The sequence below is a fragment of the Pseudomonas bijieensis genome (genome assembly GCF_013347965.1).
Classification (GTDB): domain Bacteria; phylum Pseudomonadota; class Gammaproteobacteria; order Pseudomonadales; family Pseudomonadaceae; genus Aquipseudomonas; species Aquipseudomonas bijieensis.
The window spans coordinates 6,622,488-6,678,773 of sequence record NZ_CP048810.1; the positions used below are offsets into that span (position 1 = coordinate 6,622,488).

Below are 56,286 nucleotides of genomic sequence, written 5' to 3' on the forward strand. Positions count from 1 at the left end.
ATCGCCTTGACGTCGGTAATCAGCTTCAGCCCCCACGGGCCGATGATGCACCCGGCCAGTAGATAACCCAGCACCGGGCCCAGGCCAAATCGAACGGCAATCGGGACGATCAGCGTCGCCGAGGCCAGGTAGATGAGCATTTCAATCAGGCTGTGAGTCTCCATTTCAATCTTCCTTCCAGGCGGCCAGGCGAGCGCCATAGTGTTCGATTTGTGCATGTTGGGCGTCAGGGTCGGCGGCATAGGCGCCATGCACGACCACCGGTTCCAACCAGCGCATGCCGCAGTAAATGGCCGTGGCGTGGAGGGGTTGGGCCAACGCGGTAAAACCTGGGTAGTCGCCGATCGCAAAATGCGCTTGATCGCCACCGGTGGTGACGGCCCACAGCAGGCGCTTGTCTTTGAGGGCGACGGCGCCTTTGCCGTAGGCCCAGCCGTGGGTGAAGACTTTATCGATCCACAGTTTCAGCAGGGGCGGGGTGCTGTACCAATACATCGGGTGCTGGAGCACCACAAGATCGGCTTGTTCCACCGCATGCTGTTCCGCCTCGACGTCGATATCGAAATTGGGATAGAGCTCGTAGAGCGAACGTATGACCACGTCCGGGTTGTTCGACACTCGCTTGAGCATCAACTGGTTGACCCGCGATTTGTCGGGGTAGGGGTGCGCATAAATGATAAGAATCATCGGTGAATTCCTTGGTTTGGCTCCGCCGATCCTTGTCTGTCGTGAACGCGAGCGATGGTATTGAGTCGAGCGATGTAAACAAAAGCGCCTTCCCGGGGCAGCGTCGAGGCCGGAAAGGCCGGACATCCTACCGAGGAAGGCGCTGATTGTTTAGAGCGGATCGATACATCGGGGGGCTTCAGTCAAGCGGTAGCGAGACCCTGGCCTCCAACCCGCCATCCCGACGGTTGCTCAAGGTCAGTGTCCCGCCATGCTCCAGCACCGTCGCCCGGGCCGCCGACAGGCCCAGCCCGACGCCGCCGGTGTGCTTGTTGCGAGAGCCTTCGATGCGAAAGAACGGCGCGAAGACCTGCTCAAGGTATTGGGCGTCGATGCCGGGCCCGTGGTCCAGGATGCGAATGTCCACACGGTGGGCGTCGGCTTCGAGGCGAACCGTCGGCTCGCCGCCATATTTGATCGCATTGTCGATCAGGTTGACCAATGCACGCTTGATGCCGATGGGCCGGCCGACATAAACCAGGCGCTGGGTGCCTTCGAACCCAACCTCGGTGCCGGCGTCCTTGAGGTCATCGACGATGGTGTGCAGCAGCTCGGCCAGGTCGAACGCGGTGGCATGTTCAAGCCGGGCATCGTCGCGGAAGAACTCCAGGGCTGAATTGATCATCGCCTGCATTTCATCGACGTCCCTGAACAGCCGGGATTGCTGCTCGGCATCCTCGATGAACTCGCCACGCAGGCGCATGCGGGTCAAGGGCGTGCGAAGGTCGTGGGAGATGGCGGCGAGCATCTGGGTGCGGTCCTCGATGAAGTGCTTTAGCTGGGCCTGCATGGCATTGAAGGCGAGGATCGCCTGGCGGATTTCATGTGGGCCGACGACGGGAATAGGCGGTGCCTTGTGATCCACGCCGAAGCGCCTGGCGCCTTCGGCAAAGCGTTGCAAGGGCGCTGCCAGGTGTCGCGTGGCGATCAGCGCGACGATAATCGTCGACACCAGGATCAGCGCCAGCATGATCAGGTTGCGCTTCCATTCCTCCAGCCCCCAACTGCGCGCAGGCAGGGAAAACATGACCCACGAGTGGTCGGTCAATTCGATCATCGCGGCGTAGCGTGCGCCGGGCTGGCCGGTGGGCCAGTCGCTCGGCTCATAGCCCTCGATCCTCGCGTCGGGCCGGCCCAACTGTTGGCGCAAGCGCAGTGCGCCATCGCTGTATTCGGGGTCGTCGATCACTGGCAGCTTGGCTTCTTCATGGCGTTGGAGCCATTGTGTGTTGAAGATCGGGTCACTGGCTGTCCTGGCAATCGTGGGCCGCTGCTCGGGCGTTGCCGAGTCGATGATGCGGGTGATGGCGGCGATCTTTTCAATCAGACCGGTTTCCATCAGGGGAGGGCGGGCCCAGGCATCAGTCAGTTGACTGAACAGCGCGTTCAGGGCCAGCAACGTGAGCATGGCAACCAGGGTGGTCAGGGCGATCCAGCGCGCCAGCGTATCCCATGGCCGTCGAGTGCATTTCATCGCTTCACCACATGGGGGCTGAACAGGTAGCCGCTGTTGCGCACGGTGCGGATCATCGACGCACCGGTGAGGTCGGTCTCCAACTTGCGTCGCAAGCGGCTGACCTGGACATCGATGCTGCGGTCGAACGCCTCGAAGGTTTCGCCGCGCGCCAGGTCCAGCAACTGCTGGCGGGTCAGCACCCGACGCGGGTGTTCGACAAAGACCAGCAGCAGTTCGAATTCTCCGGCGGACAGCGGGATCATGACCTTGTCCGGCGAGCGCAGTTCGCGCCGGGTGACGTCCAGCTGCCAGTTTTCGAACTCCAGGATGGGTCGGGATGAGTCGCTCAACGTCCCCCTGGCTTCTCCGGTGCGCCGGAGCACGGCACGTACCCGGGCCAACAGCTCTCGGGCGTCGAAGGGCTTGGTCAGGTAATCGTCCGCCCCCAGCTCCAGACCGACGACGCGGTCACTCAATTCGCCCATGGCGGTGAGCATGATGATGGCGACCGTGTGCTCGGTTCGCAGTCGTTGGCAGAGCACCAGACCGTTGTCGCCCGGCAGCATGACGTCGAGGATGATGAGGTCCGGCACCCGACGCTCCACCGCCTGCCACAAGGCGTTGCCGTCGGCGGCCACATCCACGCTATAGCCATGTTGTTCGAGGAACTTGCGCAAGAGGGCGAGGACTTCGAGGTCATCGTCCACCAGTAATAAATGGCTCACGGTGGGCACGCAGAGTAATGAATACAGGAGGGGATACTAGGGTCAATCCGGGGCCTGCGTCATATATTTCAATCCGGCAATAAAGTTGCCGGCGGGCAATGTTCTGGAAATCTGCGGGCAAAAAAACAGCGGCAGGATGGCCTTTGATGTCGGTCAGTTAAAAAGTAGTCGGTCCTATACAGAACCTGTGGCGAGGGGATTTATCCCCTCGCCACAAGAGCTGTGTCCGGCATCGGTTCTTTAGTTGACCGGTATCGCCTCCATTCCTCGCCGAGATAACCCTGTATGCCGATCACCAAACCCGCCCCATTGTTTGTTCGATCCACCGTTGTAGTTGTTTTGACGGCACTCGCCAGCGGTTGCTCCAGCACGCCGGCTGCAAAACCAGGCTCGTGTGAAAGCGCGAATTACACCGTTCACGATCCTGCGGAACCGGTCAACCGCGGCATCTTCGCGTTCAACCGAACCGTGGATGACTATGCGCTGGCCCCGGTTGCCCGTGGTTATCGCAAGCTGCCGGAGACGTTCCAGGCCGGCGTCCACAACTTCGTGGCGAACTTCGGCGAGCCCAAGGTGTTCATCAACGACCTGCTGCAAGGCAACGCCCAACGCTCGGTCAACACACTGGGCCGTTTCGTCATCAACACCACGGCGGGTATCGTCGGGTTGATCGACGTGTCGGGCAAGCTGGGCATCGAGCGCCACAAGGCCGATTTCGGCCAGACCTTCGGCGTCTGGAACGTCGCGCCCGGGCCGATCGTGGAGCTGCCGTTGCTGGGCAGCGCCAACCTGAGGGACGCCACGGGCGAAGTGCTGAGTTTCGCCGTCGACCCGTTCGGCGACAACAGCAGCACTGTCGAGACCCTGGGCACGATCAACACTGTCGGCGGCGTTGTCGATGGCCGCGCCGAGGCATTGCCTCTGACAGACCAGTTGCAGGCCGAACCGGATTACTACGTGGCGCTTCGCGATGCAACGGCGCAGCGGCGTGCCGATTTTGTCGCACAGGGCAAGTTGGGGGCGGTCGTGCAGGATAACCCGCAATGCGAGAATGGAGCTGCCGCTGATGAGTAGCCAGGTGTTGGTGCTGCATCGACGGATGCGCTCGCCCGATGCGGATCTACTGCATTGCCGTGAGGTTGAACTGCAGTTGGCCGAGGATGGCCGCCATGTGCTGCTCAATCGTTACGTCGAGTTGTATCGCCATGAACATGTCAGTTGGTGCGCGATCCAGCAGCATCGGGTGCCGTTGGCGAGGATGGTGCGCTGGATGGTTGATAACGGCGAGCCGGTGGGGGCTTAGTAGCAATTTGCTTCTTAATACAGTGGTATCTCGGGAGCGGATGCCATGAAACATTTCTACATAATTACAGATTAATAATGGTTGTACGACGTCGTATCTAATGTGTTCGACTGTGGCCGTTTCTCACAAAAACAATAAACGGAGATTCCATCCATGACGAGCATTCCTTCCGCTGAAGGCCAGGCTGCGGCGCCCGTGCAGGGCCGTTTCGTACGTCTGCTCAAGCTACTGGGCCCCGGTATCATTGCTGTTCTTTCCTGGCTGGGCGCTGGCGACCTGATCACATCTTCGGTGGCCGGGGCGAACTACGGCTACGCGATGATGTGGGTGCTGGCGGTCTCTCTTCTGCTGCGCTACCTGATCGTCAACATCATCGCGCGCTTCCAGCTCTGCAATAACCAGGGCATGACCATCCTGCAAGGTTATGCCCAGCTCAATCCGCTTTTCGCCTGGTTCCTGCTGGTGTATGCATTGCTCATGGGGCACTTGATGAATGCCTACATGATCAAGGGTGCTGGCGAAGCCTTGGCCATGTTGCTCAAGGTCGACTATCCACTGCTGTGTTCGGTGGCGGTGGTCTTGGCGGTATGGATGCTCGTGGGGCGCAATATCTACTCGATGATCGAAGGCGTGATGAAAGGCTTGCTGGCGATCATGACGCTGGCGTTCCTGGCCCTGGCGGTGATGTCCGGCCCGGATGTCGCCGGCATCGTCAAAGGCACCATCGGCTTCAGCATTCCGCCCGATGAAGGCGTGCACGGTGCGCTGCTGGTGGCTGTCTCGGTGATCGGTGCAGTGGCCGGCTCCATCGCCAACTTCGTCCATCCGTATGTCATGCGCCAGAAGGGCTGGGTAGGGCCTGAACACAAGCGTATCCAGCGTAACGACCTGCTGTTTGCGGTGTTTGTCGGGATCATCATCAACCTGGCGATCTGGATCGTCGGCGCGGAAATCCTGCGACCCAACGGCATCGAGGTCAAAACCCTGGGCGATCTGGGCAAGGCCCTGGAAATGTTCTTCGGCTCGATCGGTTGGTACGTGTTCTTTATCGGTGTGTTCGCCACGCTGTTCGCCAGCATCTCCGGCAAGACCACGGCGTTCCCGATGCTTATCACCGATGCCTTCCAACATGTGCGGCCCGGGCGCCGGGAGCGTTACGGCAAAGAGTTCCACCGTGACCCGATGCACAAATGGTTCATGTTGTTCATTCTCGTGACGCCACTGATCTGGTCGCTCCCAGGCATGCCGGACTTCGTCACGCTGACCATCGGTGTCAACGCGCTGAACATCGTCGGCTTGCCGGTGATTTCCCTGGGCCTGCTGATCATGTCCAACCAGAAATCCCTGCTGGGCAAGGAATACCGCAACAACCTGTTCGAGAACATCGCGCTGATGTTTGCCACCGGCCTGGCGTTGTGGGTTGCATTCCAGTTGGGTGTGGAGCTGTTCACCTGATGGCCAGTCATCTGTAACTTTCGGGGGGACTGCTAGACTTTATCGTCCAGTCCCTTTCGGAGAGCCGGAATGAACAATAAAAACAGGATCTGTCTCTGGTACGACGGCACCGCCCAGGAAGCGGCAGAATTCTACGCAAGAACCTTTCCCGACAGCGCGTTGAACGCCATCCATCATGCCCCGGGCGATTATCCGTCGGGCAAGCAGGGCGATGTGATCACGGTGGAGTTCACGGTGATGGGCATCCCTTGCGTCGGCCTCAATGGCGGGCCGGCATTCAAGCACAGCGAGGCTTTTTCATTCCAGATTGCAACCGAGGACCAGGCGGAAACGGACCGCTTGTGGAATGCGATCATCGACAACGGCGGCGAGGCGAGCGTTTGCGGCTGGTGCAAGGATAAGTGGGGGCTGTCGTGGCAGATCAGCCCCCGCGTGCTGCTCGAAGCCGTCGCCAGTGCCGATAAAGCCGCCGCCAAGCGTGCCTTCGAGGCCATGATGACGATGACCAAGATCGACATTGCCGCGATTGAAGCAGCGGTGAAAGGTTAGCCGGCGAAAACCACCATCCTTCCTTGTGGGAGCGGGCTTGCTTGCGAAGGCGGTGGGTCAGTCGACTTAAATGCTGGCTGATCAGGCGCTTTCGCGAGCAAGCCCGCTCCCACATTTGATGGAGGGGACTTCGATTTTTCGGCCTGTCCAAATCCCTGTGGGAGCGAGCCTGCTCGCGATGGCGGCGGCACAGCCAACATTGATGCAAGCTGACCTACAGGGTGTTTTCAGGCAACCTGGCAATCACCTTGATCTCGAACTGAAAACCATACAGCCACGTCACGCCCACCGCTGTCAGTGTCGGATGCGGTGCGTTGCCCCAGAACTCGGGCACGACGCTCCAGACCCGCTCGAAGGTCGACTGGGGATCGACCATGAAGACCGTGACGTCGACCACATCGTCAAAGCTGCAATCAGCGGCCGCCAGAATCGCCTTCAGGTTGGTGAACGCTTGCCGGACCTGAGCCTCCAGATCGGGCTCTGGCGAGCCATCTTCGTTGCTGCCGACTTGCCCCGAGACGAACAGAAAGCCATTGGACCGAATCGCCGGCGAGTAGCGATTGCGCTCATAAAGTGCCTGGCGTCCAGGCGGGAAAACCACATCGCGTTGTTTCATGAATACCTCCATCAAAGAGTGGGTTCCAAACGATGGATTCACTCTAGGGGCTTGTATCCACGCGATAAACGAGCAACCTTGGTGATCACTGTTTGTAGAATCCAAACAATCGGATCGACCCTGAGGCAGAAATGGATCGTTTTGATGCGATGCAAGCGTTCGTTCGAGTGGTGGAGGCGGGCAGCTTCACCAAGGCCGCTGACACCCTGCACATGAGCAAGACCACCGTGACCCAACTGGTGCAGCAGCTCGAGGCACGGTTGCGGGTCAAGTTGCTCAACCGCACCACGCGCAAGGTCAACGTCACCGCCGACGGCGCGGTTTATTACGAGCGGGTGATCCGGCTGTTGGCCGACATGGACGATGCCGAGACCAGCCTGTCCGGTGCGCAAGCGCTGCCCCGGGGCCGGCTGCGGGTGGATGTGCCGAGCCCGCTGGCCGCTCTGATCCTGATACCGGCCTTGCCGGCGTTCTATGAGCGATACCCGGACATCCAGATCGACATGGGCGTCAGTGATCGTATCGTCGACTTGATCGATGAAAACGTCGATTGCGTGGTACGCGGTGGTGAATTGAGGGATCAGTCGCTGGTCGCCCGACGCGTCGGCGATCTCGCCCTCGGCGTTTTCGCCGCCCCGAGTTACCTGGCACGGTTTGGCCTGCCCGCGCATCCGCGAGAGCTGGAAGATTCGCACCATCGCACCGTTGGTTTCCTGTGGGCACGCACCGGCAAATCCCTGCCCTACGCCATGCGCCGTGACGGTGAGCTGCTTCACGTCAAAGGGCGCTACGCGTTGGCCATCGATGACGGCAACGCCTATCTCGCGGCCGGTTTGGCGGGGCTGGGCGTGCTCTGGCTGCCCGAGTACATGTCCCGGCGTCACCAGGGGCAAGGTGAGTTGGTGCCGCTGTTCGAAGACTGGCAGCTCGAGCCAATGCCGCTTTATCTGGCCTATCCCCCGAACCGCCACGTCAGTGCCAAGCTACGGGTGTTCATCGATTGGGTTGTGGAACTGATGGCGCAGCACGCGCCTATCATTGATCGACATGTATGGTGAAACCCGACTGGCCGGTTTTAGAGGAGACACACCATGGACCGATTCACTGGCGGCTGCCTGTGCGGCAACGTGCGTATCGAGGCCTCGGGGCGCCCGTATCGCGTTGGTCTCTGTCACTGCCTCGACTGTCGCAAGCATCACGGCGCACTCTTCTACGCCGCAGCGGTGTTCCCCCAGGATGCGGTGACGATCGAGGGGGAAACACGGGATTACGCCGGGCGCTGTTTCTGCCCGCGCTGTGGCTCGTCGGTGTTCGCCCGTACCGGCGACGAAATTGAAGTGAACCTGGGCACGCTGGATGCCCCCGATCAACTGATGCCCAGCTACGAAAGCTGGACCGTGCGCCGCGAGTCATGGCTGCCGACGTTTCCGTTCAGCCGACACTACGCCCATGATCGCGAGGGCACGGGGCGGTTCGAGGAGTAGGGCGCTCACTCGAAGCCGACTATCGCCTTGATCTCCAGATATTCCTCGAACCCGTGGACCCCATACTCACGGCCATTGCCTGAGCGCTTGTAGCCGCCGAAGGGGGCCATCGGGTTCCACGCCGGGTAGTTCAGCAGCACTTGCCCTGCGCGGATACGCGACGCAACGGCACGTGCAAGATCAAGGTCCTGGCCCTGGACATGCCCCCCCAGCCCATAGACGGTGTCGTTGGCGATGGCGACGGCTTCATCCACGGTGTCATAGGGAATGATGCACAGCACCGGGCCGAAGATTTCTTCCTGGGCGATGCGCATGGCGCTGTCGACCTGCGAGAAAACCGTGGGGCGGGTGTAGAAGCCTTGTTCAAAACCCTCCGGGCGCCCTGGGCCACCGCAAACAAGCTTGGCACCCTCGTTCAAGCCCACTTCGATCATGACCTGCACGCGATTGAACTGGGCTTCGTTGGCGATGGGCCCGAGCACGGTTTCTTCCGATTGCGGATCGCCCACGATGATCGCGTTGGCGGTTGCGGCCGCCAACGCCTCGACTTCCGCCAAGCGGTTCCTGGGCACGATCATTCTGGTTGGCGCGCTGCATGATTGGCCGACGTTGCGAAACGCCGACATCACTCCTGGCGGCACGGCCTTGGCGAAGTTGGCGTCCGGCAACAGCACGTTTGGCGACTTGCCGCCCAACTCTTGCGTCACGCGTTTCACTGTCGGGGCGGCAGCCTGGGCCACCAGCGCTCCAGCGCGGTTCGAGCCGGTGATGGAGATCATGTCGATATCGGGATGCGCCGCCATGGCCGCGCCGACTTCGGCACCGCTGCCGTTGACCATGTTGAAGACACCCGCCGGAAGGCCAGCGTCATGCACCAGTTGGGCGAAGAGCAAGGCGCTCAGGGGCGACAATTCGCTGGGTTTCAACACCACTGTGCAGCCAGCGGCAATCGCCGGGGCGACTTTGGCGGTGATTTGATACAGCGGCCAGTTCCACGGCGTGATGAGGCCGCAGACGCCAATGGGTTCGCGTTGAATGGCGGTGCCATTCTCGACGTTCTGGAAGCGATAGGTGGACAACACATCACGGGCCACCCGAACGTGCTCGGCTGCCAGCGGCACTTGCATGGCCCGGGCGAAGCTGATGGCCGCGCCCATTTCCAGCGAGAGCGCCTGGGCCAATGCTTCTTTGCGCTCAAGGATCAGTTCATGGATCTTTCCAAGGATCGCCACACGGGCATCCACCGAAGTTGCCGACCAGCCGGGAAACGCTGCGCGAGCCGCCGCCACGGCCCGCTCAACGTCCTCGCTTGAGCCCTGGGCGACTTCAGTGATGACGGCCTCGGTAGCTGGATTGACCACCGCCAGGGTGGCCGGATGGGCCGGAGGCTGCCAACCGCCATTGATATAAAACTGCCGGGACGTAGGCGGATTGTTCGAGAATTGGGTGGTCATCCAACGGGCTCCCATAGAGCGGTGATAGCGCTGCCGGCAACAGATCGTGATGCCGTTTTTCTTCTCGATAAACTAACAAAGCGGCCCTGATGGGATATGCCGTTCTCAAGCCTGGCAAAGAAGAATCTGCTGTATCTGCCGGGCTAACTTCGCAAAAAACACAGCGGCGTCGGTTCAGGGCCAGAAAGTGTCCACGATGGCGTGGGTCAAACGAGCCTGCCGGTGCCGGGAAGGCTCGCCTGAGGCATCACCAGCCCTGTCGGTTCGGTAAACCTGCGGATATCGAAAGGGCTGATCAGGGTACTGATGCTACCGGTGCTGATCAGCTCGGCCATGACGTCGCCAACGCCCGGGCCGAGCTGGAAGCCATGCCCGCAGAAACCAAAGGCATAGAACAATCCCTTGATCTTGCCGCTGGGGCCGATGATGGGCAGCGAGTCTGGGGTATAGCTCTCGATGCCGCTCCACACCCGGATGATGTTGAGGTGCTCGGCCCCTGGGAGCAGGCGGCTCATCTGCCGCATCTGATTGAGCAGGCTTTCGGGCTTGAAGTAGGCGCGCCGGTTGAGCATGTCCGGTTTGCAGCGGTTGCCACCGCCGATGATGATGTTGCCCCGGGGTATCTGTCGGAAATAAATCACTTCTTCCTTTATCTTGGTGAACACGCCAATCACCGTCGGCAAGGCATAGGGCACCGGTTCCGTGACCGACATCTGCGGGCCATTGGCTTCCAACGGCACGGCTTCGTCGAATTGTTCTGACAGCTTCGCCCCCCAGGCCCCGGCGGTGATCAGCAGTTGCTCGGCAATGAACAGTCGGCCGTCGGTGGTGGTCACGTGGAATTCGTCATTGACCTTTTGTACCGCGGCGACTTCCGTTCGCTCGCGCACACTTGCCCCGGCCCGTGTCGCCGCGCGGGCAAATGCCGGGGCGGCCAGGCGCGGGTTGGCGTGGCCGTCGTGAGGTGCGTACGAGCCGCCCTTGACGTCCGGGCCGAGGAACGGGAAACGTGCATGCAGGGCCTTGCCGGTGATGATCTGCAAGTCCAGCTCCCGGGCCTCGGGGGCGGCGGCGTAGGCTTCAAGCTCGGCGATTTCGTCCTCGCGATAACAGACGCGCATATGGCCGCTGGGGATGAATTCCAGGTCATCGCCAATCAACTCGGGGAGCCGTTTCCACAAGCCGTACGAGCGATTGGACAGTTCCAGTTGGCCGAGGAATCGTCCTTGGCGCCGCACGTTGCCAAAATTCACGCCGCTGGCGTATTGGCCGATCAGGTCGCGCTCCAGCAACGTCACCGAGCGCCCGCGCTGGCGCAGGAAAAACGCCGAAGCCGACCCCATGATGCCGCCGCCGATAATCAGTACATCGCTTTTTTCCGGTTTCATGATGTGCTCTCACTGCCCGCCAGCGCTTCGATTTCAATCAAGTACCCATGGTGCAAGGCCGGGACGGGCACCACCGCGCGCGCAGGTCGGTGTTCGCCCAGATAACGGGCGTAGATCCGGTCGAAAGCCGGCCAGTGTTCGATGCCGACGACATAGACCGTTACTTTCAGCAGGTCGCTGGGACGACGGCCTGCCACGCGGAGAATCGCCATCAGGTTATCCAGGGCGATGGCGGCTTGTACCTCGAACGGTTGGTCGACACTGTGGCTGCCATCGGCGCGTACCGGCAGTTGTCCGGATACGTACAAAACGCCTTGGTGCGAGACCGCCTGGGTGTAATGTCCGCCCGCAGCGGCCGCCTGGGTGGTCTGGATCAACTCGATTTCACCAGCCATGCAGACGACTCCAGGTGTGCACCGCACCCGAGGCATCGCAGGCGCTGTATTCAGGGAACTGCGCACCCGTGGCGCAGGCGTGATTGGGCAGGATGCGCAGGCGACTGCCGATGGGGAAACGCTCGGTGATAGCGACCTCCCCGGGACTGGAAAGGGTGACGATGCCGTGTTCCTGGTTGGCGTTGGAGAGCAGGGCGCCCTCGATCCAGTCGCCGGCTTCGCTGCACACTTGTCCATAGCCGAAATCCCGTTGCTGGCGCTGTGTACCCCGGTCCCGGCTCATGGCCATCCAGCCGGCATCGATGATGATCCAGCCTTTGTCCGGCTGATGACCGATGACGGTGGTCAGCACGCTCAGCGCCAATTCATCCGCCCGGCAAACGCCGATGTTGTGCATCACCAGGTCGAAGAACACATAGACGCCAGCGCGCACTTCTGTGACGCCCTCCAGGCTCTGCGCCGAAAGTGCCGTGGGTGTGGAACCGATGCTGACCTGGGGGCAGGCCAGCCCGGCTGCGCGGATGCGTTGGGCGGCGCTGACGCAGATGTAGCGCTCTTGTTCGGCCAGGGCTTGTAGCGCTTGGGACGTGTTGAGTTCGTAGCTGGATCCGGCGTGGGTCATGACGCCACAAAGCTGCATGCCGCCTTCACGGAGTCGCCGGGCGATGTCGACAAGCGCATCGTCTTCGACGCGCACGCCGGAGCGATGGCCATCGCAATCGATCTCGATCCAGACCTCGAAACGTTCGTCGTGCTGCCTGCCGAAATCGACGATGGCCTGCGTCGCCGCCAGACTGTCGGTCAAGATGCTCAATCGACAGCCCTTGCGCCGGAGTGTCAGGGCCTGGGCCAGTTTGCCGGGTGCCATGGACACGGCATAAAAGATGTCGTGGATGCCTGCGGCGAAGCAATGCTCTGCCTCCTTGAGGGTGGACACGGTGATTGCGCTGGCGCCTGCCTCGATCTGCGCCTGGACCACCGGCAGGCATTTGCTGGTCTTGATGTGCGGGCGCAAACGCACCCCCAAGGCGTCCATGCGGTGTTGCATGCGCTGGATATTGCGCTGCATTCGCGGCACATCAATGAGCGCGACCGGGGTATCGAGGCAAGCGATTGAGGCTGGCATGAACAGGACTCGGTGGTTGGAGACAGGCTCGACTCTACTCAGTCATCGTAAAGTCGTGGTTCAATGTGGCGTCATCAATCATTAAGTTGAACTGAATGATCAGCCTCGAAGACCTGCGTATGGCCGTGACCCTGGCGCGTTCTGAATCCCTGAGCGCTGCCGCCAGGGCGCTCAATGTCTCGCCGCCCGCACTGTCCATGCGCTTGCGCAAACTGGAGACGCTGCTCGGCCTGACCCTGGCCAATCGCGATGCCCGGCGCCTGAGCCTGACCGCCGATGGTGAGCGCTTTTCCCGGCAGAGTGCGCTGTTGCTGGATCAATTGGAGGCGCTGCCCGAGTCGTTCAAACAGCAGGATGATCGGCTGGTCGGCACCCTCAGGCTGGCGGCGCCGTTTGGGTATGGACGACAACACATCGCGCCACTATTGGCTCGTTTTGCCAGGTTGCATCCGCAGCTGTGCCTGCATCTGGATCTGCGGGAAACGCCCTGGCCCGACCGTCATGACAGCGACGCGGTGATTCACATCGGCACCCTCAGCGACAGCCTCTGGGTTGCCCGGCCTCTTACGCAGAACGATCGGTGGTTGTGTGCGAGTCCTGCGTACTTGGAGCAGCACGGCACGCCTTTATCGCCTGAGCAACTCGCCGAACACCGCTGCATTTGCATTCGTGAGAACGATGAAGATGTCACGCTGTGGCACTTGCGCAACGAGCACGGGCGCAAGACCCTGCGGATCAAACCGGCTTTATTGAGCAACGACGGCAGCGTGGCCCGGCGCTGGGCGGAGCAAGGCCTGGGTTTGGTCCTGCGTTCGCAGTGGGACGTCAGTAAAGCCATCGCCGACGGTCGCCTGGTGCGGGTGCTCGCCGATTGGCAATTCGACAGCGCCCCGATCAACCTGCTGGTGCCCTCGCGCAAACTGCGCAGCGCGCGGGTACAGGCATTGGTGAGCTTTCTTGAGGCTGAGTTGAAAGCTTGAATAAAGGGCTCTTGTCTTAGACCCGCCGCTATCGCGAGCAGGCTCGCTCCCACAGGGGATTTGTGGTGGATACCAGTCTTGCGGACCAACCCAAGACTAATGTGGGAGCGGGCTTGCTCGCGAATACAGCAGCACATTCAACATCACTGCAAGCTGTCCCGTCGCCATCGCGAGCAGGCTCGCTCCCACAGGGGATTTGTGGTGGATACCGGTCTTGCGGACCAACCCAAGACTAATGTGGGAGCGGGCTTGCTCGCGAATACAGCGGCACATTCAACATCACTGCAAGCTGTCCCGCCGCTATCGCGAGCAGGCTCGCTCCCACAGGGGATTTGTGGTGGATACCGGTCTTGCGGACCAACCCAAGACTAATGTGGGAGCGGGCTTGCTCGCGAATACAGCAGCACATTCAACATCACTGCAAGCTGTCCCGCCGCTATCGCGAGCAGGCTCGCTCCCACAATGGATCTGTGGCGAACACCAATCATGCGACTGCCCAAGATCCCCTGTGGGAGCGAGCCTGCTCGCGATGGCGGCAGCCCATTCACCCGGGATGCTGAAGCTGCTGCGCCAAGCGTAGATTCTGCCGCAAACGACCCTTTGCAGACCCGTTTGGCGCACCATAACTGCCCGCAAGACCACGGAAACACGGGCGCAGCGCCCACGCCTGGAGCATCCCGCAAAGTCTGCTGAGCGAGCCCTGCAAAACGGTGGTTTGTACCAAGCGGCCGGTATTTTTAACGATTTATCCACGGTCTCATGGTGTTGTAATGAAAACGTGATGCAGCGTTGCAGCGAAGCTTCACGAACAGCATCAATGTTTGCCTCGGCATGTCTTCAACAACAATCCAGGACCGCACTCATGAGCTTTCTTCGACCCAAGTACATCACCTTCGACTGCTACGGCACGTTGACCAATTTCCAGATGGGCAGCATGACCCGCGAGCTGTTCGCCGACCGTGTCGATGCCGGGCAGATGGACCAGTTCGTCAAGGATTTCTCCGCTTATCGCCTGGACCAGGTGATGGGTGAATGGCGGCCCTATGATGAAATCATCAAGACCTCTCTGATGCGGGTCTGCAAGCGTTGGGGCGTCGAGTATCGTGGCGAAGGCCAGCTCTATTACGACGCCGTTCCAACCTGGGGCCCCCACGCCGATGTACCGGCGGGCCTGTCGAAAATCGCCGACAAGATCCCCCTGGTGATTTTTTCCAACGCGATGGACGAGCAGATCATGTCCAACGTCGACAAGCTCGGCGCGCCTTTCCATAAAGTCTTCACCGCCCAGCAGGCCCAGGTCTACAAGCCGCGCCTGGCCGCCTTTGAATTCATGCTCGATAACCTCGGCTGCGGGCCGGAGGATGTTCTGCATGTGTCGTCGAGCTTCCGCTACGACCTGATGTCGGCCCACGACATGAAGATCAAGCACAAAGCTTTTGTGGCCCGTGGTCACGAACAACCGGCCAATGCCGTGTATGGCTACCACCAGATCCCGGACATCGGCGGGTTGGCCGCGCTGGTCGGGCTCTGAGTCGAGCGCACTCTTCAAGGCGAAAGGGGTTAGACATGGGCAGTGAGTCCTATTGGCTCGACACCGCACCGGCGTTCACCGGTGCCCAGCTCGGCGGATTGCCCGGGCAGGTCGATGTCGCCATCGTCGGTGGCGGCTTCACCGGGTTGGCCGCGGCGCGGGCCCTGGCCTTGAAGGGGGCCAGCGTGGCGGTGCTGGAAGCGGGCAGGGTGATTGGCGAGGCGTCAGGGCGCAACGGCGGGCATTGCAGTACCGGCGTGGCCCAGGATTACGCGGCGCTCACCGCCAGCCTCGGCGCCGACAAGGCACGGGCGTATTACCAGGCCTATGAAAGTGCCGTGCAGAGCGTGGTCTCGCTGGTGGAGCAGGAGGGGATTGCCTGCGACCTCAAGCGTAACGGCAAGCTCAAGCTGGCCGCCAAGCCGATGCACTACGAAGGGTTGGCGCGCACCTGTGAATTGATCCGCAAGGAAGTCGATGCCGAGGTCGAGTTACTGTCGGCCCAGGAGACGCGGGCGGAAGTCAATTCGGCGCAGTTTCACGGTGGCCTGTTGCAGCGCAACGGTGTGCAGATGCACATCGGGCGTTTCGGTGTAGGCCTGGCCGAAGCCGCTGCCCGTCACGGTGCGTTGATTTTCCAAGGGGTGGCGGTGCAGGACTGGAAGGCCAGTGCCGGCGGTTATCGAGTCAACACCAGCAAGGGCACGTTGCAGGCCTCGCAGATCCTGTTGGCGACAGGCGCCTGTCAGCAGGGCGGCCTGGGTTGGTACCGGCGGCGGATCGTACCGGTGGGCAGTTTCGTGGTCGCCACCGAGGTGTTGCCTCAGGCGCTGATCGACAGCTTGCTGCCGGCGCGGCGCTCTTATGTCACCAGCCGGATGATCGGTAACTACTTTCGCCTGACCCCGGACAATCGCCTGCTGTTTGGCGGCCGCGCGCGGTTTGCCATGTCCGACAGCGTTTCCGACGCCAAGAGCGGCAAGGTGCTGCAAGCGGCGATGGTGCAGATGTTCCCGCAGTTGGCGAACACCCGGATCGACTATTGCTGGGGCGGTCTGGTGGACATGACGTCCGATCGCCTGCCCCGGGCCGGCCAGCATGGCGGGGTTTATCACTCCATGGGCTACAGCGGTCATGGTGTGCAGATGTCGGTGCACATGGGGCAGGTCATGGCCGAGGTCATGGCCGGCAAGGTCGAGGCCAACCCTTGGCGTGAGCTCGACTGGCCGGCCATCCCCGGGCACTTCGGCAAGCCCTGGTTCCTGCCGCTGGTAGGCGCGTATTACCGCCTGCAGGACTACCTGCACTGAGTTGCAGGGTGTTGTTTGGCGTTTCAACACATTGCGTCAATCGTGCGCAATCGAGCCCTATCATTTTCCGAAAGGTAGAACTGACATGAGTGACAATAAAAACGGCATCAAAGACCAGTTGATCACCGGTACAGAAAGTCTGCGTGTTTTCGAAGGGCTCAATCGCGGCATGTCACGTCGGCATGCCTTGCAAATGCTCGGGCTGGCGGGCGTGGCCGCAGCCGGTGCCGGCAGTCTGTTCGGCGCTGCCGGCAAGCTGCTGGCCGATGAACAGGCAAACCCCGGCAAAGGCAAGCCCGGCGGGCGTATCCGCGTGGCGGGTATCTCCAGTTCCACCGCCGATACCCTGGACCCGGCCAAAGGCTCATCGTCCACGGACTACGTGCGCCACTACATGTTCTACAACGGCTTGACGCGTTTCGACAGCCACATGGTGCCGCAACTGGAACTGGCCGAGCGCATCGACACCAGCGACGCCACGCTCTGGGTGATTACCCTGCGCAAGGAAGTGACCTTCCACAACGGCAAGGGCCTCACCGCCGCCGACGTGGTGTTTTCCCTGCTGCGCCACAAGGACCCGATCACCGGTTCCAAGGTCCTGCCGCTGGCCGAGCAGTTTGCCGAGGTCAAGGCCAACGGTACCCATGAAGTGCAGATACGCCTGAGCGGGCCGAATGCCGAGTTGCCTTCGATCCTGGCCATTTCCCATCTGCTTATCGTCCCCGAGGGCACCAGCGATTTCAGCCAGGGCATCGGCACCGGTCCGTTCAAGGTCAAGGAATTCAAGCCCGGGGTACGTTCGATTGGTGCGCGCAATACCAACTACTGGAAGCCTGGCCTGCCGTACCTGGACGAGATCGAATTCATCGGTATCGGTGACGAGCCATCGCGGGTCAACGCATTGCTGTCGGGCGATGTGCAGATCATCAACGAGGTCAACCCGCGCTCGACCACGCGCATCAAGGACAGCACCACCCATCGCGTGGTGGATTCGCCATCGGGCAACTACACCGACCTGATCATTCGCCAGGACCAGATGCCTGGCCAGAGCCCGGAGTTCACCGAGGCCATGAAGCTGCTGCTGGACCGGGAACAGGTCAAGTCGGCGATCTTCCGGGGTTTCGCCAGGGTCGGCAACGACCACCCGATCGCCCCCGGCGCACGCTTCTACAATGCCGATCTGCCGCAGCGGACCTACGATCCGGAAAAGGCCCGTTTCCTGTTGAAGAAGGCCGGCATGGAAAGCATCAGCATGCCGGTGATGTGCTCGCCGGCCGCCACCGGCTCGGTCGACGTTGCCGTGTTGCTGCAGCAATCGGCCAAGGAGGCCGGGCTCAAGCTCAACGTCAACCGCCTGCCCAGCGATGGCTACTGGTCCAACCACTGGGCCAAGCACCCGCTGAGCTTCGGCAACATCAACCCGCGGCCCAACGCCGACATGCTGTTCTCGCAGTTCTTCCAATCCACGGCGCCATGGAACGAATCCGGCTGGAAAAACGAACAGTTCGACCAGTTGCTGATACAGGCCCGGGGTGAAACCGACGAGGCCAAGCGCGGCAAGATGTACGCGGACATGCAGACCCTGGTGCATGAGCACAGCGGCATCGGCATCCCGGTGTTCATCAGCAACATCGATGGCGTCGACCAGCGTGTCAAAGGTTATGGCACCAACCCGCTGGGCGGTTTCATGGGCTATATGTTCGCTGAGCAAGTCTGGCTTGACGCGTGATGAGCGCGCTCTTGCGACGTGACATGGCACAAGGGGTAGGGTGATGAATAGCAACACACTGTGGTTGATCGGCCGACGCCTGGGCGCGGCGATCGTGACCCTGTTGATCGTCTCGATGGTGGTGTTCGCCATCACGGCGGTGTTGCCGGGCGACGCGGCGCAACAGTCCCTTGGACAGTTCGCCACGCCTGAGCAAGTGGCGGCCCTGCGGGTGAAGATGGGCCTGGACCAACCGGGTGTGTTGCGCTACCTGCACTGGTTGACCAGCCTGCTCAGCGGCGACCTGGGCGTGTCGGTCTCCAATGCTGTCCCGGTCACCGAGCTGATGGCGGGCAGGGTGCCCAGCACGCTGATGCTGGCGGCCGCCACGGCGCTGGTATCGGTGCCGCTGGCCCTGATCCTGGGCATCGGTTCGGCGATGGGGCGAGGTGGACGCATCGACGGCTTCATGAGTTTCTTTACCCTGATGATGGTGGCCGTGCCGGAATTTCTGGTCGCCACCCTGGCAGTGCTGATCTTCGCGGTGAACCTGGGCTGGCTTTCCGCGCTGTCCTATTCCAGTGAGATCACCTCGCCGCTGCAATTCATGCGCACCTATGCCTTGCCGGTCATGACGCTGTGCTGCGTGATCGTCGCGCAAATGGCGCGCATGACCCGGGCGGCAGTGATCGATCAACTGGACAGTCCTTACGTGGAAATGGCCCGTCTCAAAGGCGTGAGTCCGGTACGGGTGGTGCTGCGCCACGCCTTGCCCAACGCCATCGGGCCGATCGCCAACGCCATCGCCTTGAGCCTCTCCTACCTGCTGGGCGGGGTGGTGATCGTCGAGACGATTTTCAACTATCCCGGTATCGCCAGCCTGATGGTCGACGCCGTGACGAACCGCGACATGGCGCTGGTCCAGGCCTGCACCATGCTGTTTTGCACGGCGTACCTGACGTTGGTGCTGATTGCCGATCTGTGCGCGATCCTTTCCAACCCGAGGCTGAGAAACCAATGAACAATCCCATTGTGAAACCCCCGACCGCGGCGGTCGCTCTGGCGTTGGGCAAAGATGCTCACGGCTCGTCCTGGCTTGGACTGGTCGGCGCCGCACTGTGTGCAACCTGGTTGCTGGTGGCGATCTTCGGCCCGTGGCTGGCACCGCACCCGGTGGGCGAAGTGGTCTCCGACACGGTTTTCGGCAGCCTCAGCTCCGCTTATCCGCTGGGCACCGATTACCTGGGCCGCGACATGCTCAGTCGGATTCTGGTCGGCGCACAGTTCACCGTGGGCCTGGCATTGATAGCCGCAGTGTTGTCCAGTGGGCTTGGGACCAGCTGCGCATTGCTGTCGGTGGTTTCACCGAAATGGCTGGACGAGCTGATCAGTCGCCTGATGGACGCCTTCATTTCGATCCCGAGCAAGATGCTGGCGTTGATCATGGTCTCGGCGTTCGGTTCGTCGGTGACGTTGCTGGTGTGTACGGCCGTGCTGAGTTACACGCCGGGCGCGTTCCGGATTGCGCGCAGCATGGCGGTGAACATCGAGGCCCTGGAATACGTGCAAGTGGCCCGCACCCGGGGCGAACGGCGGCTGTACATCGCTTGCGTGGAAATTTTGCCGAACATGCTCAACCCGGTGCTGGCTGACCTGGGCCTGCGTTTTGGCTTCATCGTATTGCTGCTCAGCGGCATGAGCTTCCTCGGCCTCGGTGTGCAACCGCCGGACGCCGACCTGGGTTCGCTGGTGCGGGAAAACATCGGCGGCCTCAACCAGGGCGCGCCGGCCATCGTGATTCCGGCCCTGGCCATCGGCACCCTGACCATCGGCGTCAATCTGTTTATCGACCGCCTGTCTTCACGGCGCAGTCGACGTACGGGAGGCCATTGAGATGAGCGAATTGATCCGAGTCGAGAACCTGCGCGTGGTCGCCTGTGGCGAGCGCAGCGAGGTGGAGATCGTCAAGGGCGTGAGTTTCTCCCTGGAGAAAGGTGAAGTGCTGGCGCTGATTGGCGAGTCCGGCTCCGGCAAGACCACCATCGCCCTGGCATTGCTCGGTTATGCCCGGCGCGGTTGCCGCCTGGCCGGTGGCGTGGTGCAGATCGGCGAGCACGACATGCTGGCGTTGAGCGAAGGCGAGTTGCAAGGCCTGCGTGGCAACCGGGTGTCGTACATCGCCCAGAGCGCGGCGGCGGCGTTCAATCCGGCCAAGAGGATCATCGACCAAGTGGTGGAAGGTGCGCTGATCCACGGCCTGGGCAATCGGGCGACGCTCGAAGCCAAGGCCATCGAACTGTTTCGCGACCTGGCGCTGCCAAACCCCGAGCGCATCGGCCGGCGCTATCCCCATCAAGTCTCCGGTGGACAGTTGCAACGGGTGATGGCGGCCATGGCGCTGATCAGCGATCCGCTGCTGGTGGTGCTCGATGAGCCGACCACGGCCCTTGATGTGACCACCCAGATCGACGTGCTGCGGGCCTTCAAGCGTGTGGTGCGCGAGCGGGGTGCGACGGCGGTCTACGTCTCCCACGACCTGGCCGTCGTGGCACAGATGGCCGACCAGATCGTGGTACTCAACGGCGGGCAGATCTTCGAACACAGCGCCACTGCGCCGCTGCTCAAGGGCCCGGCCCACGCCTACACCCGCAGCCTGTTGGCGGCGGCGCGGCCGGACACGACGATTCGCCCGCCCTGCGGTGTGGCCGAAGACACGCCGCTGCTGACCATCCAGGGTTTGACCGCCGGCTACGGCAACAAGGATCAGCACGGCATGCCGGCGATCCGGGTGCTGGAAGGCATCGACCTGACCGTGCGCAGGGGCCAGGCCATCGGCGTGATCGGCGAATCGGGTTCAGGCAAATCGACCCTGGCGCGGGTGGTGGCGGGGCTGTTGAGCCCGGCCCTTGGCGGGCTGACCTTCGATGGCCAGCCACTGGGGGGCAGCCTGTCCGAACGCACGGACGAACAGTTCCGGCGTATCCAGATGGTGTTCCAGAACGCCGACACCGCGCTGAACCCGATGCACAGCATCAGCACCATCCTGAGCCGGCCGCTGAAGATGTATTTCGGCCTCAAGGGTGCGGCGCTGCGCGAGCGTATCGGCGAGTTGCTCGACCTGGTGCGTCTGCCACGGGAGTTGGCCGAGCGCCGCCCGAGCGAGCTCTCCGGCGGACAGAAGCAACGGGTCAACCTGGCCCGGGCGCTGGCGGCCAAACCGGATCTGATTCTCTGCGATGAAGTGACCTCGGCGCTGGATACCGTGGTCGGCGCGGCGATCCTTGAACTGCTGCGCGACCTGCGCCAGCAACTGGGGGTGTCCTACCTGTTCATCAGCCACGACATCTCCACGGTGCGGGCGCTGTGCGACGACATCGTGGTGATGTACAGCGGCCACAAGGTCCAGGCGGGCCCCCGGCAATCGTTCGCCCAGGCGCCGTTCCATCCCTACACCGACCTGCTGATCCACTCGGTGCCGGAGCTGCGCCAGGGCTGGTTGGAAACCTGTGGCGCCACGACCTGCGGCAACCTGCCAGCGTTGGGGGCCAGGGCCGATGTGCCGGGCTTGTGCACCTTCCTCAACCGCTGCCCGGTGCGGGTCGATGGCCTGTGCAACCACAGCGCGCCGCCTCGGCGAACCATCGATGGCGGCAGTGAAGTGCTCTGTCATCACGACAGCGCCGAGCTGCTCAAGAGCCAACAGGACTCAAACAGCATGATCGTGGGAGCCTACGCATGAATGCGCGTTTCGTGAGGTTGGCCGAACAGGGCCGGCCCATCGTCAAATTGACAGTCGATGGTGTTCCCATCGAGGCGTTGCAGGGCGACACGCTGATGGTCGCGTTGCTGACCCATGGCCCGGCGTTGCGCCAGTCGGAATTCGATCCGGGTAGCCGCGCTGGCTTCTGCCTGATGGGCGCCTGCCAGGATTGCTGGGTCTGGACTCGCAGCGGCGAACGCCTGCGGGCCTGCTCCAATGAAGTACGCGAAGGGCTGGACATCATCACTCAACAACCGGAGGCGATATGGCCACTGCGCGGCTGAACACCCATCGAGTCGTCATCGTCGGCGCCGGACCGGCCGGCGTCCGGTGTGCCCAGACCTTGGTGGCGGCGGGCTTCAAACCGATCCTGATCGACGAAAATCGTCGCGATGGCGGGCAGATCTACCGGCGTCAACCTGAAGGGTTCACCCGCAGCTACACGACGTTGTACGGCACCGAGGCGGACAAGGCCCGGGACCTGCACGAAAGCTTCGACCGCCTGCGCCCGCAGATCGACTACCGTCCCGACACCCTGGCGTGGAACCTGACGCCCGGGCAGTTGTGCTGTGTCAGCCAGGGGCTGCACACAACGGTGGACTATGACGCGCTGATCCTTTGCACGGGTGCCACCGACCGCCTCATGCCCATCGAAGGTTGGCAGCTGGGCGGCACCTACAGCCTCGGCGGGGCGCAGATTGCACTCAAGGCCCAGGCGGTTTCCATCGGCCACCGCGTGGTGTTCATGGGCAGCGGGCCGTTGCTGTACCTCGTTGCCAGTCAATACGTCAAAGCCGGGGCCACTGTTGCCGCGGTGCTGGACACCTCGCCCCTGGGCTTGCGGATCAAAGCCTTGCCCAAACTCATGGCGCGCCCGGGATTGCTGTTTACCGGCATGAAGCTGCTGGCCCAGCTGTATCGGGCGAAGATCCCGGTGCACCTGGGCATTTCGCCGCTGCAAGTGCTCGGTGAGGCGGTCACCGGTGTCAGTGGCGTACGAGTACGCACCGCGAACGGGGAAACCTTGACGGTGGCGTGCGACGCGGTGGCGCTGGGTTATCACTTGCGGCCGGAAACCCAACTGGCTGACCTGGCAGGCTGTCGCATGCGTTTCGACGAGGCCTCAGGGCAATGGTGGTTGGAGGTGGACGAAGAGGGCCGGACCTCGGTCAGCGGTGTCTACGCCGCCGGCGATGGTTCGAAGATCCGTGGCGCCGATGCCGCCGAGCATGCCGGGCGCCTGGTTGCCCTGGCGTTGTTGCGCGATCTGCAACTGCCGGTGGACGCCGCACAGGTCGCCGAGCAGCGCCAGGCGCTCAAAGTCATGGATGACTTTCGCCTCGGCCTGGCCCAGGCATTTCCCTGGCCCGCCGCGCAAGCCAAGGCCTTGCCGGACGAGGCCATCGTCTGCCGTTGCGAAATGATCAGCGCCGGCGAGTTGCGTCGCACGGTCAGCGAAAAGGGCGCCTGTGAAGTCAATCGGGCCAAGGCTTTCAGCCGGGTCGGCATGGGCCGTTGCCAGGGGCGCTATTGCTCCCAGGCCGGTGCCGAAGTGATTGCCGCGGCAGCGGGTGTCCCTGTGCAGGAGGTGGGACGCCAGCGCGGTCAGGCACCGGTCAAACCGCTTTCGATGCTCACTCGGGAGGTGGCGCCATGACGCTGAATAAAGCCGACGTAGTAATTGTCGGGGGTGGCTTGATGGGCTCGGCGGCGGCGTTTTTTCTGCGGCAGCGCGGGCAGTCGGTGATCCTGCTGGAGCGTGACCAGATCGGTCAGTACGCCAGCGGCGTGAATTTCGGCAACGTGCGGCGCCAGGGGCGGTTCCTCGGGCAACTGGAACTGGCGAACCGTTCCTGGGCGCTGTGGAAACGCCTGCCGGAGCTGATCGACGACGATCTGGAGTTCATCGCCAGCGGGCATATGCGCGTGTGCTATCGCGAGGATGAAATCCCCGAGCTCGAAGCTTATGCGGCGGCACCGGAGGCGGCGCAGCTGGACTTGCAGATCTATCGCGGCAGCGAGCTGCATGCGCGTTTTCCGTTTCTCGGCAAGGACGTCAAGGGCGGCTCCTATGCACCCCACGACGGTCACGCCAACCCGCGCCTGGCGGCCCCGGCGTTTGCCCGGGCGGCCCGACGCCTCGGTGCGCGCATCGAGGAGCGGACTGAGGTGGCGGAGGTGCAGAAGGTCGGTGATGGATTCAGCATCAGCACCACCGACGGTCGCCAGTTCAGCGCCGGCCAACTGTTGATTACCGCAGGCGCCTGGGGCCAGAAGCTTTCGGCTCAGTTCGGCGAGCCGGTGCCCCTGGAGACCAACGGCCCACAAATGGCCGTCACCGAACCGGTGCCTTATGCCTTGCCGACGGTGATCGGGGTGTACACCAAGATTCCCGAGGAGGTGATCTATTTCCGCCAGATCCCCCGGGGCAATATCGTCATCGGCGGTGGCTATCGCAGCAAGCCGGACATGCTCAACCGCCGGGCCTATGTCGAGCCGCGCAGCATCCTCAATCAACTGGACCAGATGCGCCGGTTGCTGCCGGGTGTCGGCAATCTCAACATCATTCGCGTGTGGAGCGGCATCGAAGGCTACCTGCCCGATTCCCTGCCGGTAATGGGCCCCAGTGGCAACGTCGACGGTTTGTACTATGCCTTCGGTTTCTGTGGTCATGGCTTCCAGCTCGGCCCGGGCGTTGGCGATGTGATGGCTGAACTGATCAGCACCGGCAGCACTCGAACTTCCATCGAGCCGTTCTCCATCCGCCGGTTCGCCCTTTCCGCCGAGCAACGGAGCAAGGCCTCATGAAACCCCGCGTGCTAGCCATTTTCGAACGCCTGCTGGCGTTTGAAACGGTCTCCTCAGAATCGAACCTGGCCCTGATCGAATACGTGCGCGAGCTGTTGCTGAGCAAGGGCATCGAGTCGCTGATCGTCAAGGATGAAAGCGGCAAGAAGGCCAACCTGTTCGCCAGCACCGGCCCGCGTGAATTGCCTGGGATCCTGCTGTCCGGGCACACCGACGTGGTGCCCGCGGCGGGGCAGGCCTGGACCGTCCCGGCGTTCCAGGCGACCGTGCGGGACGGGCGGGTCTATGGGCGTGGCAGTTGCGACATGAAGGGTTTCATCGCACTGGCCATCGACGCCATGCTCGATGCCGCCGACCATCCCTTGAACCGGCCACTGCAACTGGCGCTCTCCCACGACGAGGAGATCGGTTGCGTCGGTGTGCGTCGCTTGCTCGACGTGCTGCACCTGGCGCCGGTGCGGCCGTTTCTGTGCGTGATCGGCGAGCCGACCAACATGCAGTTCGTGCTTGGCCACAAGGGCAAGGGGTCCTATCGCACTTACTGTCGTGGCCTGGAGGCGCATTCGTCATTGGCGCCGCGCTCGGTCAATGCGATTCACGTGGCCTGCGATTTCATCGCCGCGCTGCGCCAGAGCCAACAGCAATTGCAGGCGCAGGGCGCCCAGGACGCGGATTACGACGTGCCCTACAGCACCGTGCATGTCGGGCAGATCGTCGGCGGCAAGGCACTGAACATCGTGCCGAACCTGTGCACCCTGGATTTCGAAGTGCGCAACTTGCCGGCCGATAACCTGGACTTGTTCCTGGAACAACTGCGTGAGCAGGCCGAAGCGATCGTGCGTGAAGCCAAGAAACTCTCCAGCGTCGCGGACATCGAGATCGAAACCCTGAACGTCTACCCGGGTCTCGACACCCATCCGAGCGTCGAGGCGGTGCGCTTCCTGAAAAACTTCGCCGCCCCCGACACCGGCACTGCCAAGGTCTCTTTCGGCACCGAAGGCGGCCTGTTCAAGCAGCGCCTGGATGTGCCCGTGGTGGTCTGCGGACCGGGCTCCATCGAACAGGCGCACAAGCCTGACGAGTTCATCGAAATCAGCCAGATGGAGGCGGGGGAGCGGTTTTTGGACGGGTTGCTGGGTTCCTTGAAAATCTAAGCCATACACTGAACAAAATGTGGGAGTACGCCTGTGGGAGCAAAGCTTGCTCGCGATGAACGATGACACGGTCTTGATCAATGTCGCCTGATGCACCGCAATCGCGAGCAAGCTTTGCTCCCACAGGGTTTGGTGTTTAGCCTGGGGCCTCGGTAGAGCCTGCCGTCCCACCTCGAAACTTCAGCATCCAACACTGCCCAAACCCCGCTTTCAGCATCCTGCCCCGTGGCATCTCCTTAGACTGGAATCACCTCGGAACAGGACGCGACCATGCTCAAGAATCAATTGAAAGACCCCAGCCTGTTGGCAGAACTCGCTTACGTCGACGGTCAGTGGATCGGCGCCGACAATGCGGCCACCCTGGATGTCATCGACCCGGCGACCGGTGAAGTGCTGGCCCGGGTACCGGCCATGCAAGGCGTGGAAACCCGCCGCGCCATCGAGGCCGCCGAGCGTGCCTGGCCGGCCTGGCGCGCGCGTCCGGCGGCTGAGCGTGCGGTGCTGCTGGAGCGTTGGTACCAGGCCATGATCGACAACCTCGACGACCTGGCGCTGATCATGACTCGGGAACAGGGCAAGCCGCTGAGCGAAGCCAAAGGCGAGATCCGCTATGGAGCCGGCTTCGCCAAATGGTTTGCCGAAGAAGCCCGCCGGGTTTATGGCGAAACCATTCCGGCGCCCAGTGGTGACCGTCGCTTGCTCACGCTCAAGCAACCGGTGGGCGTCTGCGCCGCGATCACCCCGTGGAATTTCCCCAATGCAATGATCACTCGCAAATGCGCACCCGCCCTGGCGGCGGGTTGCCCGGTCATTGTCAAACCCTCCGACCTGACGCCTTTGTCAGCCTTGGCCTTGGCCGTTCTGGCTGAGCGGGTCGGGATTCCGGCCGGGGTGTTCAACGTTGTCACCGGCCTGCCGGCCGGCATCGGCGAAGAACTGACCGGCAACCCGACGGTGCGCAAGATTTCCTTTACCGGTTCCACCGCAGTCGGGCGGCTGCTGATGCGCCAGAGCGCCGAACACATCAAGCGCCTGAGCCTGGAACTGGGCGGCAACGCACCGTTCATCGTGTTCGACGACGCTGACCTGGAGCAGGCGGTGGCCGGAATCATGCTCAGCAAGTTCCGCAACGCCGGCCAGACCTGCGTCTGCGCCAACCGCATCCTGGTGCAGGACGGCATCTACGAGCGCTTCGCCGCGCGGCTGGTGGAAGAGGTGGGCAAGCTCAAGGTCGGCAATGGCCTGGAGGCTGACGTGACGATCGGCCCGCTGATCAACCCGGCCGCCGTCAGCAAAGTCGCCCGGCACATCGACGATGCGTTGAGCCAGGGCGCGCGCCTGCTCTGTGGCGGTGTTCCCGAGGGCGACAGCCAGTTCGTCCAGCCCACGGTGCTGGGTGAGGCCCACGCCGGGATGTTGCTGGCCAACGAAGAAACCTTCGGCCCGGTCGCGCCGCTGATGCGCTTTACTACCGAGGAGCAGGCCCTGGCCCTGGCCAATGCCACGCCGTATGGCCTGGGCGCTTACTACTTCACCCAGGACCTGCGTCGTTCATGGCGCTTCGGCGAGGCGCTGGAGTTCGGCATGGTCGGGCTCAACACCGGGCTGATCTCCATGGAAGTCGCCCCGTTCGGCGGTATCAAACAGTCGGGCCTGGGACGCGAGGGCAGCAAATATGGCCTGGACGAGTACCTTGAAGTCAAAGCCTTCCATATCGGTGGGCTGTGATGCGGCCAGCGTTTGAACAGACATTAGGGAGCCATGATTGATGAGCAAACCATTTCGCATCGCCGCCATCGCCGGCGACGGTATCGGCAAGGAAGTCCTGCCGGAAGGGCTGCGAGTCCTGGAGCAGGCCGCGAAAAAGTGGCAGTTGTCGCTGGACATCGAAGTGCTCGATTGGGCCCACTGCGATTACTACCTGGAGCACGGGCAAATGATGCCCGCCGACTGGTTCGAACAGCTCAAGGGCTTCGACGCGATCTACTTCGGTGCCGTGGGCTGGCCGGACAAGGTGCCGGATCACATCTCCCTGTGGGGCTCGTTGCTCAAGTTTCGTCGTGACTTCGACCAATACGTGAACATTCGTCCGGTGCGCCTGTTCCCGGGTGTGCCGTGTCCGTTGGCCGGGCGCGAAGCGGGGGACATCGACTTCGTGGTGATCCGTGAGAACACCGAGGGCGAATATTCGTCGGTCGGCGGCAAGATGTTCGAAGGCACCGAACATGAGTTCGTGCTGCAGGAGTCGGTGTTCACCCGGCGCGGGGTCGACCGGATCCTCAAGTTCGCCTTCGACCTGGCCCAGACTCGACCGCGCAAACGCCTGACGGCGGCGACCAAGTCCAACGGCATCTCCATCAGCATGCCGTATTGGGACGAGCGCACGGCGTTGATGGCCGCGCAGTACCCGGATGTGCAGTGGGACAAGCAACACATCGACATCCTCTGCGCGCGCTTCGTGTTGCAGCCGGATCGTTTCGATGTGGTGGTGGCGTCGAACCTGTTCGGCGACATCCTCTCCGACCTGGGCCCGGCCTGCGCCGGCACCATCGGCATCGCCCCATCGGCCAACCTCGATCCGTTGCGGCGCTTCCCGTCGCTGTTCGAACCGGTGCATGGTTCGGCCCCGGATATCTATGGGCAGAACATCGCCAACCCGATCGCGATGATCTGGTCCGGTGCGTTGATGCTGGACTTTCTGGGTAACGGCGATGAGCGTTATCGCGCGGCCCATGACGGGATTCTCAAGGCCATCGAGCGGGTGATTGCCCAAGGGCCTATCACCCCCGACCTGGGTGGGCAGGGCTCGACCCAGGATGTTGGCCGGGCCATCGCCGACGCGCTCTGAGATTTAGCCAGGCACGGACGCCTGCCTCACCTGTGACCCCCTTTGCCCGCTCACACTGCGGGCTTTTTTTTTGCCGCCAGCTTCCCATCCACCCCAACTCCCCTGTGGGAGCGGGCTTGCTCGCGAAAGCGGTGGGTCAGCTTGCGATGCTGTTGGATGTACCGCCGTCATCGCGAGCAAGCCAGCTCCCACATTTGATCAGGGGTGTCCTTCGGCTTTGCGGCTAGCGCAGGTCCACTGTGGGAGCGAGCCTGCTCGCGATAGCGGTGGATCAGCTTGCGATGATGTTGGATGTGCCGCCGTCATCGCGAGCAGGCTCGCTCCCACATTTGATCTGGGACGCCCTTCGGTTTTGCGGCTGGCGCAGGTCCCCTGTGGGAGCGAGCCTGCTCGCGATAGCGTTGGGTCTGCTTGCGATGGTGTTGGATGTGCCGCCGTCTTCGCGAGCAGGCTCGCTCCTACATTTGATCTGGGACGCCCTTCGGTTTTGCGGCTGGCGCAGGTCCCCTGTGGGAGCGAGCCTGCTCGCGATAGCGGTGTGACTGTCGTACGCCGGATTATTTGACGACGTAGACCTTGCGTACATAGACGCTGCTCTTCCAGGCACACGGCGCATTCAGGGGCACGAACACCGTATCGCCAGTGTTGACCGTCAGGTTGCTGCCATCGGCGGCTTGCAGGGTGACGCTGCCTTCGAGCAGGTGCATCAATTCGTGCAGTTTGTGCGGTCGTGACCGGCGGGTGTAGGGCGTCGAGTCCCAGATGCCGATGCGCAGGTTGCTAGCCTCTTCGACAAACAGATTGTGGGAACGACATTGCGGTGGCGGGCTCAGCAGGATCTCGTCGTCGGGTGGCGCAGAGGGTGAGAGCAGGGTGTGGGCGGGGAGCGCCGTGAGCCCGGGATGAGGTTCTTCGACCAGTTGGGTGTCGGCGCAGAAGGCCCAGAGCGACCCGGGCTGCGCTTCGACCTTAAGCGCCGTCCCTCGACCGATCACCGTGCTTTCACCCGGCGTGAGCTGCAGCGTCTGCCCCTGACTGCGCAGGGTTACCGCGCCGGCATGCACCACGATCGTCTCACTGAAGGGATATTCATCGACGCTGAACCGTCCACTCGCGCGGACCACGCCGGCCGCCATGCCATCCGCCCCGGCATAGGCAATGAGTCGGTCGAATGGATCCTTGGCTGCCAGTGAGCCCGGCGTGAATGGGGTTGAAGCTAGGCCGCCATCGGCGTGTGCCAACAGCACTGGGGTGGGTTCGAGCATGAACATGATTCTCCGGGGAAGCGTTGAAAAGAATGTGGTTCGTTTCAGCCAATGGCCTGGGTCACCGGCGCAAATTGCCGAACCGCGCCGGTAGCCTGCGGCGGCGTGCCCCGTGCCATTTGGGCGACGGTGTCGACCTGCTTGAGCCCGACCTCTTCCAGCCAAGGGGCCAGGCCACTGTTCGAGGGGATGTCGATGCGAACGAATGCGTCCGGCACTTCGGCCAGCAGCACGGCGATCAGGTGTCGGGCCTGTTCCAGGTTCTGGGCGATGACCGGGCCAATGCAGCGGCCACGGCCGAAGGGGCGCAGCAGGGCGAAGGCGCACAGGTGACCGTCGCGCTCGATACCCACTGAATGTTCAACGACGTCGAACAGGTCATTGAGTACGACAGTGCGCTCCAGCCCGCTCCCGGCATTGGCCAGTTCGATCAACTCGGCGCGGTCGGCTTCGCCCAGCACGCGGCAGCTTTCGCCGGCGGCCAGTTCCTGCGGGGCCGGCACTTGCGCGTGCCCTTGATGCTGCTGGATATGCCCAAAATCGACGAATCCCTGGCTGGCATACAGCGGGGCACCGGCCAGCGTCGCGTTGAGAATGGCGGTGCGCGATCCGCAGGCCTCGATGGCCAGTTCCATCAGTTTGCGACCGATGCCCTGGCCCTGGTACTTGTCGTCGACGATCACCAGGCCAATGGTGGCGTAGTTCCCCTGGGCGCAGGTGAACGCCGTTCCGATCAAACGGCCCTGGTCTTCCACGACAAACCCCTGGGCGACGCGCTGCAACATCGCCCAGTCTTCCAGGCGATGGGGCCATTTCAACTGCACGGACAAGGCATGGGCCGCAGGCACGTCGGTGGCGGTCATGGCGCGATAGAAGTAAGTAGGGCGTTGCGAAATGGACATGGCAGATCACCATAAAATAAGGGACAAAATCGGGTGGATTTGTGCGCTGAAAGTCTGTGTATCTCACCTGCAACCGGGCCTGGCAAGCGTGGCAAATCGATTCGGTATCTTCCGTAAGCAACGGCTCTGCCGGCCACATTTCTTGCTCAAATCAGACGTTTGGCCAGCAGTAAATACCGGCGCGGTTTTTCGCCGTTCAGATCGAAACCAACGGCCACCGAGGGCTCAATAGCTGCGCTCACGGTCAACCAACCCAAGCATCGATTCGCCTCGTTGATGCCGGCGAATATTCTCCAGCAACACGCCAAATGCACTCTCGGGTTGGGTCATCGCTGCGATATGCGGGGTCAGCAGTATCTGCGGGTGATGCCAGAAAGGATGCTCCGGCGCTGCCGGTTCCTGTTCCAGCACGTCGAGCACTGCGGCGCTGAGTTGGCCGTCGGCGAGTGCTTCAAGCAGATCCGCTTCCACCAGATGCCCACCCCGGCCCATGTTGACCAGCGCCGCACCCTTGGGCAGTTGCTGGAATAGCTGGCGGTCGAGGATCCCTCGGGTCTGCTCGGTCAACGGCAGGACGCACAGGACAATGTCGCACTGGCCGAGAAAGGCCGGCAATTGCTCGTCGCCGGCAAAGCACGCGACCCCATCGAGGCGATGCTCGCTGCGGGCCCAACCCGACAAGGCAAAGCCAAAGGTCTTCAAGGTGGCGAGTATCTGCCGCGCCTGCAAACCCAGGCCCATGACGCCCACCCGGCGCTGGTGCGCGGGCACCAGGCGATGTGCCTGCCAGCAGCGTTCGGCCTGTTGCTGGCGATAGCGCAACATGTCCCGGTGCAGGCTGAGCACGGCGAAACTGGCGTACTCGCACATGCCCTGGCTGATGCCCGGGTCGAGCAGGCGCACCACCGGCAGCGTTGTTGGCAAGCGACCGAGGTCGAGCTGATCGACACCGGCTGACAGGGCGAACAGCACCTGCAGATTCGGCAACAGCGTTTCGAGCTCGTCCGGGGCCTGCCAGGCTGCCAGGTACTGGATATCCCGCGGGTCGCCAATGTCTGGCCAGGCACGCCATTCGATGTCCGGCGCGTGTTCGGCGAACAGGCGCCGCCAGTGTTCGCCGCGTACCGGGTCAGCTTTATAGAGCAGGGCCATGGGTCACTTCTCGCCTGAAATCAAGGAGCTCCTAGCATGCCTCAACGCCAGAGCAGGATCTGTCGAAAGGGCTTGCCTAGCAGCATCAGGCTGCGTTGCAAGGCGCCTCCTGCGGCAGATTCCATGGGAGTGGAATGCCTCTGGAGGATTCTGCTGTTTGCCGGGGTGTAAACAGTCGATCCGGATTTCTCAGCGGCCAAGTTCGGCTTAGACAATCGCGTCGAACCCTTAACCTGTGAACACACCGCAACCGCTTCCTGGGGGCGAGGCTCACGATGGGAAATGCCATGAACAGTAAAGTCGAAGAAACTCCAAGTCTGCTCCGTCAGCGTGATCGATTCGTGCCACGTGGCCTGGTCACCGCTCACCCGTTGGTCATCGACAGGGCCCAGGGCTCGGAGTTGTGGGATGTGGACGGCAAGCGCTACCTGGACTTCGTCGGCGGCATCGGTGTGTTGAACATCGGCCACAATCATCCCAAGGTCGTCGCTGCGGTGCAGGCCCAGTTGCAGAAAGTCTCCCATGCCTGCTTCCAGGTGGTGGCCTACAAGCCTTACCTGGACTTGGCCCAGCGCCTGTGCGAGATGATCGGCGGCCAGGAGCACTACAAAGCAGCCTTTTTCACCTCCGGCGCCGAGGCGGTGGAAAATGCCGTGAAGATCGCCCGTGCCCACACCAACCGCTCGGCGGTGATCGCCTTTCGCGGTGGCTTCCATGGCCGGACCTTGCTCGGCACCACGCTGACCGGCATGAGCCAACCGTATAAACAGAATTTCGGTCCGTTCGCGCCGGAGGTCTTCCACACCCCGTACCCGAATGCCTATCGCGGTGTCACCAGCGCGATGGCGTTGCAGGCGCTGGACGAGCTGTTGGCCACCCAAGTGGCGCCCGAGCGGGTCGCGGCGATCATCATCGAGCCGGTGCAGGGCGATGGCGGTTTCCTGGCAGCACCCGCCGAATTTTTGCAGGGCCTGCGCGCATTGACGCAAAAGCATGGCATTGTGTTGATTCTCGATGAAATCCAGACCGGTTTCGGCCGCACCGGCAAATGGTTCGGTTTCCAGCACGCGGGCATTCAGCCGGACCTGGTCACGGTCGCCAAGAGCCTGGCCGGTGGCTTGCCGCTGTCGGGTGTGGTCGGCAAGGCCGAGATCATGGACGCACCGCTGCCCGGTGGCCTGGGCGGCACCTACGGTGGTAACGCGCTGTCGTGCGCGGCGGCGTTGGCGGTGATCGAGGCATACGAGCAAGAGCAACTGCTGGCCCGTGGCGAAGTTCTGGGTGAGCGTCTGCGCCAGGGCCTGTTGCGCCTGCAAGCGCGCTACCCGCAGATTGGCGATGTGCGCGGCAGCGGTTTCATGTTGGCGATCGAATTGGTCAAGCATGACGAGGCACGCACCCCGGACGCCGACCTGAACCAACGCCTGATCGACGAAGCCCGCGCCGGTGGCTTGCTGGTCATCAAGTGCGGGGTGTACCGCAACGTCTTGCGCTTCCTGGCACCGTTGGTCACCAGCGAAGCACAGATCGACGAAGCGTTGCAGATTCTCGACGCCGCACTGGCCCGGGTCGTGGGCTGAAACGCCTGGCATGGGCGTTTGCCAAGGCAAGCGCCCATGCCACTAATGGAGCGCGAGTGATGGACATCATCGGAGGCTTTACCCATGAGGCTGACTGAATATCGAGCGTTGTTGATCGACTGCGATGAGGTTCTGGTGGATCGCGACGCTGGCGTCTGGACGGCCTTGCAGCCGCTATTGGAAAACCATGTCGACTCACCGGACAAGACCCGGGTTCTGGCCGAGTTCGACGAGGTGCTGCGGGCCCTGTATCCGCGCTTCGGCGAGCTGGGCTTCAGTGGGTTGCTGTGTTTCGCTCACCGCCAGTTGGCTGAACGCTGGAAGCTCAAGGTCAGTTGGGAGGAGGGCATGAGCTTTGCTCGTTCGGCCGCCGGCTGGACGCTGTTCGAGGATGCGCCAGGGGCGATGCTCTACCTGCGCAAGTTCTATCGCCTGCTGGTGCAGGGGGATCGTGATGCCGAGGACCGGGGTGCCCTGTGCGAGCGCCTGGGCATCGAGCCGGATGATTTCATTTCCCTGGCGAGCGACCCGTTGCAGGATCGCGATTGGTTGCTGGCCAACGATCTGGATGCCGAAGCTATCCTACAGATAACCCGTCCTGGCGCCCGTCCACGGGAGGTCGGGGCGGTTTGCCTGATCTGCCGAAGCAGCGAAAACCCGTCCACGCCCTGTGCGGCGGACTATTGCATCAACAGCATGGCTGATCTGGTGGCTCAGCATCAGCTGTCCTTACGACGCTGATTTTGTTAGAAGATTGTCTTACGAACGGCAGGCAAGAGGTATGCGATGGAAGGTTTAGCGAAACTGGACCGGATCGACATCAGCATTTTGGTAGAGCTTCAAAAAGACGGTCGCATGACCAACGTCAGCCTGGCCGATGCCGTGGGCTTGTCCGCCAGCCCATGCCTGCAACGGGTCAAACGGCTGGAGTCGTTGGGGTACATCTCCAGCTACAAGGCCCATCTGAACCTGGCCAAGATCACCGACTCGGTGACGGTCTTCACCGAAGTCACCCTGAGCGACCACAAACGCGAGGACTTCGCCAAGTTCGAATCCAACATCCGCCTGGTGGATGAAGTACTCGAATGCCACCTGATCAGCGGCGGCTACGACTACCTGGTGCGGTTCATGACCCGCAGCATCCAGGACTATCAGGACGTGATGGAAAGCCTGTTGGACAAGAACATCGGCATCTCCAAGTACTTTAGCTACATCGTCATCAAGTCACCGGTGCGCAAGGACGAGATTCCGTTGCGCAAGTTGTTGCGGCATTGAAGCCGAGACCTATCCAGGAACAACTGTGGGAGCAAGCTCGCTTGTATGTTTAGACTTGAAGGGGTGGGCGGGACTAAAAGCTCGATTCCGACTCTAGCCAGTACGGACCGTGGGAGACTTCTCGTTCCGCCCTTTCTACCTAAAGCGCCGATAAGGAATTCATCGGTAAAACCGACGATAGAGGCAAGCCAGCGCAAAGGTAGACCCCGACAAGCACCTAAACCCTAGCTCCGAGGATTCGTCATGACAATCCTTAACTCACCAACGGTTATTGGTATCGATGTAGCGAAGGCCGAAATCGTCGTTTACCGCGAAGACCTGAAAATCACTCAAGCCATCGCCAACCACCGCGAAGCTCTTGGCCGGTGGCTCAAAACGCTACCAGCCCAAAGCTCGATTGCGCTGGAAGCCACCAGCTTTTATCACCTGGACACAGCTGAGCTGGCCCATGGAATGGGGTTTCATGTTTACGTTGTGGATCCTTATCGGGTGGCCCATTACCGTGAAAGTATTGGGCTGCGGGCTAAAACTGATCCTTGTGATGCGCGTTTGCTGGCTCGGTATCTAACGAACGAGCAAGCAAGGCTGCGTATCTGGAGCCCACCTCCAGAAGCCTACAAAGTGTTAAAAAACCTGCTTAGAAAACGTGCGGCACTCATCAAGGCCCGCGTCAGTATCGTGCTGAGTTTTTCGAACGAACCGTGTCTGAAGGACATCTTGGCCCGGCAGTTGGAGGTCTTCAAAGAGTCCGATCAGGCCATTCAGAAACTAATGCGTGAGGCCAGCCAAGCGGCAGGGATCACTGAAAACATCAACCGCTGCAAAGCCATCGAAGGGATTGGTGAACTGACGGCCATTGGCTTGGCGACCGCATTCATGCGCGGTCACTTTGTCAGTGGCGATGCATTCATTGCTTTCTTGGGGATGGATTTGCGTCCAAAAGATTCAGGAAGAAGCACAGTCCTCGTCACTTGAGCAAAAAGGGACGGGGAGCTACGACGCCTGGCGCACAACGCCGCGATGGCGGCCTGTCGGTCTCCTGCCTGGAAACCTTACTATGAGGCCTTCTTGGCACGAGGCCTGGCCAGAACTCAGGCCTTGGTTATCCTCGCCCGCAAGTTGTGTCGGGTAGCATTCGCCCTGATGAAAAATCAGAGCGAATACCAACCAAATTCACGGTTGCAGGGTTCCCCTGCAACATAGAATCTCCCACACCTGATCTCTGGTGTACGCAACCCCTGTGTCCACCGCCAACCCTTGTGGGAGCGAGCCTGCTCGCGATGGCGGCGGATCAGAAACATGGATGCTGGCTGACACTCCGTTATCGCGAGCAGGTTCGCTCCCACAGGGGATGCCTGGTGGCGGGGGCTTGCTTTATTCCTGGAGGAACTTCAGCAGATCCTGGTTGAGACGGTCCTTGTGCGTCTCGGTCAAGCCATGCGGCGCGCCAGGGTAGACGATCAGTCGAGCGCCCTTGATCAGCGCAGCCGAGGCCCGACCCGAAGCATCGATGGGCACGATCTGGTCGTCATCGCCATGAATCACCAGGGTTGGCACGTCGAACTTCTTCAAATCACCGCGAAAGTCGGTAGCCGAGAATGCCGCGATCGAGTCATAGGTATTCTTGCTGCCACCTTGCATACCCTGCACCCAGAACGACTGGATCAGCCCTTGGGATGGCTTGGCACCCTTGCGGTTGTAGCCGTAGAACGGACCTGAGGCGATGTCCAGGTACAGCTGCGAACGGTTCTCCAGGGACGCCTTGCGCAGGCCATCGAACACCTCGATAGGCAAGCCGCCGGGGTTGCTTTGCGTCTTGAGCATCAACGGTGGGACAGAAGAGACCAGGACGGCTTTCTTCACTCGGGCGGTACCGTGCCGGCCGATGTAACGTGCCACTTCACCGCCTCCCGTGGAGAAGCCCACCAGCGTGACGTCCTTCAGGTCCAGGGCTTCAATCACCGCCGCCAGGTCGTCGGCGTAGTGATCCATGTCGTTGCCTTCCCAAGGCTGGCTGGAGCGCCCGTGACCGCGACGGTCATGGGCTACCACGCGATAACCCTTCGAGGCGAGGAACATCATCTGGCCTTCCCAGCTGTCGGAGTCCAGCGGCCAGCCGTGGCTGAAGGTCACGACCTGGCCATCGCGCGGGCCCCAGTCCTTGTAGTACAGCTGGACGCCATCCTTGGTGGTGATGTAGCTGGCGGACTGGACCACGCTGCCGACAGCAGATGCGCTGGCAGGGGCCTGGACAGGCGACGCGGCCTCGGCGCTGAGGGTGGCCAATGCCAGGGTCGCGACAGCGAGGGTGCGGTTGAATGTGTTCATCGTTTCTCTCTCCATAAGGTCGGTTTGATCTGCGGCGATCGTCGTCGATCGCGTTGGTGGGCAGATTAGAGAGAGAGGTCGAGGACGAGAACGGCGCGGGTATCGATAGCAACTATCAGAAAATTCGAATAGCTGCGTTTCGCTTCGGTTGCGGTGAACCAGCCGTCAACCCAAAGAAGGCATCGGCCCCAGCGAGTGCAAGACCCACATGACCGCCGCCACCGCTGCCAGCACTGCGACCACAATGCTGATCAGTACCCATTTCAGGATTTTCCGCCCTTTCGACGGCTGGGACCTTGGCGCATGTGCCTCTACCGTGTAGTGAATTTCCCCGGCGCATCGAGGGCAAGCAGCGGTGTCGTAAGGGAGGAGAGAGCCGCATTGATCACAGTTTGTCATGTCGTCACTTCGAGGCTCAAAGGAGGGGTAGCCCTGTATGGGCTTGTAGAAGCGGACCGAAAGTGTGTGGCGTCGGTTGCTTAATATTTGTAGACGATGCCCAGCCTGCCCATGATTTCCAAGGCGTTGACCAGGCCCAGACCGTTCATGGGCAGGCAGGCGAAGGCCTGGTATTCGTCGAAGTGCGTGCCAATGGCCAACAACTTCAAGTCATGGGCCTGCAGTTGGACATTGAAATACTGCAGTAGCGCACGCTCCCAATCGTTGGCGCGATTGATGGTGTCGATGGTTTTACGTTCAGGCGCAGGGATTTCAATGCCCAGTTGCCGCAACGGGGCGAGGGCATTGACCGCATCGACTCCGTAGGACGACCACTCCTTCCATTCGAACTCCGCCAATTGATTGGCCTCGGTGAGCGCTGCCGCGACTTGCGTCCAAGCCCAATCCCATTGCCCGGTAGGCGCGGGGATGGCCTGAATGAGCGCCTGCGCGAGGTCCTCGTCGAACAGGCAATCGAACAGATCGGCCAGGGTATCGGCCAAATCGGGCTGCGACCCTTGTCCCTGGGTGTCGAGGTCGTGGCTCAAGCGCTGCCACAGACTGCCCAGCTCGTCCCAGTCCTCGTCGTCCATGTCGTCATCGATCACCTGGGCCTTATGGCCGCGCAGGTAGTCGTCCAGCCGCGTCTTGCGCACACGTACGCTGCCCTCGACGAGATCGACGTCATAGCTGCGGTAATCCAGGTAGTTGGTCTGGAAAACGATGCGGTCAGGAAATACCTCATGGGCGAGGCTTTCCTCTGCATCAAAATACGACGCGCCTTCGAAGTCGCCATGGGCGGCGATGATGCGTTGGAACGACAGTGGGTCGATTGGATTCATAGGGGCTGGGTCACAGGGAGGAAGGAAAGCGCCGCGCACGCTGGCCGATATCCGGTTCGCGCTGATCGTACACCAACGCTTGGAGGCTGCTAAGGGGAGGAATGTGGACTGCGTCAACTGTCGGGTGTGTGTTTGGGTCTATGCTTACCTTGTCCTTTGAGTCAGGCCCACCTATGTACGAACACCGAACAATCCGCAGGGAGCACAAGTGAGACATTCGATACCGGCTGCAGCGTTGCTCTGTCTATTGCTCGGCACGGTTGATGCCAGGGCCGAGGAGTATCAGGTCGTCACCGAAGAGTGGGCACCGTACAACTACCAGGAAAACAATCAGCTCACCGGCATGACCACCGAGATCGTCCGGGCCATCATGACGCTGACCGGGAGTGATTTCGAGGTGCTGCTGCAGCCCAGCATGCGGGCCACGCAGATACTGAAGCACCGGCCCAAGACCATTATGTACTCCCTGTTCCGAACGCCAGAGCGCGAGCCGCTGTACAAATGGGTCGGACCGATCGTGGAAGAGTCCATCCACCCCTATCAACTGGCCAATACGCCTCCGGTGAACTCCCTGGAACAACTGCTGCACGCCCCGCAGATCACCACCCGCCACGCCGGCCTGGTGCCCCAGATGCTGCAGTCGCTGGGCTTCAATAACCTGGACAAGAGTGCAACCGAGAGCAAGTTGCTCTACCGCATGCTGCTTGCCGGACGCACCGGCATCATCATCGGCGACACCGATGCGGGAGTGGCCTACTACAGCCGCCAATTGAACATCGCGCCGGGCACTTTGCGGCGGATTCCTATCGAGCTGTACCGCTCATCGCTGTACATCGCCTTCAGTCCTGACAGTGAAGATGAAGTGGTGGCGGCGTGGTCACGTGCGTTGGAGCAGTTGCGCCGTTCCGGGGAGTTGGAGCGGATTCAGCGGCGGTATGAGGAGGCGGCTGGGCGGTGAGGAGAGATAGGAAGCTTGCTCCCGTAAGTCGTACCAGGCTTTTTACCGCTCTTGATAGTACTCGGCTCTACGCTTGGCATTTTCCCGCTGCACTTCTTCATGATGCTCGCGTGCTTCCCGCGCTCTCTCTTCATGGCGCTTTTGGTGTTTCCTGTCTTCGGCTCTGTCCATTTCCTGCTGGCGTTCCCAATGGCGCCTGTTTGCCTCTTGATAGTCCTTGTTTCGGTCACTGGCAAATGCACCCGCTGAGGTGAAGCCAATCCAGGTCAGTACAAAAATGGCAGCCATTTTCATGTGATTGTGTCTCTAGCGGGGATGGGGGCGTTTACGGCTTCCGGTAGACCATAAGAATGATCGTAAGTGCATGCGTTCGGCGCAAAGGGGGCGTTCCGAGTCATGCCCCCTTTTGCCTGGTTTTTTAGAAACTGTACTTGGCGGTCAGCATCATATTGCGTGGGTTGCCGTAGGAGTCACCGCCATAGCTCACGGAGTTGGCGATGGTCGAGTAGTACTGGCGGTCGAAGATGTTGTTGGCATTGACCTGCAAGTCCAGGTTCTCGCTGACCCTATAGCCGGCCATCAGGTCCGTGATGGCGTAGCTGCCCTGTTCGAGACGGTATTTACCGCCATCAGCCAACGAGATGTCGTTGTACATGCGGCTCTGCCAGGAGACGTTGCCGCCCACACGAAGTTTTTCCAGCGGGCCCTGAAAGTGGTAACTGGTGGTCAACTTGAACAGATGCTCAGGCGTGTCGGTGTCGAACTGCTTGTTCACGTTCTGTGGGTTGGCGGCATCCTTGATGGTGTGTGTGCGCGCGTAGGTATAGCCACCGCCGACTTGCCAGTTTTCGGTCAACGCGCCTTGCAGTTCGAAGTCGATACCCTGGCTGCGAATCTCGCCGGAGGCTTCATAACAGGTTGCCTGTGGGCAGTTTGCCGTAAACAGTTGTACGGCGCGGTTTTCCTGGTCAACGCGGAACAGCGCCAGGCTCGCATTCAGTGCGCCGTCGAAATATTCGCCCTTGATGCCGATCTCGTAGTTCTTGCCAATGATCGGCGTGACCGGGTTGCCGGAGGTATTCTTTTCCCGCTGCGGCGTGAAGATGTCGCTGTAGCTGACGTAGACCGAGTGATGGTCGTCCAGGTCATAGATCAAGCCAGCGTAACGGGTGACGTTACGGGTGACCTTGTAGTCGCCTTCGCCATCGCGGTTATCGTAGTCGTACCAGTCCAGGCGTCCGCCGAGGATCAACTTCAACGGGTCGGCCAGGCTCAGGCGTGTGGTGAGATAGACGCCGTCCTGAGTGGTCACCTCACGCTGGTTATCTGTGTGGACGAAGTCCGGTTTACCCGCATTGATCGGCCAATGGTGTCGTACGGGCTGTAGTTGTGGGTGGTCATGTCGTAGATGCGCTTGCTGGCGCCCACCACCAGTTCATGGGTACGCCCGAACGCCTCGAAGGGCCCACTGGCAAAGGCGTCTACGCCGGCCTGGTTTTCATCGAAGTCGGCCTGGTAAACCGTGCGGGCCAGTGTGTTGTTGACCCAGCGCGATTGATAGGAGCCGGAGAACAACGCGTTCTGTTCGGAGTAGTTGGCGTTGACCTGAAGGTTCCAGTCGTTGGCCAGGCGATGACGGACTTCGGCGAACAGCGTGTTGATCTCCTGATCCTTGTTCTCCCAATCCGTACCCGGGTTGTAGGAGCGCGGCAAGTCAAGATGATGGCCGTCCTGGCCGATCATCGAAGAGCCCCAGAAGTAATTGGTCTTGTCCTTCTGATGAGAAAAACCCAGGGTCAGGGTGGTGTCTTCGCTCAGATCCGCTTCGGTGACCGCATAGAACAGCCCGTGATCCTCCTCAACGTTGTCGATGAAGCTGTTGGCATCGCGATAAGAAGTCACGACCCGGCCGCGCAGCGTGCCGCTGTCGTTGAGTGGGCTGGAGGCATCGACCTCGCCGCGATAATCGTCCCAACTGCCGGCGGCACCGGTCAGGGTGACTTTCTGCTCGGCCAATGGCCGCTTGCGTATCAGGTTGATGGCAGCCGATGGGTTGCCTGCCCCCGTCACCAGGCCGGTGGCACCGCGCACCACCTCGACTCGATCAAACATCGCCAAGTTAGGCTGGGAACCGACGTTAACGCCGTCGTAGCCGCTCGGGATGCCGTCATACATCAAGTTGTCGATTTCAAAACCGCGCGCCTTGTAAGTCTGCCGGCCAGGACCGCTGGAAAAGTCCAGGAACAAGCCGGGCGTCGCCTTGACCACGTCGTTGATGCTGGTCATCGTCTGGTCGTCCATGCGCTGACGCGTAATCACGGTGACGGCCTGCGGAGTTTCACGCATCGTCAGCGGGAGTTTGGTCGCGGTCGACATTGCGCCGGTGGTGTAGGACTCGGTGCCTTCCGTGGTACTCCCCAGTTGGCCACTACCGGTGACCTCGGTCGCGCCTAGCTCCAAGACGGCTGGAGGGGCGCCGCTGCTGTCATAGGCAAAGGCCGGAGCCAGGGTGGCCATGCAGATAGCCATGGCCAAAAGATCGCGGGCAGGGTTGAAGTAACGCGGTGGGGTGGCACAAATCGACATGAACCGATCCTGATATGCTAATGATTGTGAGAATGATTAGCATTAAGTATCACAGGATTTGTCCGGACGATAAAGCTTGTTGCGGCTGGACTACGTTTTGGGAGAAGAGGATTGCGTGACGGTATGAACAGGTTGTCTGGGCAGTGAGGTCGCAGAATCGCGAGAGCCGACTGCACAATTTTTCACGCTCTGCGCAAACTGAAATTAGTTGCCTCGGCCACCACCAAACGACCATTCATCGTTGGCCGTAGTGGTGATCACTACCATTACATCCTCGGCATTGAGACCTGGCGCATGTCTCAGTTTCTCCACCAGATCGCGGTAGAAACGCTGTTTCGTCTCGATGCTTCGAGGACGGCCGGCGGTAATCGTGATCAGCACAAAGTCATGGCTACGGGGCCCACCCAGGTAGTCTGGATCAAATATCAGCTCGCCCACTTCATGCTGGTGAATGACTTGGAAACGATCGGCCTTCGGCACCTCGAAGCTATCAACCAAGGCGTCATGCAAGCCTTGGGACAATGCCTGTAAATACTCGGCTGACTTCCCTCGGTGCAATGAAATACGTGAAAACGGCATGATGTTTTTCCTCTGATTGGTTAATCGACAGGGACAAACTATCAAGTCGCGATGGTTCCGAATATTAGATTTGATAGAGTGGATCATCCCAAATTAATGGACTATCCCATGCGTCGTCCGACCTTCGATCTTGATGTATTGCGCACTTTCGTCACCGGCGTGGAGTTCAATAGCTTTGCCAAAGCGGCGGATCGTCTCGGTCGATCGACTTCCGCCGTGAGTGCTCAATTGAAGAAACTCGAGGAGCAGATCGGTACTCCGGTATTGGTCAAATCCGGTCGAGGGTTAGTCTTGACGCCCATAGGTGAATCATTGCTCAGCCATGCCCGGCGTTTGCTGGAATTGAACGATGGCATTTTCCAGACCCTGCATGAAAGCCAAGCCGCTGGGACAATTCGCTTCGGGCTTCAAGAAGACTTCGGGGAACATTTACTGAGCGAGATCCTCCGACGCTTTGTCCAGACTTACCCGATGGTAACTCTCGAAGTCAGGATCGCGCGTAACGCCGAACTGCTTGCGTTGGTCGAAAGTGCCGGCCTGGACTTAGCCCTGACATGGGACACAGGGCACACCTCGCCCTATGCCACGCGACTGGGCGAAACACAGATGTACTGGATCGGGCTTCGTGACACACCGTCACTGACCCACCTTGCTGACTCTCCGCTGCCATTGATCATGTTCGACGCGCCTTGCGTGTTGCGTAGCGCTGCCACACAGGCACTGGATGCCGCGCAAATTCCCTGGCGAATCGCCCTGACCAGCCCCAGCGTTGGTGGTCTCTGGGCGGCTGTCGCGGCAGGCTTGGGCCTGACGCTGCGAACCCGCATTGGGCTGCCGAGTCATCTCGCCGTCATGTCCGGCTTGCCGACCGTACCAAGCCTTGGCTATGTGCTTCACAGCAGCGGAGAAGAGCCGACACCCGCCATCAAACAACTGGCTGCGTTGATCAAAACGAGTCTGCAGGAGCAGACGTTCGGTTTGTAACCGTGCGAGGCTTTTTCACAACTGGAGCTGCTGCTCTGAACGCTGCTGGCGGTAAGCCAAACCCCCGTGCGTAATTACGGCTCAATTACGTAGCGCTTTCACAACCAACCCCGAACGCCGCATGGGTGACACTTTTGGCATTGGCGACCATGAGTGTCCGCGCCTGAAGCAGGCGAACCCTTTTCTGATACTCGCATGGTTGCCGAGTATGCCAAGGCATTGGGGCTGGACGTTGGGCTGCGGCGAGCCCCTTTCATTTAGTGACCAGCTTAACGCTGATAAGCCAAAAGCCGGCGCTCAGCCAATCGGAATACACCCACCAACGCGCACGCCAGCGACATGTAGAGCAGGGCGGCGATGCCATAGGCCTGGAAGGTCTTGAAGGTGGCGGCGTTAACATCTGCCGCGATTTTAAGGATGTCAGGAACGGTCGCGGTAAAGGCGATGGCCGTGGCGTGCAGGACGAAGATCACTTCGTTGCTGTAGGCCGGAAGTGCCCGGCGCAGCATGCTCGGTATCAACACCAGAATGAACAATTGGCTGCGGGTCATGCCCAGGGCCAGCGCCGCCTCGATCTCACCGCGTGGGGTGGTGCGCAGTACGCCGGCGAGAATCTCGATGGTGTAGGCGCAGGTGTTCAAGGCCAGCGCCAGGATCACGCAATGCATGCCGTCACGAAAAAACCACCACAGGCTCGGCGACTCCCTGACCAGGCTCAGGCTTGCCAGGCCGCTGTAGATGATCAGCAGTTGCACGAACAGCGGCGTGCCGCGAAACACCAGGGTGTAAAGCTGTACAGGCAGCGCCAGCCAACGATTGCCGTAGGTGCGAACCAGCGCCAGGGGGATCGCCGCGGCCAGGCCGATAACGGCGGACGTCACTAACAGCCACAAGGTGACGGACAAACCACTCCAGCGATAACCGTCGGACCAGAGGAAGTTCGGCCCGAACTCTTTGAGTATCTCGATCATGACACGCTCCGCCGCGGTTCGATGCTGTAGCGCCGTTCAAGGTGCTTGAGGGCCAGGCTGGAGAGGATTGCAAAGGCCAGGAAGATCGTCGCAATCACCAGGTAGAAGAACATCTGCCTTGAGGTCGCGTTGCCCGCTTGTTTGGCGACCTGAACCATGTCATTGAGGCCCAGCAGCGATATCAGGCCGGCACTTTTCAAGAGCACTTGCCAGATGTTGCCGATGCCAGGCAATGCGAACCGCATCATCTGCGGCAGGCGGATGCGCCGCAGTACCTGCCAATGACTCATGCCATAAGCCCGGGCCGCTTCCAGTTGGCCGAACGGAATCGCCTGGAAGGCGCCACGAAAGGTTTCGGCGCAATAGGCACCGTAAATGAAGCCTAAGGTGCCGATCGCAGTGCCGTAAGGGTTCAACTGCCACGACTCGCGGCCGAACGCGTCTGCCACCTGGTTGAGTCCGATCTGCGCGCTGTAATAGATCAGCAGCATCAGAACCAGGTCCGGCACACTGCGCACCAGCGTGGTGTAGACCGTTGCGACCAGCCGTAGCGGCGCCACTGGCGAGAGTTTCGCCAAGGCCCCGAGCAGGCCAAGCACGATGGCGACGCAGGCGGCCCACGTGGCCACTTGGACGGTCAACCACGCACCCTGGAAAATGAGATAGCCGTACCCTTCGAGAAACATGCTTTCGGGCTCCGCGCGGGTGGTTTATTTCGGCGAAATGTCGAAGTCGAAGTACTTTCTGGCGATGCGCTCATAGGTGCCGTTGCGGTGCAGCCGTTCGAGCGCCTGATTGATTTCTCCGGCCAGCGCGGTATCGTTTTTACGCAAACCGATGCCGGTGCCCGGACCGAAGATCTCCGGTGACTTGACCACCTCGCCGGCATAGCCGAAGCCCTTGCCCATCGGCTTTTTCAGTAGGCCTTCGGAGACGGCGATGGCATCGTCGAACGCCGCATCCAGCCGACCGTTGATCAAGTCCGAATAGGTCAGGTCACTGCTTTGATAAGGCACCACTTCCACACCCTTAAGGCCCCACATCCGCTTGGCATAGGTTTCGAACACGCTGCCTTGTTGCACGCCGATGCGCTTGCCGCGCAAGGATTCGGCCGTGGGTTGCAACTGGCTGCCTTGCGGGGCCACCAGGCGTGCCGGGGTGTCGTACAGGGTGTTGGAGAAGGCGATTTCGGCTTTGCGGGCTTCAGTGATCGAGAGGGCGGAGAGTATCCCGTCGAATTTCCTGCCCTTGAGGGCCGAGATCATGCCATCGAAGGCGTTTTCGACCCAGACGCAACGGCGTTGCAACTCGCTGCACAGGCTTTCGCCCAGCTCGATATCGAAACCTGTCAGCGAGCCGTCCGGTCGCTTGGACTCAAAGGGCGGGTAGGTGGGGTCGACCCCGAAACGCAGCTCTTCGCTGGCGCCCCAGGTCATCAGCGGGCTGGCCACAAGCAACAAACCGATCAGACATTTTTTCATCGACAGGGTATCCACGATAGGTTGGTAGAACCGTCCCGGAAAGGGGGGCGGGGCAGCACGCATCAGCCTTGATTGTTCAAGGCGTGTTTCAGTTCTTCGGCGCGTTGGGTGTCTACGGTTCGTCCATGGCCAAAGCCACCGTCCCAGCCGCACACCTGGCCGGCATGATCGACGCCCCGTGCAAGGCACCCGGCGAGGCTGTGCCGGGCTTGCCATGCCAACAGGAACGCGGCGATAAAGCCGTCGCCGGCGCCCATGCTGTCGACGAACGCGCAGGGCCTCGCGGCCTGTTCATACACACCCTGTGCATCGACTGCGAGAGCGCCTTGGGCGCCACGGGTGATGACTACCGTCGCCGGGCCCATCGCCCGCATCGAATCCGCCAGTTCACGCGCTTCGCTTGACGACAGATCGGCCGACGAAAAAAAAGCGATGTCCACTTGCTGGATCAGCGCCTGCCAATCGAACTCGACCCAGTTGTCCGAGAAGTCGAATGACAGGCAGCCACTGGCCTGGCGAATCTTCGCCAGTTGGCTTTCAAGACCGCTGTAGAGGCTGCTGTGTGCCAGCGGGAATTGCGCGAGATAGGCCAGGTCGTCAGCATCGAGTCGCAGTTGACGACACACGCCCGGATCGCTGCCAAGAAACACCCGTTCGCCCGCGATACTGTCGACACACGCCCAGCCATTGGCCCCCATCAGCGTTCTGCAGCGCGATGCATCGACGCCTTCCTGTTGCAGGCAATCGAGCAGGTACTGGCCGTGCCGGTCATCACCAACGCAGCCCAGGTAGGCACTGCGAGCACCCAGCCGGGCGGCAAATACCGAGACGTTGAGTGCATTGCCACCGGGGTATTCGATGTTCCGGTCCAGGTACACATCCAGGGTGTTGTCGCCGACCGCGATCAGGCTGGCCATGCTCAGTACTCCGTTTTCCACATGTAGCGGCGCGTTGTCAGCGGCTGCTGGTGCCAGACGGCGAGATGCGCGGCAATGCGCTCCACGGCGATGCCGACGATGTACGGCGCGACAATGGCGCGGATCTCTGGATCGATGCCTTCCATCGGGAAGTCCTTGGCGTCATAGACCATGACCCGTCCGGTGTACCGCTGGCAGAAGCGCACGACGCGCTCCATTTGTGCGCGACTGGGGTCTTCGCCTAGCAGCAGGAGCAGGGGAGTGGTCGCGTCGATGGCTTCGAACGGGCCATGGAAAAACTCGGCAGCTTCCACTGGCAGGCAATGCAGCCACTGGCTTTCCATCACCACGCAGACGCCGAATACGTAGGCGGTGGTGAACATCGGACCCGAGGCGAGGAAGTACATCACGCGATCATCTTTATACAAGCTTGCCTCTTCGATGGCGCGCCGGTCGTTATTGATCGCCGCATCGGCGAGTGCCTGTGGCAGTGCCTTGAGCGAGCGAGTGAGCTTGTCCAGCAACGGCCAGCCTTCGCGCTTGGCCAGGATCCCGCCGACCAATGCCTGGAGGATCATGAAGCAGCCGAAGTACGCCTCATCGGTACGTCCCAGCAGGAAGCAATGTTGAACAGCCTGGGCCAGCGGCAGCTCGGCGGTTTGTGTCACGCCTACGGTGAGGCAGGGTTTGTCTCGCAGGAAATGGGCGGCGGCGATGGTCTCCTGGGTGGTCCCGGACTTGGAGGCGAGGACCACCAAGGTGCGTTCATCCAGGCGCGGCGGGTCGATATCCATGAACTCGGCCGGGAAGTAACGGCGCACTTCCAGTGTATGGCTGTAGCGCTCGAGCCAGTATTGCAAGCCGAGCATGATGCGGTTGGGAGCACCGCAGCTGACGAAGTAGATGCGGTCGATCCGCGTGGCCAGTTCTTGGCCAAACTGCTGGGCGTCGTCGACGATTTGCACGGATTGCTGCAAGGAAGTGATGAATCCTTCCCGATTGAACTGGATCGCCATGTGAGCTCCTGGAGGCTTTGTTGCGGTGGCTCATGTGACTGTTCATGATCACCGTTTAGACCAAAAGCTATACCATGAAAAATACCAATACAAGGCTTTTTCTCCATGGTCTAATGGGCTGCCTGAGCGGTTTTCAAGGTATGCACCGGGCCGTTTTTTTGTTCTCATGATCAAGCTGGCGGGTTTGCGACGGTTTTCCGGTGGTCATTGTTGCAATGCCGCGGCAGAAAAAATAATCCAGGATGTAGACCATGAAAGTTCTTCCTTCCAAGTCCTCCGATGTGGCCCTCCTGGCGCCTGAACGCAAGCAGGTCGCCTGGCAGGCCGTCCAGGCGCTGCTGGAAATGCTGGAGCGTCCGGAGTTCGGACCGACTGAGCGAATTCCGGCGGAACGGGACCTGGCCGAGCACTTGGGCATCAGCCGGATGACACTGCGAAAGGCTCTGCAAACGTTGATCGACCGTGGAGTCCTGGAGCGCCGGGGCAATCGCGGCACCTTTGTGACCGCGCCAGGCGTCGAGCGGCCCCTCAATACCGTGGCCCGCAAAGGTATCGCCGAAGTGGTGGAGCAAGCTGGGGCCAGGCCTGGCAGTAAATTGCTCTACTTCGAACAAACCCAGGCCAGTGCCCGCGTGGCGAAACTGCTGAAGATCCAGGAAGGCGACACGTTGCTGACCATCAGGCGCCTGCGCACTGTGGATCAAAAGCCATTCTGCATCGAGACCAGCTACATCCCGGCCGCCCGTGCACCGGAACTGGTGGCGGGAGACCTGGTCGAGGGGGCCTCGTTGTATGCGTTGTTGTTATCGCGCTACCAGATAGAAATGGAGAGCGACGAGGGCACGCTGAGCATCGCTACGATGAACGACCAGGAGGCGCGCTTGCTCGAGGTCGAGCCCGGGACGGCGGCGCTGGTCTACCGGGGTGTGATCTTTGATCGTCAAGGGCAGCCGGTGGAATACCTGGTCTCGATCAACCACCCCCAACGTGTGGTATTCAAGCTGGCGGACAGTCGGGTCAATAGTTTCCATACGGATCTTTAGTCCAGGACCGGATGCTCGATCTGTTCGCTTATTTGTGTAGCGAATCGCCGCTGATCCCTGATCAGGCTCGCGGCGAAATGTTTAGTCTTGGCGCTACTTGTAATGTTGTTCGAACACCGCCAACTGCTCAGGCTTGATCAACTGAAAGGGCACCCAGACGTCCGTTTCCACCGGTTCTCCCTTGATCATCTTGAGCGCTGCTTGTACCGCGCTGTTCGCCTGGGCCTTGGGATCCTGGAATACCGAGGCGACCAGCATCCCGCGCTTGATTGCCGCCAGGCCGTCAGGCAAGCCGTCGATGCCGACGATCGCAATCTCGCCCTTGGCTTTGCCGGCCTGCTGCAAGGCCATGGCCGCACCGATGGCCATCTCGTCGTTGTTGGCGACGATGGCGTCGAAACGGCTGCCCGCCAATAGCCAGTTACTGGTCAGGTCCATCCCTTTGTTGCGCTGCCACTCGGCACTCTGTTGCTCGACAATCTTGATCCCGGGATAATCCTTGAGCACCTGTTTGACGCCTTCGGTGCGGTCGTGGGTGGCGTTTTGCGCCAGGTCGCCCATGATGATCGCCAGGTTGCCCTTGCCTCCGAGTTTTTCGGCCAGGTAGCGCATTTGCAGCTGTCCGGCCTCAATGTCATTGGACGCCACCGTGACGACGCCTTTGGGCAGGGTGCGCTCGTCCGGGTGACGGTTGACGTAGACCAGCGGCGTCTTCGCTTCGACCGCCGCGCGGGTGATGTTGGCCGTGGCGGAGGTGTCCACCGGCAGGACAATGACCGCATCCACTTTCTGGTTGATAAAGCCCTGGACCTGGTTGAGTTGGCGCACCACATCGCCCTGGGCGTCCTCGAACTGGATCTGCACGTTTTCCTTTTTCGCGGCCGCGTCCAGGCCGTTACGCACGTAGGTCATGAAGTTGTCGTCGACCCTGGCGATGCTGACGCCGATGCGATAGTCGGCGACGGCCCACTGGCTCAAGAGCAACAGCAGGGTGGCGAAAAGCAGTTTGCAACGACGCATGATGGTTTTCCTTTTGTTGTTATGAGTTGAAACGTCATCAATAGGTAAAAATGTGCATCGCGTTCCGAGTGATATCCGTGCAACGCGCTGACGTCATCCATCAAGCGTGAAGGCCTGCTTGAAACGCTCGAGGGCGACTTCGCCGTCACCGCTGGCCCAGCCTTCGAGGCCGACGACACCGCTGTATCCTATGCCGAACAAAGCCCTGGCAATGGCGCGATAGTGGATTTCACCGGTGCCGGGTTCCATGCGGCCAGGCACGTCGGCGACCTGGATTTCGCCGATGGCGCTGGCGGCGCGCTGGATCAGTTCGATCAGGTTTCCTTCGCCGATCTGTGCGTGATAGAGGTCCAGGTTCATCTTCAGGTGCGGGCTGCCCACGGCCTCGATCAGCGCCAGGGTATCTTCAGCGCGGGCGAACGGCGTACCGGGGTGATCGACTTCGGTGTTGAGGTTTTCCAGCAGGAATACCCGACCCGCGTCTTCGCCCAGGCGAGCGATTTTTTCCAGCGTCTTGCAGGCACTCAGCCACATGCGACCGGTAGTCTGGGCAACGGGCTTGACCGGCAAGCCCTGATCCCCCAGGCCCGTGCCATGCAGGTTCAGGCTTGGGCAACCCAATCGAGCGGCGACGGCCAAGGATTCCTGGGCGCTGCCGAGCAGTTGCTGGATACCCTCGGGATCGGTCAGGTTGCCCGAGATATAGCCGGTCATGGAGGTGAAATCCGCGCCAGTCGCTACGAGGGCCTGGATGTCTTTGGTCGTCCAGTTCCATATCTCGACGCTGAAGCCCAGCGCGTGGATGCGTTTGACCCGCTCGGCAAAGGGCAGGTCGAGAAAGGCCATCTCGGCGCTGACCGCCAGCTTGAACGGTATGAAACTCATGAACGGGCTCCTTGCACGCGCACCGGTGTGCCCTGTTGGAAGGACTCGATGCAAGCGCGGGCGATGGCCAGTGCCGCTCGGGCATCTTCGCCGCTGGCCAGGGGTTTTTCGCCGCTGCGCACGCAACTGACGAAATGGTTGAGCTCGGCCACATAAGCATCACGCAGCAAGTCGGTGTCCATGCGCTGGGTGTCGGCCTGGACCCCATTGGCCAGGTAGCGCAGCAGGTCCGAGTCGTTGACGTTGCCCATGGTCAGCATGCCCGCGCTGCCGAACACTTCGCCCCGGACATCGTAGCCATAGACTGCCTGGAAATTGGCCTCGGCCGTGGCGATGGCGCCATTGTCGAAACGGATCGTGACCACCGCCGTGTCGAGAAATCCTTTGTCCTTGTAGGCCGGTGCGATCAGCGCATCGGCCATCACAAAAACTTCAATCGCCTCGGCGCCGGGGTTCAGGTAGCGCAGGGTATCGAAGTCATGGATCAGGGTTTCCAGGAAGATCACCCATTGTGGTGAGGCGGCCGGGTTGTTCAGCGCCGGGTCGCGGGTCAATGAGCGCAGCAGTTGTGGCGTACCGATCCGGCCGGCAACCACGTCCAGATGAGCTGTGCGGAAGCTTTTGGCAAAGCGGCGGTTGAAGCCGACCTGGAGGGTCACCCGTGCATCGGCAGCCGCGGCGATGGCGCGGTCAGCTTCGTCCAGGGTGATCGCCATCGGTTTTTCACAGAACACGCCTTTGCCGGCCCGGGCCGCACTGATCACCAGCTCGGCATGGCTGCGTGCCGGGGCGGCAATCAGCACAGCGTCGATATCCGGATCATCGAGCAATTGCTGTGGATCGGTATAGACCTTCTGCACGTCCAGTTCTGCCGCCAGGCGCGCGGCTTGGCCGGGGGTAGGGTCGGCGATGGCGGCGAGGCATGCGCCAGGGATGTGCCGGGCAGCGCTCAGGCCGTGAAAACTGCCCATGCGGCCGGCGCCGATGAGGCCAAGGCGGATGATCTTGGATGTGCTCATGAACATGACTCCCTTTATTGTTTTTACGACTCGGCGATAAGAACGTCCTCGTCTGGATAGGTGGGGAGCAAGCGCTGTGCCAAAAATTAAGCTATTGATATTCAAGGTGTTTTATTCTGAATGGTTCGAATATGTGTTCATTTTGATTACATGTCTATACTGGCATGTCAAAAATATAAACACGTGGTCGGATAATAATGAATGAGCAACCGGCGGCATTGAGCGAAGAAGACCGCGATTACCTCACCACGCTCGGCCCTGCGTCGTTGAACGAAGGGCCAAGCACCGTGCTGGATGAGGCCTGGCGAGCGTGCTTGCAGGGAGCTATCGATCGCCCTGTCGGAGTCAGGCGGGTGATCTGGCAGTCCTGGTTGCGCAGCGTCCATGCCGGCCTCGATCCGGAAGATGGCGAGTACCGTTTTGTCGCGCCCGCCGACCTGACCGCGACACTGGCCGCCAACCGGGTGCTGATCGCCGCTGCGGCGCAGGTCATGCGCGGTTTGCTCGCCTATAACCCCCGGGGCCATATCAACCTGACCGATGCCGAAGGCACGACTTTGCATTTCTGTGGCCTGGACCTCACCCCCATAGGCAGTCGACTGCTGGAGTCGGTCCAAGGCACCAATTGCACCGGGCTGGCGATCGTCGAAGACCGTTTGGTCTATGTGCTGGCCGAGGAGAACTTCGGGCTTGGCCTGCGCCAGCGCCGCATGCATTGCGCCGCCGCGCCAATCCGGGATGCCCACGGCCGGACGCTGGGTATGTTGACCCTGACGGCGGAGCCAGGCTGGTTTCATTTCCATACGCTGGGCACTGTCCAGGCCGCGGCCGAGGCGGTCTCGAGGCAGATGGCGCTGCAAGCCTTGCTGCAAGAGCAGCAAACAGTCCTCGAGGTGCTCAACGAGGGCTTGGTGGTATTGGATGAACAGGGCTGCATCAAGGCGCTCAACCATTACGCCCGACAATTGTTCCGCGTGGGCCATGACCTGCTCGGCAAGCCGTTCAAGAGCCTGGGGCAGAGCGAATTGACCGAGGCCGTCCTGCTTGCCAGCGGGGAGGGCGTGCGGGACCTGGATTGCACCTTTGAACTGCACGACCGCAGCCATCTGGCGTGCCTGGTGTCGGTCTGCCCGCTGGAGCAGGGCGGGCGGATTGTTTCGCTGCGCGAGAACCGCCGCATCCGGGAAATCACCCGGCGGATCATTGGCACCCAGGCCAGCTACACCTTTGAAACCATCCAGGGCCGCTCACAGGCGATTCAGGATGCAATGCACCTGGCCCGGATTGCCAGTCGCAGTGATTCGACCACGCTGATCCTCGGCGAGAGCGGCACGGGCAAGGAACTGTTCGCCCAGGCGATCCATAATGCCAGCGACCGTTGTGGTGGTCCTTTTGTGGCAGTCAACTGCGGAGCCATTCCCCGTGACCTGGTGCAGAGCGAACTGTTCGGTCATGTCGAAGGCGCTTTCACCGGATCGGCTCGCGGTGGCTCGGCAGGCAAGTTCGAATTGGCCGATGGCGGGACGATCTTCCTCGACGAAATCGGTGACATGTCCTTTGATGCACAGGTCAGCTTGCTGCGCGTCCTGCAGGAGGGTGAGGTGACGCGAGTAGGGGCGAAAAAATCGCTGCGGGTCAACGTTCGTATCATCGCCGCCACTCACCGCAATCTGAGTCAGGCGGTGGCCGAGGGGGCCTTTCGTGAGGATCTTTACTACCGGCTCAACGTGCTGAACCTGACGGTGCCGCCCCTGCGGATGCGTCGCGAGGACGTGCCGTTGCTGGCGCGGCATTTTCTCGCACGTTGTGCCCGGTCGCTCCGCAAGACCATGCACGACCTTTCCCCGGCGGCGTTGGATATCCTTAGCGCTTATCACTGGCCGGGTAACGTTCGCGAGCTGGAAAACGTCATTGAGCGGGCGACCAACCTGGCGATGAGCGAACTGATCCAACCGAACGATCTTGCGTTGGAGATCAGGCAGCGAGGGCGACCCTCGACGTGGGGAAGTTCCCCTGAGCCTCGGATGGCCCCCGACCTCGGCACCCATGAAATGAATGCAATCATCGCTGCCCTCACCGAAACCCGCGGAAACATCCGTCTGGCAGCTCAGCGGTTGAATGTGTCGCGTGGCGGGCTGTACAACAAAATGAGTCGGTTTGGACTCAAGGTCGATGCGTTCCGTGTTTAGCAGGCGGCCTCACGGCTTCCAGATTTCGACATCCTGGGCATTTACCGCGTTGGGTAGCAAACCTGCGGCAAAAAAGGCGTTGGCAATTTTCTGCTGTTCGCTCAACTGATCGGCTGTCACCGGCTGTACCTGATAACTGCGATGGGTGTTGGCGGCCTCGACTGTCTCCACGTCGAGGTTGCCCCACAACGGCCCCAGGACCTGGGCTGCGTCTCGAGGATGGTTCTTGACCCAGGTCCCGGCTTCCTGCAGTTGCTCGTAAACGAGTTTGAGCACCTCAGGATGTGCTTTCGCGTAAGCAGTGCCGGTCAGGTAGTAGCGCTTGTAGCTGGCCAGGCCGCTGCCGTCGGCCAGGGTCCGCGTTGGCAGTTGACGCTGCACGCCGCTGAGGAAGGGTTCCCAGGTGACCCAGGCGTCAACTTTCTGGTTTTCGAACGCTGCCCGGCCATCGGCGGGGGACAGGTACGCCGGTTGTATGTCGGAGAACTTCAGGCCGGCCTTGTCCAGTGCCGCGATCAGCAAATAATGGGCGCCGGCCGCCTTGGTGACGGCGACTTTCTTGCCTTTCAAGTCCGCCAACTGTCGCAACGGCGAATCCTGGCGCACGACGATGGCTTGGGCTGAAGGTGAGGGGGCTTCTTGGGCAAAGTAAGTCAGCCTGGCCTGGGCGGCCTGGGCAAAAAACGGCACGGTATCGGCCACATCGGCACTGACATCGACATTGCCGACATTCAACGCTTCCAGCAATGGCAAACCGCTGGGAAACTCGTGCCAGCTCACATCGATATTCGCCTCGGCGAGGGCTTTGTCCAGCTTGCCTTGGGTTTTCAGCAGCGTGATCAGGGTCGATGATTTCTGATAGCCGATACGCAGGGTTTCTCGTGCCTGGGCCGGCAGGGCGAGAGTCGACAAGACCAGCACCGCGACCAGGCTGGCCAGGGCGGGGCGGCGCAATAGCGCCCCGGAATGCTTGATGAGTTTTGACATGGCATGCTCGATATTGGCTAAGGAATGGGTAACCGCTTGACGAAGCTTATTGTTCTAAAAACCAATTTATAAATACTTTTTGAGTATTAGCTTAGGCGGCTTTGCCGGTATCAAAACGCGTATTGCAGACGGGTGTAGTAGTAACCGCCGGTGAAGCCGAAGGGCGAATAGCTGCCCCAGTTATCGCCGAACGAAGAGTTGCTGACACCGATATGGTCGGGGTACTTGTCGAACAGGTTCTGCGCGCCGACGGCCACGGTCAGTTGTTTGTCGATTGCATAAGCCACGTCGAGGTCGGTGATCCATTTGGCCGAATACTCGCGATCCAGGCTCGGATCGCTCGAGCTGTTGACCTCGGTGTAGGTGCCATAACGGGTCAGGCGCAGGTTGACGTCGAAGTCGTTGATCGCCCAGTCGGCAGAGAAAATCATCTTGCTGCTGGGGGAGGTCTTGGTAATCAGTGCTCGGGACTGGCGGCCGAGCAACTGGAAGTCGCCTAGGGCGCTCAATTGCGAAGGGGTGTCGTTGACGCTGAGGATTTTCGTGTGGTTGTAGTTCAGGGCCGCGGTCCACCTCACTGAGCCATAACGGTCCAGGTTCTGCCGATAATTACCCACCACATCGACCCCGGACGTCCGGGTGTTGGCGCCGTTGGTGAAGTACTGCGCACCGGCGGTGGCTGGCACGCCAATGCTGTCGAGCAGGGCGGCGACGCCCGGTCCCTGAAAACGTTCGCTGAGCACCAGACGGTCGCGCAGGTTGATGACGTAGCCGTCCACGGTCAGGCTCAGGTCTTCGCTGGGCGTCAGGGCGAAACCAAGGCTGAAGTTGGTCGAGCGTTCGGGTTTCAACGACTCAGCTCCGAGCGCCTGGGCGCCGGCCGAATCCACCGGCAGAATCACGTAGTTGTACGACTGATAGACACCATTGATGGTGTCGAAACCGGTCGAGCGCGCGGTGAAGATCTGATTGGCCAGTGACGGTGCGCGAAAGCCGTTACTGAGGGTGCCGCGTACCGAGAACATCGGGTTGAATTCGTAGCGGGTGCTGAGCTTGCCACTGCGGGTGCCGCCAACGCCTTCGTTGTAATGCT

At 61.2% G+C, this 56,286-nt stretch carries 52 protein-coding genes and 3 pseudogenes (2 of these 55 running past the window's edge); 27 read left to right on the forward strand and 28 right to left on the reverse strand.

Going from position 1 to position 56,286, the window contains the following annotated elements:
• The 4 genes from kefC to GN234_RS29450 all read right to left on the reverse strand — a co-directional run.
• Positions 1–164, reverse strand: the 5' portion of a protein-coding gene (kefC, locus tag GN234_RS29435; RefSeq protein ID WP_109755511.1) for a glutathione-regulated potassium-efflux system protein KefC. It extends 1,663 nt beyond the left edge of the window; 164 of the gene's 1,827 nt are visible here — the first part of the coding sequence; its start codon is at positions 162–164; its stop codon lies beyond the left edge, outside the window.
• Position 165: 1 nt separating this feature from the next.
• Entirely contained in the window at positions 166–687 is a 522-nt protein-coding gene (gene kefF, locus GN234_RS29440) for a glutathione-regulated potassium-efflux system oxidoreductase KefF (RefSeq protein WP_109755510.1), read from the reverse strand.
• Between the two features lie 178 nt (positions 688–865).
• On the reverse strand, positions 866–2,200 hold the full coding sequence (locus tag GN234_RS29445) for an ATP-binding protein (protein WP_176689483.1): 1,335 nt from the start codon (positions 2,198–2,200) through the stop codon (positions 866–868).
• Positions 2,197–2,907 carry a response regulator gene (locus GN234_RS29450; RefSeq protein ID WP_176689484.1) on the reverse strand — a complete coding sequence of 237 codons (711 nt, stop codon included), beginning with the start codon at positions 2,905–2,907 and terminating at the stop codon, positions 2,197–2,199. Before GN234_RS29450 ends, GN234_RS29445 begins: the two co-directional genes overlap by 4 nt.
• Before the next feature lie 285 nt (positions 2,908–3,192).
• On the opposite strand from GN234_RS29450, the gene GN234_RS29455 reads away from it, so the two are divergent.
• The 4 genes from GN234_RS29455 to GN234_RS29470 all read left to right on the forward strand — a co-directional run bounded on the left by GN234_RS29455 (position 3,193) and on the right by GN234_RS29470 (position 6,214).
• Positions 3,193–3,981: an MlaA family lipoprotein gene (locus GN234_RS29455; RefSeq protein ID WP_109755508.1), complete on the forward strand. Its 789-nt coding sequence runs from the start codon at positions 3,193–3,195 to the stop codon at positions 3,979–3,981.
• A complete protein-coding gene (locus tag GN234_RS29460) occupies positions 3,974–4,210 on the forward strand; it encodes a hypothetical protein (RefSeq protein ID WP_109755636.1) in 237 nt (78 codons plus the stop codon). Before GN234_RS29455 ends, GN234_RS29460 begins: the two co-directional genes overlap by 8 nt.
• Before the next feature lie 153 nt (positions 4,211–4,363).
• Complete coding sequence (locus tag GN234_RS29465; RefSeq protein WP_109755507.1) at positions 4,364–5,665, forward strand: Nramp family divalent metal transporter; 1,302 nt, start codon at positions 4,364–4,366, stop codon at positions 5,663–5,665.
• Between the two features lie 69 nt (positions 5,666–5,734).
• Entirely contained in the window at positions 5,735–6,214 is a 480-nt protein-coding gene (locus GN234_RS29470) for a VOC family protein (protein WP_116832825.1), read from the forward strand.
• 214 nt (positions 6,215–6,428) lie between these two features.
• Here GN234_RS29470 and GN234_RS29475 read toward each other — a convergent pair whose 3' ends face one another.
• On the reverse strand, positions 6,429–6,830 hold the full coding sequence (locus GN234_RS29475) for a RidA family protein (protein ID WP_116832824.1): 402 nt from the start codon (positions 6,828–6,830) through the stop codon (positions 6,429–6,431).
• 131 nt (positions 6,831–6,961) lie between these two features.
• On the opposite strand from GN234_RS29475, the gene GN234_RS29480 reads away from it, so the two are divergent.
• Both GN234_RS29480 and GN234_RS29485 read left to right on the forward strand, forming a co-directional pair.
• Positions 6,962–7,888 carry a LysR family transcriptional regulator gene (locus tag GN234_RS29480; RefSeq protein ID WP_109755504.1) on the forward strand — a complete coding sequence of 309 codons (927 nt, stop codon included), beginning with the start codon at positions 6,962–6,964 and terminating at the stop codon, positions 7,886–7,888.
• Between the two features lie 33 nt (positions 7,889–7,921).
• A complete protein-coding gene (locus GN234_RS29485) occupies positions 7,922–8,314 on the forward strand; it encodes a GFA family protein (protein ID WP_109755503.1) in 393 nt (130 codons plus the stop codon).
• A gap of 5 nt (positions 8,315–8,319) precedes the next feature.
• Here the strand turns inward: GN234_RS29485 and GN234_RS29490 are convergent, their stop codons facing one another.
• The 4 genes from GN234_RS29490 to GN234_RS29505 all read right to left on the reverse strand — a co-directional run bounded on the left by GN234_RS29490 (position 8,320) and on the right by GN234_RS29505 (position 12,677).
• Positions 8,320–9,768: an aldehyde dehydrogenase family protein gene (locus GN234_RS29490; protein ID WP_176689485.1), complete on the reverse strand. Its 1,449-nt coding sequence runs from the start codon at positions 9,766–9,768 to the stop codon at positions 8,320–8,322.
• 206 nt (positions 9,769–9,974) lie between these two features.
• A complete protein-coding gene (locus GN234_RS29495) occupies positions 9,975–11,156 on the reverse strand; it encodes an NAD(P)/FAD-dependent oxidoreductase (RefSeq protein ID WP_176689486.1) in 1,182 nt (393 codons plus the stop codon).
• The gene (locus GN234_RS29500; protein ID WP_176689487.1) at positions 11,153–11,551 is read right to left on the reverse strand and encodes a RidA family protein; all 399 of its coding nucleotides are present in this window, start codon (positions 11,549–11,551) and stop codon (positions 11,153–11,155) included. The genes GN234_RS29495 and GN234_RS29500 overlap by 4 nt, the downstream gene beginning before the upstream one ends.
• Positions 11,541–12,677 carry a DSD1 family PLP-dependent enzyme gene (locus GN234_RS29505; protein ID WP_176689488.1) on the reverse strand — a complete coding sequence of 379 codons (1,137 nt, stop codon included), beginning with the start codon at positions 12,675–12,677 and terminating at the stop codon, positions 11,541–11,543. Before GN234_RS29505 ends, GN234_RS29500 begins: the two co-directional genes overlap by 11 nt.
• Positions 12,678–12,772: 95 nt before the next feature.
• Between GN234_RS29505 and GN234_RS29510 the strand changes: the two genes are divergently transcribed.
• The 13 genes from GN234_RS29510 (at position 12,773) to GN234_RS29570 (ending at position 28,776) form a co-directional block, all read left to right on the forward strand.
• Positions 12,773–13,657 carry a LysR family transcriptional regulator gene (locus tag GN234_RS29510; RefSeq protein ID WP_109755498.1) on the forward strand — a complete coding sequence of 295 codons (885 nt, stop codon included), beginning with the start codon at positions 12,773–12,775 and terminating at the stop codon, positions 13,655–13,657.
• Positions 13,658–14,519: 862 nt separating this feature from the next.
• A complete protein-coding gene (locus GN234_RS29515; RefSeq protein ID WP_109755495.1) occupies positions 14,520–15,188 on the forward strand; it encodes a haloacid dehalogenase type II in 669 nt (222 codons plus the stop codon).
• Positions 15,189–15,223: 35 nt separating this feature from the next.
• Positions 15,224–16,498, forward strand: coding sequence for an NAD(P)/FAD-dependent oxidoreductase (locus GN234_RS29520; protein WP_176689489.1), 1,275 nt, complete (start codon positions 15,224–15,226; stop codon positions 16,496–16,498).
• A gap of 85 nt (positions 16,499–16,583) precedes the next feature.
• Positions 16,584–18,227: an ABC transporter substrate-binding protein gene (locus GN234_RS29525; protein ID WP_116832815.1), complete on the forward strand. Its 1,644-nt coding sequence runs from the start codon at positions 16,584–16,586 to the stop codon at positions 18,225–18,227.
• Positions 18,228–18,270: 43 nt separating this feature from the next.
• A complete protein-coding gene (locus GN234_RS29530) occupies positions 18,271–19,227 on the forward strand; it encodes an ABC transporter permease (RefSeq protein ID WP_116832814.1) in 957 nt (318 codons plus the stop codon).
• Entirely contained in the window at positions 19,224–20,099 is an 876-nt protein-coding gene (locus tag GN234_RS29535; RefSeq protein ID WP_176689490.1) for an ABC transporter permease, read from the forward strand. Before GN234_RS29530 ends, GN234_RS29535 begins: the two co-directional genes overlap by 4 nt.
• 1 nt (position 20,100) lies before the next feature.
• Positions 20,101–21,945, forward strand: a complete 1,845-nt coding sequence (locus GN234_RS29540; RefSeq protein WP_176689491.1) for an ABC transporter ATP-binding protein — start codon at positions 20,101–20,103, stop codon at positions 21,943–21,945.
• A complete protein-coding gene (locus GN234_RS29545; protein WP_116832811.1) occupies positions 21,942–22,250 on the forward strand; it encodes a (2Fe-2S)-binding protein in 309 nt (102 codons plus the stop codon). Before GN234_RS29540 ends, GN234_RS29545 begins: the two co-directional genes overlap by 4 nt.
• Positions 22,232–23,623, forward strand: a complete 1,392-nt coding sequence (locus GN234_RS29550) for an FAD/NAD(P)-dependent oxidoreductase (RefSeq protein ID WP_116832810.1) — start codon at positions 22,232–22,234, stop codon at positions 23,621–23,623. Before GN234_RS29545 ends, GN234_RS29550 begins: the two co-directional genes overlap by 19 nt.
• Entirely contained in the window at positions 23,620–24,774 is a 1,155-nt protein-coding gene (locus tag GN234_RS29555; RefSeq protein ID WP_109755487.1) for an NAD(P)/FAD-dependent oxidoreductase, read from the forward strand. Before GN234_RS29550 ends, GN234_RS29555 begins: the two co-directional genes overlap by 4 nt.
• Positions 24,771–25,928 (forward strand): acetylornithine deacetylase, encoded by a 1,158-nt coding sequence (argE, locus tag GN234_RS29560; protein ID WP_163857996.1) that lies wholly within the window; start codon positions 24,771–24,773, stop codon positions 25,926–25,928. The genes GN234_RS29555 and argE overlap by 4 nt, the downstream gene beginning before the upstream one ends.
• 270 nt (positions 25,929–26,198) lie before the next feature.
• Positions 26,199–27,656: an NAD-dependent succinate-semialdehyde dehydrogenase gene (locus tag GN234_RS29565; RefSeq protein ID WP_116832807.1), complete on the forward strand. Its 1,458-nt coding sequence runs from the start codon at positions 26,199–26,201 to the stop codon at positions 27,654–27,656.
• Between the two features lie 40 nt (positions 27,657–27,696).
• On the forward strand, positions 27,697–28,776 hold the full coding sequence (locus GN234_RS29570; protein ID WP_176689492.1) for a tartrate dehydrogenase: 1,080 nt from the start codon (positions 27,697–27,699) through the stop codon (positions 28,774–28,776).
• Positions 28,777–29,333: 557 nt separating this feature from the next.
• Here GN234_RS29570 and GN234_RS29575 read toward each other — a convergent pair.
• The 3 genes from GN234_RS29575 to GN234_RS29585 all read right to left on the reverse strand — a co-directional run bounded on the left by GN234_RS29575 (position 29,334) and on the right by GN234_RS29585 (position 32,095).
• The gene (locus tag GN234_RS29575; RefSeq protein WP_163859005.1) at positions 29,334–30,041 is read right to left on the reverse strand and encodes a cupin domain-containing protein; all 708 of its coding nucleotides are present in this window, start codon (positions 30,039–30,041) and stop codon (positions 29,334–29,336) included.
• Positions 30,042–30,085: 44 nt separating this feature from the next.
• Positions 30,086–30,943: a GNAT family N-acetyltransferase gene (locus GN234_RS29580; protein ID WP_176689493.1), complete on the reverse strand. Its 858-nt coding sequence runs from the start codon at positions 30,941–30,943 to the stop codon at positions 30,086–30,088.
• Between the two features lie 225 nt (positions 30,944–31,168).
• On the reverse strand, positions 31,169–32,095 hold the full coding sequence (locus tag GN234_RS29585) for a 2-hydroxyacid dehydrogenase (RefSeq protein WP_109755479.1): 927 nt from the start codon (positions 32,093–32,095) through the stop codon (positions 31,169–31,171).
• Positions 32,096–32,382: 287 nt separating this feature from the next.
• On the opposite strand from GN234_RS29585, the gene gabT reads away from it, so the two are divergent.
• The 4 genes and pseudogenes from gabT to GN234_RS29605 all read left to right on the forward strand — a co-directional run bounded on the left by gabT (position 32,383) and on the right by GN234_RS29605 (position 36,153).
• Positions 32,383–33,675, forward strand: a complete 1,293-nt coding sequence (gene gabT / locus GN234_RS29590) for a 4-aminobutyrate--2-oxoglutarate transaminase (protein ID WP_109755478.1) — start codon at positions 32,383–32,385, stop codon at positions 33,673–33,675.
• A gap of 84 nt (positions 33,676–33,759) precedes the next feature.
• On the forward strand, positions 33,760–34,416 hold the full coding sequence (locus GN234_RS29595) for an HAD family hydrolase (protein WP_176689494.1): 657 nt from the start codon (positions 33,760–33,762) through the stop codon (positions 34,414–34,416).
• Between the two features lie 45 nt (positions 34,417–34,461).
• Entirely contained in the window at positions 34,462–34,950 is a 489-nt protein-coding gene (locus tag GN234_RS29600) for an Lrp/AsnC family transcriptional regulator (RefSeq protein WP_003203167.1), read from the forward strand.
• Positions 34,951–35,193: 243 nt separating this feature from the next.
• A pseudogene (locus tag GN234_RS29605) lies at positions 35,194–36,153 on the forward strand (IS110 family RNA-guided transposase).
• A 171-nt stretch (positions 36,154–36,324) separates the two neighbouring features.
• On the opposite strand, the gene GN234_RS29610 reads toward GN234_RS29605, so the two are convergent.
• Positions 36,325–37,278 carry an alpha/beta fold hydrolase gene (locus GN234_RS29610; protein ID WP_109753374.1) on the reverse strand — a complete coding sequence of 318 codons (954 nt, stop codon included), beginning with the start codon at positions 37,276–37,278 and terminating at the stop codon, positions 36,325–36,327.
• A 479-nt stretch (positions 37,279–37,757) separates the two neighbouring features.
• Entirely contained in the window at positions 37,758–38,558 is an 801-nt protein-coding gene (locus tag GN234_RS29615; protein ID WP_116832803.1) for a DUF6630 family protein, read from the reverse strand.
• A 208-nt stretch (positions 38,559–38,766) separates the two neighbouring features.
• On the opposite strand from GN234_RS29615, the gene GN234_RS29620 reads away from it, so the two are divergent.
• Complete coding sequence (locus GN234_RS29620; protein ID WP_116832802.1) at positions 38,767–39,516, forward strand: substrate-binding periplasmic protein; 750 nt, start codon at positions 38,767–38,769, stop codon at positions 39,514–39,516.
• Positions 39,517–39,558: 42 nt separating this feature from the next.
• Here the strand turns inward: GN234_RS29620 and GN234_RS29625 are convergent, their stop codons facing one another.
• The 3 genes and pseudogenes from GN234_RS29625 to GN234_RS29635 all read right to left on the reverse strand — a co-directional run bounded on the left by GN234_RS29625 (position 39,559) and on the right by GN234_RS29635 (position 42,681).
• The gene (locus GN234_RS29625) at positions 39,559–39,810 is read right to left on the reverse strand and encodes a hypothetical protein (protein WP_109753371.1); all 252 of its coding nucleotides are present in this window, start codon (positions 39,808–39,810) and stop codon (positions 39,559–39,561) included.
• Between the two features lie 124 nt (positions 39,811–39,934).
• A pseudogene (locus tag GN234_RS29630) lies at positions 39,935–42,102 on the reverse strand (TonB-dependent siderophore receptor).
• Between the two features lie 204 nt (positions 42,103–42,306).
• Positions 42,307–42,681, reverse strand: a complete 375-nt coding sequence (locus tag GN234_RS29635) for a tautomerase family protein (RefSeq protein ID WP_163858011.1) — start codon at positions 42,679–42,681, stop codon at positions 42,307–42,309.
• Between the two features lie 108 nt (positions 42,682–42,789).
• Here GN234_RS29635 and GN234_RS29640 point away from each other — a divergent pair, with 108 nt between their 5' ends.
• Complete coding sequence (locus GN234_RS29640; protein WP_176689495.1) at positions 42,790–43,665, forward strand: LysR substrate-binding domain-containing protein; 876 nt, start codon at positions 42,790–42,792, stop codon at positions 43,663–43,665.
• On the opposite strand, the pseudogene GN234_RS30125 reads toward GN234_RS29640, so the two are convergent.
• The 6 genes and pseudogenes from GN234_RS30125 to GN234_RS29665 form a co-directional block, all read right to left on the reverse strand.
• Positions 43,628–43,864, reverse strand: a pseudogene (locus GN234_RS30125) (helix-turn-helix domain-containing protein); the annotation flags it as partial. The gene GN234_RS29640 and the pseudogene GN234_RS30125 sit on opposite strands and share 38 nt — an antisense overlap.
• A gap of 70 nt (positions 43,865–43,934) precedes the next feature.
• Positions 43,935–44,636 carry a histidine ABC transporter permease HisM gene (gene hisM / locus GN234_RS29645; RefSeq protein WP_116832800.1) on the reverse strand — a complete coding sequence of 234 codons (702 nt, stop codon included), beginning with the start codon at positions 44,634–44,636 and terminating at the stop codon, positions 43,935–43,937.
• Positions 44,633–45,322, reverse strand: coding sequence for an ABC transporter permease (locus GN234_RS29650; protein WP_163858013.1), 690 nt, complete (start codon positions 45,320–45,322; stop codon positions 44,633–44,635). The genes hisM and GN234_RS29650 overlap by 4 nt, the downstream gene beginning before the upstream one ends.
• A gap of 24 nt (positions 45,323–45,346) precedes the next feature.
• Positions 45,347–46,117: an ABC transporter substrate-binding protein gene (locus GN234_RS29655; RefSeq protein WP_109753366.1), complete on the reverse strand. Its 771-nt coding sequence runs from the start codon at positions 46,115–46,117 to the stop codon at positions 45,347–45,349.
• A 62-nt stretch (positions 46,118–46,179) separates the two neighbouring features.
• Entirely contained in the window at positions 46,180–47,034 is an 855-nt protein-coding gene (locus tag GN234_RS29660) for a PfkB family carbohydrate kinase (protein ID WP_116832798.1), read from the reverse strand.
• 2 nt (positions 47,035–47,036) lie between these two features.
• A complete protein-coding gene (locus GN234_RS29665; protein ID WP_109753364.1) occupies positions 47,037–48,050 on the reverse strand; it encodes an SIS domain-containing protein in 1,014 nt (337 codons plus the stop codon).
• A 251-nt stretch (positions 48,051–48,301) separates the two neighbouring features.
• On the opposite strand from GN234_RS29665, the gene GN234_RS29670 reads away from it, so the two are divergent.
• Positions 48,302–49,093: a GntR family transcriptional regulator gene (locus GN234_RS29670; RefSeq protein WP_109753363.1), complete on the forward strand. Its 792-nt coding sequence runs from the start codon at positions 48,302–48,304 to the stop codon at positions 49,091–49,093.
• A 93-nt stretch (positions 49,094–49,186) separates the two neighbouring features.
• Here GN234_RS29670 and GN234_RS29675 read toward each other — a convergent pair whose 3' ends face one another.
• From GN234_RS29675 to GN234_RS29685, 3 genes are all read right to left on the reverse strand, one after another.
• A complete protein-coding gene (locus GN234_RS29675) occupies positions 49,187–50,113 on the reverse strand; it encodes a sugar ABC transporter substrate-binding protein (protein ID WP_109753362.1) in 927 nt (308 codons plus the stop codon).
• A gap of 93 nt (positions 50,114–50,206) precedes the next feature.
• Positions 50,207–50,998: a TIM barrel protein gene (locus tag GN234_RS29680; protein WP_176689496.1), complete on the reverse strand. Its 792-nt coding sequence runs from the start codon at positions 50,996–50,998 to the stop codon at positions 50,207–50,209.
• On the reverse strand, positions 50,995–52,017 hold the full coding sequence (locus GN234_RS29685) for a Gfo/Idh/MocA family oxidoreductase (protein WP_109753396.1): 1,023 nt from the start codon (positions 52,015–52,017) through the stop codon (positions 50,995–50,997). Before GN234_RS29685 ends, GN234_RS29680 begins: the two co-directional genes overlap by 4 nt.
• Before the next feature lie 197 nt (positions 52,018–52,214).
• On the opposite strand from GN234_RS29685, the gene GN234_RS29690 reads away from it, so the two are divergent.
• Complete coding sequence (locus GN234_RS29690) at positions 52,215–54,206, forward strand: sigma-54 interaction domain-containing protein (RefSeq protein ID WP_176689497.1); 1,992 nt, start codon at positions 52,215–52,217, stop codon at positions 54,204–54,206.
• Between the two features lie 9 nt (positions 54,207–54,215).
• Here GN234_RS29690 and GN234_RS29695 read toward each other — a convergent pair whose 3' ends face one another.
• Both GN234_RS29695 and GN234_RS29700 read right to left on the reverse strand, forming a co-directional pair.
• On the reverse strand, positions 54,216–55,193 hold the full coding sequence (locus GN234_RS29695) for an aliphatic sulfonate ABC transporter substrate-binding protein (RefSeq protein ID WP_176689498.1): 978 nt from the start codon (positions 55,191–55,193) through the stop codon (positions 54,216–54,218).
• Positions 55,194–55,303: 110 nt separating this feature from the next.
• Positions 55,304–56,286 carry the 3' end of a TonB-dependent receptor plug domain-containing protein gene (locus GN234_RS29700; RefSeq protein ID WP_176689499.1) on the reverse strand. Its footprint extends 1,501 nt past the window's final position, so only the last 983 of its 2,484 coding nucleotides appear in the window; its start codon lies off the right edge, out of view — the gene reads right to left on this strand; the stop codon is at positions 55,304–55,306.

Excerpts from the sequence above, each read along its gene's own strand:
- kefF (WP_109755510.1), bottom strand. The coding sequence starts at position 687 with ATGATTCTTATCATTTATGCGCACCCCTACCCCGACAAATCGCGGGTC.
- GN234_RS29445 (WP_176689483.1), bottom strand. The coding sequence starts at position 2,200 with ATGAAATGCACTCGACGGCCATGGGATACGCTGGCGCGCTGGATCGCC.
- GN234_RS29455 (WP_109755508.1), top strand. The coding sequence starts at position 3,193 with ATGCCGATCACCAAACCCGCCCCATTGTTTGTTCGATCCACCGTTGTA.
- GN234_RS29460 (WP_109755636.1), top strand. The coding sequence starts at position 3,974 with ATGAGTAGCCAGGTGTTGGTGCTGCATCGACGGATGCGCTCGCCCGAT.
- GN234_RS29465 (WP_109755507.1), top strand. The coding sequence starts at position 4,364 with ATGACGAGCATTCCTTCCGCTGAAGGCCAGGCTGCGGCGCCCGTGCAG.
- GN234_RS29470 (WP_116832825.1), top strand. The coding sequence starts at position 5,735 with ATGAACAATAAAAACAGGATCTGTCTCTGGTACGACGGCACCGCCCAG.
- GN234_RS29475 (WP_116832824.1), bottom strand. The coding sequence starts at position 6,830 with ATGAAACAACGCGATGTGGTTTTCCCGCCTGGACGCCAGGCACTTTAT.
- GN234_RS29480 (WP_109755504.1), top strand. The coding sequence starts at position 6,962 with ATGGATCGTTTTGATGCGATGCAAGCGTTCGTTCGAGTGGTGGAGGCG.
- GN234_RS29485 (WP_109755503.1), top strand. The coding sequence starts at position 7,922 with ATGGACCGATTCACTGGCGGCTGCCTGTGCGGCAACGTGCGTATCGAG.
- GN234_RS29490 (WP_176689485.1), bottom strand. The coding sequence starts at position 9,768 with ATGACCACCCAATTCTCGAACAATCCGCCTACGTCCCGGCAGTTTTAT.
- GN234_RS29495 (WP_176689486.1), bottom strand. The coding sequence starts at position 11,156 with ATGAAACCGGAAAAAAGCGATGTACTGATTATCGGCGGCGGCATCATG.
- GN234_RS29500 (WP_176689487.1), bottom strand. The coding sequence starts at position 11,551 with ATGGCTGGTGAAATCGAGTTGATCCAGACCACCCAGGCGGCCGCTGCG.
- GN234_RS29505 (WP_176689488.1), bottom strand. The coding sequence starts at position 12,677 with ATGCCAGCCTCAATCGCTTGCCTCGATACCCCGGTCGCGCTCATTGAT.
- GN234_RS29510 (WP_109755498.1), top strand. The coding sequence starts at position 12,773 with ATGATCAGCCTCGAAGACCTGCGTATGGCCGTGACCCTGGCGCGTTCT.
- GN234_RS29515 (WP_109755495.1), top strand. The coding sequence starts at position 14,520 with ATGAGCTTTCTTCGACCCAAGTACATCACCTTCGACTGCTACGGCACG.
- GN234_RS29520 (WP_176689489.1), top strand. The coding sequence starts at position 15,224 with ATGGGCAGTGAGTCCTATTGGCTCGACACCGCACCGGCGTTCACCGGT.
- GN234_RS29525 (WP_116832815.1), top strand. The coding sequence starts at position 16,584 with ATGAGTGACAATAAAAACGGCATCAAAGACCAGTTGATCACCGGTACA.
- GN234_RS29530 (WP_116832814.1), top strand. The coding sequence starts at position 18,271 with ATGAATAGCAACACACTGTGGTTGATCGGCCGACGCCTGGGCGCGGCG.
- GN234_RS29535 (WP_176689490.1), top strand. The coding sequence starts at position 19,224 with ATGAACAATCCCATTGTGAAACCCCCGACCGCGGCGGTCGCTCTGGCG.
- GN234_RS29540 (WP_176689491.1), top strand. The coding sequence starts at position 20,101 with ATGAGCGAATTGATCCGAGTCGAGAACCTGCGCGTGGTCGCCTGTGGC.
- GN234_RS29545 (WP_116832811.1), top strand. The coding sequence starts at position 21,942 with ATGAATGCGCGTTTCGTGAGGTTGGCCGAACAGGGCCGGCCCATCGTC.
- GN234_RS29550 (WP_116832810.1), top strand. The coding sequence starts at position 22,232 with ATGGCCACTGCGCGGCTGAACACCCATCGAGTCGTCATCGTCGGCGCC.
- GN234_RS29555 (WP_109755487.1), top strand. The coding sequence starts at position 23,620 with ATGACGCTGAATAAAGCCGACGTAGTAATTGTCGGGGGTGGCTTGATG.
- argE (WP_163857996.1), top strand. The coding sequence starts at position 24,771 with ATGAAACCCCGCGTGCTAGCCATTTTCGAACGCCTGCTGGCGTTTGAA.
- GN234_RS29565 (WP_116832807.1), top strand. The coding sequence starts at position 26,199 with ATGCTCAAGAATCAATTGAAAGACCCCAGCCTGTTGGCAGAACTCGCT.
- GN234_RS29570 (WP_176689492.1), top strand. The coding sequence starts at position 27,697 with ATGAGCAAACCATTTCGCATCGCCGCCATCGCCGGCGACGGTATCGGC.
- GN234_RS29575 (WP_163859005.1), bottom strand. The coding sequence starts at position 30,041 with ATGCTCGAACCCACCCCAGTGCTGTTGGCACACGCCGATGGCGGCCTA.
- GN234_RS29580 (WP_176689493.1), bottom strand. The coding sequence starts at position 30,943 with ATGTCCATTTCGCAACGCCCTACTTACTTCTATCGCGCCATGACCGCC.
- GN234_RS29585 (WP_109755479.1), bottom strand. The coding sequence starts at position 32,095 with ATGGCCCTGCTCTATAAAGCTGACCCGGTACGCGGCGAACACTGGCGG.
- gabT (WP_109755478.1), top strand. The coding sequence starts at position 32,383 with ATGAACAGTAAAGTCGAAGAAACTCCAAGTCTGCTCCGTCAGCGTGAT.
- GN234_RS29595 (WP_176689494.1), top strand. The coding sequence starts at position 33,760 with ATGAGGCTGACTGAATATCGAGCGTTGTTGATCGACTGCGATGAGGTT.
- GN234_RS29600 (WP_003203167.1), top strand. The coding sequence starts at position 34,462 with ATGGAAGGTTTAGCGAAACTGGACCGGATCGACATCAGCATTTTGGTA.
- GN234_RS29610 (WP_109753374.1), bottom strand. The coding sequence starts at position 37,278 with ATGAACACATTCAACCGCACCCTCGCTGTCGCGACCCTGGCATTGGCC.
- GN234_RS29615 (WP_116832803.1), bottom strand. The coding sequence starts at position 38,558 with ATGAATCCAATCGACCCACTGTCGTTCCAACGCATCATCGCCGCCCAT.
- GN234_RS29625 (WP_109753371.1), bottom strand. The coding sequence starts at position 39,810 with ATGAAAATGGCTGCCATTTTTGTACTGACCTGGATTGGCTTCACCTCA.
- GN234_RS29635 (WP_163858011.1), bottom strand. The coding sequence starts at position 42,681 with ATGCCGTTTTCACGTATTTCATTGCACCGAGGGAAGTCAGCCGAGTAT.
- GN234_RS29640 (WP_176689495.1), top strand. The coding sequence starts at position 42,790 with ATGCGTCGTCCGACCTTCGATCTTGATGTATTGCGCACTTTCGTCACC.
- hisM (WP_116832800.1), bottom strand. The coding sequence starts at position 44,636 with ATGATCGAGATACTCAAAGAGTTCGGGCCGAACTTCCTCTGGTCCGAC.
- GN234_RS29650 (WP_163858013.1), bottom strand. The coding sequence starts at position 45,322 with ATGTTTCTCGAAGGGTACGGCTATCTCATTTTCCAGGGTGCGTGGTTG.
- GN234_RS29655 (WP_109753366.1), bottom strand. The coding sequence starts at position 46,117 with ATGAAAAAATGTCTGATCGGTTTGTTGCTTGTGGCCAGCCCGCTGATG.
- GN234_RS29660 (WP_116832798.1), bottom strand. The coding sequence starts at position 47,034 with ATGGCCAGCCTGATCGCGGTCGGCGACAACACCCTGGATGTGTACCTG.
- GN234_RS29665 (WP_109753364.1), bottom strand. The coding sequence starts at position 48,050 with ATGGCGATCCAGTTCAATCGGGAAGGATTCATCACTTCCTTGCAGCAA.
- GN234_RS29670 (WP_109753363.1), top strand. The coding sequence starts at position 48,302 with ATGAAAGTTCTTCCTTCCAAGTCCTCCGATGTGGCCCTCCTGGCGCCT.
- GN234_RS29675 (WP_109753362.1), bottom strand. The coding sequence starts at position 50,113 with ATGCGTCGTTGCAAACTGCTTTTCGCCACCCTGCTGTTGCTCTTGAGC.
- GN234_RS29680 (WP_176689496.1), bottom strand. The coding sequence starts at position 50,998 with ATGAGTTTCATACCGTTCAAGCTGGCGGTCAGCGCCGAGATGGCCTTT.
- GN234_RS29685 (WP_109753396.1), bottom strand. The coding sequence starts at position 52,017 with ATGAGCACATCCAAGATCATCCGCCTTGGCCTCATCGGCGCCGGCCGC.
- GN234_RS29690 (WP_176689497.1), top strand. The coding sequence starts at position 52,215 with ATGAATGAGCAACCGGCGGCATTGAGCGAAGAAGACCGCGATTACCTC.
- GN234_RS29695 (WP_176689498.1), bottom strand. The coding sequence starts at position 55,193 with ATGTCAAAACTCATCAAGCATTCCGGGGCGCTATTGCGCCGCCCCGCC.